This window comes from Cohnella endophytica (assembly GCF_003628305.1).
Lineage (GTDB): Bacteria > Bacillota > Bacilli > Paenibacillales > Paenibacillaceae > Cohnella > Cohnella endophytica.
Genome location: NZ_RBZM01000013.1, coordinates 57,672 through 114,048, shown reverse-complemented (window position 1 = coordinate 114,048; position 56,377 = coordinate 57,672). Strand labels below are relative to the sequence as shown.

Sequence of the window (56,377 nt, the reverse complement as noted above, 5' to 3'; positions counted from 1 at the left end):
TCTTACGATCTGCATTCGTTTCTCCTCAAGCACTTTCCCTAAACGCATACTGTCCGCCTCCCCTATACAAATAGTCTAATTCAATTGGGGGACAAGACTCCAGTTTAATTAGGGGGCCTTGGAGAAATGCCTATGTTAGATGAAGGAGAATATGCTTGGATTCATAATTTGTATGGTGATAGTATGAAAGCAACAAAGGAGTTTAGGCAAAAGCATGGATTATCATTAAAACAGATATCTATTGATGAGAGATTTAGTCCCGTCGTAATGGAATACGAAAAAATAACTGGTGTTACAGGCGTTCATCATAATGCAATTATGCACCATCGAATATCTTTAATTGGCGACCCTTGCCAATATTGTGGCAAGCCATTGAGAACGCCAAACGCAAAGCTTTGTGTTAGCTGTGGTCAGCCCAAATAATAGTTGATGACTGGAATGGAAAGGTAAGTATCGAATGAATCGGCATAATTGTCCCTGTTGTGGTTATCCCACACTTGAAGAAAGACGTGGTTGGGAGATTTGTTGTTTATGTAATTGGGAAGATGACGGGCAGGATGATCCCCACGCAGATAAAGTTTGGGGCGGTCCAAATCAAGACTATTCACTTACAGAGGCTCGGGAGAACTTCAAAAAACACTACATCATGTATAGAGATAGACGAAGAATCCAAAATCAAACGGATAAGGAAATTCAAACAAAGAAAAAATTAATTAATACATTTGATAAACTTAGAACCCCAAATAATGAATCTGCCCAACAAGTATGGCAGCAAATCAACTCATTTGAAAAAGTTCTAGAAGATATTGTTCACGAAAGAGTTGAACGCTACAGCAATAACATAGAGAAAAATCAAGAGATCATATACCTAATTAATTCTGATAGCCCTGATACAATCGTAAAGGGCTTGCTATCCCTAGCATTAAGTGCAGATGATGGAGAGTTTGTACAAGATCTGATTGTCCGATACACTCAACATAAAAATGAAAATATAAGAGGAATAGCAATTCTTTGCTTTGGTCATATAGCAAGAATACATGGAGCAGTTAATAAGGAACTGATTATTCCACTTATCAATGATGCATTAAATGATGAGAGTTCGTTTGTTAGAGGGCATGCTAATTCAGCTTTAGATGATATAAATATGTTCTCCAACTAATCACGCTTCAGAGACTTAAGAAAAGTGTGGTTGTATTTCAGCGAATACTGCCACATCAAAAGGTTGTCCATTTTACGCAACCCACACATGTGGAAACCACAGTATTGATTTACCGCCAAAAGCCTTGATACAAGTGGTTTTGCAGATGAGTAAGGGTAAAAAGTGTGTTTCACAATTCTCAGAAACATATCGTGACATTCATAATGTACAGTAATTGGTTTAATTGAAGGTAAAGTTAAATTGATATTATGAAATTTGGAATTGGTGCTTGTGGAGGCGTAACATGTGTGAATATGATAAATACTTCAAAACATATGAAGGGACGCCTAGAAGTTATAGGAGTTCTGTTCATTTCAACGATTTTAGACTAAGAAAAGCAATGGAGCAAGCCAAGCTTGAGCCAGTAGCTGTGGAACAGGTGATCGAATATATAAATGCTTTTCTTGCTGCTATTAGTATGAACCAGATCGAGTCACCGATAGTTCGAGCAACGGAGATTAACTACAAGAAGATAAAGGATACTAACAATCTTACAGATAAAAGGGATATTGTCTGGCTGAAATTTACCAAAGATGGGTTCATAGGTGTTGTAGCAACAAGTGATGATGTAAATTTTAATATTCCGGAATCCAAAGATGTTTATCATGATAAGGACGGAAATAGCTGGAGGTATAACACTTCAGGAATTATAGTTCATTCTGTAGATCAAGAATGGGATGAGTCTTTCGTGTTAATATACCCCCTTAGGAATATTCCTGATGGTTTAACCAGACACGATATTGAAAAAGGAATTGGTAATTATCTGATAAATAACAGAGTGCCAATATTGGATTTTTATTCTCATAATTATTGAGTTATAAGACAACGAACGCATTGGGATTTGAGTGACATACGCTATATTTTTAGTGGTTTTGGATGGTAAATTATTGGAATTTTGAAAATGTATTTAAAAGTAGCGAATACTGCCACATCAAGAACACCTTTTCGAGGTGTTTTTTTTATAAAGGCCCGTGTAACAGATATAAACTAATGATTGATTGAATAGCCCATATATTAAAAATCTCAAACTACATTCAAATAAAAATATATGGGTTCGTTATTGTGCCCTGGGCTTTCAATCGTGCGTGCTTGGAACATCTGCCGAATTCCTGTAGACTAGATATAAATGTAAGTTTTTATCTGAGAACAACGGATCTGACAAAGCCGTGTCGGCCGAAAAGTTGATCGTCGGCAACGTCATTTACTATCAATTGTAGACGACGCTCGCAGTGGTGCAAGCCGTGCGCGCGATTTCTGCATTTATCGGCAAAGGAGCAAGCGCATGCTTTTCGAACGTGACAACGACAACGCTGTCGATATAATTCATAAATTACCCCCCAAACAGTTTTGGCGCATTCTTGCCAACACCATCACGAACAAGGCGTCGAGGGAGCCGTCTCCGGTGCAGTACTTGCTCGCCCCCTTCGTGTCGGTAACGAAGGTGTACCAACTATGAATAGCCAACAAGGACAGATATACGGCAGGCTAAACGAAATTTCTCTACTCTCCCAGGCGTATTATTCCACTTGCCTTGGATCTGCGGAAATCGTGTACGTTTCAGGTGCGCCCGGCATCGGCAAAACAAGTCTTCTGGATTGGGTATTTCGTCAGGAGCATCATCATCCGCGCACCTCGATCTTCTTAACGGGCAAGTTCGAGCAGATCGCGAAGGACAGTCCTTATCATCCAATCATTCAGGAATTCCGCGGATTCATGCGGCACTTGCTTGGCGAAAGCTCACAACAAGTCGACGCCTGGGCCAAAAAGCTGAGAAGCGCCTTGCGCTCGTATGAAGCGGTTATCGCCGCCATGATTCCCGAAGTTCGGCTTCTGATCGGCGATATCCCCGACGCTTGGGAGTTGCCGCCTGATGAGGCGAAAAAACGGTTCATCTATGCGTTCCGCAAATTTGTGCAGACTCTAGCATCCAAGGAACGTCCTCTAGTGCTATTCATTGATGACCTGCAGTGGGCGGATGCGTCGTCGTTGCAGTTGCTGCATGCGCTTCTTTGCGATCCTGAACTGCAATATGTGCTGTTTGTCGGCGCTTACCGGGATGGCGAGATGAATAGCACCAAGCTGCCGGGCTACGAGGTCGATGGCAATATCGCAAAGGAGGCCGTCGTACATCACATTCAGCTTCGAGAACTATCAGTCGAGGAGATGAACTCAATCGTTATGGAGGCGCTCGGCTGCGGCGCCGCCGAAGCGACCCCTCTGACGTTGGTCATGTATCCTGAGTCGCAGGGCAACCCGTTTCATTTCAAGCAAATTCTTGGGCGGTTGCTGGACGACCGTCTCTTGACCTACGACCATGAGCGGCAGGGTTGGGAGTGGAATCTGAGCGATTTGATCGAACAGGAGCAGCATTGGGCTATAGGCGAATTGATGGCGCACAAGCTGCTGCGTCTAACCCGGTCGGCGAAGGAGGTGCTTGATATTGCGGCGTGCCTCGGGGGCCAATTCGAGCAAGGATGGATCGCTGACGTTACACAACTTAGTGCGGACGACACTTCCGCCGAGTTGGAGGTTTTGGTGGAAGAGAGCCTTATCGTTCGTTTTGGTCAGGATCAATACCGCTTCGTGCATGACAGCGTACAAAACTTGATATACAACCAAATGGAAAACGAGACAAGGAGGCGGACGCATCTGGCGATCGGCAGGCGGCTCCTGGAGACTGGTTCAAGCCAACCTGAGGGCTTGTTTGAGGTGGTGAAACATCTTAATAACGGGTCGTCGGACATTCATGACGTGGAGGAACTGCATCGACTGGTTGAACTGAACTTAGCCGCCGGACAACGGGCCAAAGCTTCAACGGCATATGACATCGCGCTGCAGTATTACCGCAAAGGGGTAGAGCTGCTGGCGGAGAGCGCCTGGGAACTTCATTACGCCACATGCTTCGAGCTGCACGTGGAACGGGCCGAATGTGAATATTTATGCGGGCATCACGAGATTACGGAGCATCTGATTGAACACTTGCTGCGCCGGGCGCGAAGTTCGATCGAACGTTCCAAAGTCCAGATGCTTCGTATGATCCAATGCATCAATCAGAAGGAATATCAGGAGGCGACCCTGCTCGGACTGGAGAGCCTGAAGGAGTTCCGCATCAACGTTTCGCCGAACCCTCTGCAAGCAACGGTCGTTACCGAGGTGCTGCGAGTACATATGCGACTTCGCGGCCGCATCGAGCAGCTTGTGGATTTGCCGGAAATGAGTGAACCGAGCCGCATCGCTGCCGCTAACATTCTATTTTTAACGTTGGTCTCCTCCTTCCGCACGGACAAGAAGGTGTATTTCCTTCTCGCTTGCAAGGCTGTGCGGCTATCACTCAAGCATGGGAATACGCCGGCAGCTGCCGATGTCTATACGGTATACGGTCTCGTTCTGGCACTTGTGCTCGGCAGGCGGGTCAGTGGCTACGAGATTGCCAAGGTTGGGCTGAAGCTTGCGGAACGCTACGACATTGCATCCATCAAGTCTAAAACGTACGCGACCTTCGGCAGCATCATTTGCCAGCTTGCGGGAAAGATGCACGAAGGCGAGCCGTATTTGGAGCAGGCAGTTCGCTTCGCTAAGGAGTCTGGCGATGACGTCTATTTGAACACAGCGATCGGGGCGCGCATTCATGCCTTATACACACGGGGGCCGCTTGGAATTTTGTCCAAGGCGCTGACGGAGTATACGGAGACGCTTGCGGAGACGAAGGATGACTTCGTGCTGCAAAACCTTTATTTGTGCCGTCAGTTTGTTTTGGCGCTGCAAGGAGAAACGGAGAGTGCCTGTTCGCTTGACACGGCGGTTTTCGAGGAGCGGACCTTCCTTGAACAGAGCAGCGGCGAGGAGACGGCATCCGCAACGTTATTCCAATACTACGCCTACAAGACTCAGCTTTGTTATTTGGACGGGAAATACGAGGAAGCGGTTCACTGGCAGAAGGAGGCAGAGCCACTCAAGCTGTATGCAGCCCATCTCACTCATTTGCCGGAATGTCTTTATTACGGGGCACTGGCGGAACTGGTCATCTACGGAAAAGGCGGTGGGAAGGGATTGCCCTCGTCTGTCGGCTCGTTGCGCCACGCTCACAGACAGCTCAGCCGTCTGCGGAAATGGGCGAAGGTTAGTCCTGATATTTTCCAGGCGAAGCAAGTGTTGGTCGAAGCGGAATTGGCGCGGGTCAGCGGACGTTATGCCGCTGCTGAAGCGGGATACGACCGGGCAATTCGGGAAGCTCACGAGCATGACAATGTGCAAGTGGAGAGTGTCGCAAACGAACTGGCGGGAAGTTATTACGCTCGTCAAGGAAAAGCTAAGGTTGCGCTTCATTATTTGCAGGCCGCGCGCGACGCGTATGCTCGCTGGGGAGCAAGCCTGAAGGTAAGGCAAATCAGAGAGCGGCTGGCTGCGATGGGGGATGAGGAGGCACTATCAGGCAACTGGACGCCGACAACAAGCGAAGCTGCTACGGCAGCGGCAACGGAGGAACAACTGCCAGGCCTTAACCGAGAGGCGGGCGCGCGCGATACGGTTGATGCGGTAGATCTCGCCGCGATTCTGAGAGCGTCGCAGGCGCTCACAAATAAGATGGAGTTGGATGCCGTCTTGCCCGAAATCATCAGTACCTTGATGAACTATGCTGGCGCTCGCAAAGGCGTTTTGTTGATGGTTAGTCGCGGCCAATGGTTTGTACAGGCTTGGGCGGACGTCAAAGTTCGCGTCTTGTACGAGCCGGCGTTACTTGAGGACGACGGGCTTCTGCCTGGCGGCATCGTCAGGTACGTGGCGAGAACGCAGGAAGTGGTAAGGTATTCCGTAGACGAGGAGAGCTGGCTTCGCCATAATCCGTATATAGCGGAGCACCGTCCGCAGTCGGTCTTATGCATGCCCGTTGCCGTTCAAGGGTCAGCGGTTGGCGTGTTGTATTTGGAGAATTACGCTGCAACGAGCTTTGTTTCCGAGGACCGTATCCATATTCTTCATGCGATGGCGTCGCAATGCGTGTACATTTGCGAGCTGCTGCGATCGTTAGGCCGATTCGATGGGGAATCGGTAATTAGCGAGGAGCCGGATGTGGAGAAGGGTGGCGACATGACGCTGGATACGGCTCCAGCTCCGACCTGCGAGCCGCTCACAGATCGCGAGATGGAGGTGTTGGCGCTGCTGGCGGCAGGTCTGTCCAACAAAGAAATTGCTGAGCAGCTAGTCGTCGCTGTCGGCACAGTTAAGGTGCACGTCAAAAACATTTTCACGAAATTAAAGGTGAACCGCCGGACGAAAGCGATCGCCCAGGCCAAGGAACTTCATCTGCTTGACTAGCACTATTCAACTCGCAACTGTTGTTCATCCTCACGAATAAGGGCTTCAGCGCATCCACCATGCGCAGAAGCCCTTTTTCGCGTATCCTTGGCAGAAACTCTGTGAAATACTCCTTTGTAGGTATAGTAGAATCGAGAGATTTGATTTATTTTTATAGAGCGCTATCGTCGTGTTTACGTTTTTTCACATACGGGATAGGTATGGAGTAATTCATAGATTTGCTTTTTTTATGGATTAAAACATTCTTATACTTTTGCAACTATCGGGAAGAAAGCAATGCGGAGGGATCCGGATGCAGGCTGGAAGGCTATTAAGTCGATTGTTGAGATTTTGATTATGGTTGTATTCTAAATCGGCAATACACTGCAGAGCGAAGTGAAAGGAATGGGCATAAAAATGAAAGCAATTCGAAAGCGTATTTTCATCCTGTTGCTGGCGTCGTCGCTGGTTTTCCCCATGTTGTCTAAGCCCGCACTGGCGGAGGAACAAGTGATCATCACCGAAGCACCCGACCCGGACATTGCCGATTTGCAGGCAGCCAGGGAAGCGGTGGAGAATACGAAGTATCCCGCAGCCAAACAGGAGGAACAAAGCACGGAAGCGGCGGCGACGAGCTATGTGGAAGAAGTGGTAAAGCAAGCGGTGAATAACGACGCGATTGGCCTGTCTATCCACGTTGACGCGTACACGGCGCCGAAGGCGGGCGACGCGGACTACCCGGATGGAACCGACGGCCAGGTCGCGTTCACCGTCACGTTGACCAAGGGAGGGCAGGAGCAGAGCACCGCTCGGCTGACGCTGGCGATCAAGGCGACGCCGTATGCCGGCGTATCCAATCAACAGGTGATGGACAAGGCCGCAAGTCTGCTGGCGAGAGAGCATACGCTCGATTTTAAGCTAGGGGACAATTATTATAGTACGGTGTTGAAGTATTTTAACGATTTACTCGCTGAATGCGGCGATTTGGACTATGTGGACATTTCTCCAGGCAATCGCAAAAACGGGTCGGAAATGCTCACGGTCACCGTTTATATTGAAAAGGGACAAGCCTATTACGGCACGGAAGTTAACGTCCACATGAATGAGGAGCGCGACCCGGATCTGGCTACGGTCAAGACAGCGATTGAACACGGGGACTATGGGGGCATTAGACAGTATATGTATGATGATCTGTCTATCAATCAAGATGTTAGCAATCGGGTGTATGCCGCCATCCAGAACAGCGGTGTTGTGACGGACCGAATCAGGATCTACGCCGTGAACGGGGGGGGCTATGTTCCGTCGATCACGGGAGATGCCGACAATCCGAACGGTACACCTGGCAGTTATACCTTTACCGTAACGTACTTCAGACTCTGGCAGGTCTGGACGACCGATCCGATCACGGTTCCGATTGTGGCGACGACTTTCCGAGAAGTGAATGAGCAGGCTTTGGCAGCGGTCAAGGCAGCTTTGGTGGATGGTGTGGTTGATGTCGCATTCGGTGCCTCGCAGGCCGATAAAACAGCGGCCGTGCAAAGCTATGTAGACCGCCTGCTCAGCGATCCGAAGGTAACGGCGACCGTCGCCTATAATAGCGACACAGGCAGTTATGATGTGGCCTTGGTCAGGGGAAACGTAAGCGACAGCAAAAGCCTGACGATGACGATGAACGAAGGGGTAGACCCGGATATCGCCATCGTGGCTTCGGCCAAGGAGGCGCTGGTAGACGGAGAGGTCAATGTTGTGTTTGAGCCCACACAGGCTGACAAAACCGCCGCCGTACAAAGCTATGTAAACCGTTTGCTCACGGGGGATGCCGCAGGCGTGACGGCGGTCGTCACCTTCAACAGCGGTAGCGACAGCTACGATGTAGCGCTCTCCAAGGGCGTTCGTAACGAAAGTACGAACCTGCATGTCACGTTTAAGGAAGCGCCTGACCCGGATATTGCGATTGTGCAGGCAGCCAAGGAAGCGGTGGAGAGTGCGGAGTATCCCGCAGCCAAACAGGAGGAACAAAGCACAGAAGCGGCGGCGATGAGCTATGTGGAAGAAGTGGTAAAGCAAGCGGTGAATAACGACGCGATTGGTCTGTCCATCCACGTTGACGCGTACACGGCGCCGAAGGCGGGCGACGCGGACTACCCTGATGGAACAGACGGCCAGATCGCGTTTACCGTCACGTTGACCAAGGGAGGGCAGGTGCAGAGCACCGCTCTGCAGACGCTGGCGATCAAGGCGACGCCGTATGCCGGCGTATCCAATCAACAGGTGATGGACAAGGCCGCAAGTCTGCTGGCGAGAGAGCATACGCTCGATTTTAAGCTAGGGGACAATTATTATAGTACGGTGTTGAAGTATTTTAACGATTTACTCGCTGAATGCGGCGATTTGGACTATGTGGACATTTCTCCAGGCAATCGCAAAAACGGGTCGGAAATGCTCACGGTCACCGTTTATATTGAAAAGGGACAAGCCTATTACGGCACGGAAGTTAACGTCCACATGAATGAGGAGCGCGACCCGGATCTGGCTACGGTCAAGACAGCGATTGAACACGGGGACTATGGGGGCATTAGACAGTATATGTATGATGATCTGTCTATCAATCAAGATGTTAGCAATCGGGTGTATGCCGCCATCCAGAACAGCGGTGTTGTGACGGACCGAATCAGGATCTACGCCGTGAACAGGGGGGGCTATGTTCCGTCGATCACGGGAGATGCCGACAATCCGAACGGTACACCTGGCAGTTATACCTTTACCGTAACGTACTTCAGACTCTGGCAGGTCTGGACGACCGATCCGATCACGGTTCTGATTATTGCAGAACCTTTCGAAGGACTTACCAATGCACAGGCAGTGGCAGCGGCAAAGACAGCTTTGGTTGACGGCACAGTCGATATCGCCTTCGGAGCCTCGCAGGCTGACAAAACAGCGGCGGTTCAAAGCTATGTAAACGGACTGCTTACCGGCGATGCCGCAGGCGTGACGGCGAGCGTAGCCTACAACAGCGGTAGCTATGAGGTTACGTTGTCCAAGGGAAGCGCAACTGACAGCAAGAATCTGACGATGACGGTGAACGAAGCGGCCGATCCGGACATCGTCATTTTGGCGGCGGCGAGGGCAGCGGCGGAAGGCGCAAGCTACAGCAGCATGACTCAAGCGACTGCAACCAGCGAAACGGTTATTGCGGCGGCACTAAAAGCTACTGCTGAAGCAGCGATTAACAACAATGCCATTACGGTCGCGGTCACCAACGTCGGCTACACCGCGCCAATCGCGGGCGACGGCGACAATGTGATCGGAGCAGACGGTAGCTATACCTTTACTATCACGGTGACAAAAGGTTCGCAGAACCAAACGACCGCGCAGCAAACCATTGCGATCACGGCAACAGCCTTTAATGGTGTGACCAATGTGCAGGCAGTAACGGCAGCCAAGACGGCGCTGGTAGACGGATCGGTAGAGGTCGCTTTCGGAGCCTTGCAGGCTGATAAAACAGCGGCGGTTCAAAGCTATGTAAACGGCCTACTTATCGGGGATGCCGCAGGCGTGACGGCGACCGTCGTCTATAACAGCGTTAGCGGCAAGTATGATGTTGCGATTTCCAAAGGAAGCGCGCGCGACAGCAAGAGCCTGACAATGACGGTAACCGAATCGGCCGACCCGGACATCGCTGTAGTGTCGGCGGCCAAGGCGGCGGCGGAAGGCGCGAGCTATAGCAACATGACCCAAGCGGCGGCCACTAGCGAAACGGTCATTGCGTCGACATTGAAAGCCACAGCTGAAGCAGCGATCAACAACAACGCCGTTACGGTCACGGTCACCAAGGTCGGCTACTTCGCGCCTATCGCAGGCGATGCAGAGAACCCGCAGAGCGTAGACGGCACCTATACCTTCACCGTCACGGTGGCCAAAGGCACGCAGAGCCAAACTATCGCGCAGAAAATCATTGCCATCACCGCAGCGACTTTTAACGGCGTGACCAATGTGCAGGCAGTAGCGGCGGCCAAGGCAGCTTTGGTAGACGGATCAGTCGATGTAGCTTTCGGTGCATCGCAGGCCGATAAAACAGCGGCGGTACAATCTTATGTGAACAGCGAACTTATCGGCGATGCTGCAGGAGTGACGGCGGTTGTCGCTTACAACAGCGGCACCGGTAAATATGATGTTGCACTTTCCAAGGGAAGCGCAAGTGACAGCAAGAGTCTTGCTATGACGGTGAACGAATCGGCAGATCCGGACATCACCATTGTAGCGGCGGCGAAGGCATCAGCGGAAGGCGCAAGCTATCCTGGAACCACGCAGGCTGCGCACGGCGATGTAGCGGTCGTAAAGAGCTATGTTGAAAATCTGGCCAGTGCAGCGGTCAACAATAGCGGCGTTACCATCACCGTTAACAAGGTCGGCTATATCGCGCCGACTGCGGGCGATGCCGATCATCCGCTCGGCACAGACGGCAGCTATGCCTTCAACGTCACGGTGGCAAAAGGATCGCAGAGCCAAACTACCGCACCAAAAACCATTGCCATTACCGCAACGGCTTATACCGGCGTGACAAATGCGCAGGCAGTAGCTGCAGCCAAGGCGGCTTTGGTTGGTGGATCAGTCGATGTAGCTTTCGGTGCATCGCAGGCCGACAAAACAGCGGCGGTGCAATCTTATGTGAACAGCAAGCTTACCGGCGATGCTGCAGGGGTAACGGCGACTGTCACCTACAATAGCGGTAGCGGCAAATATGATGTTGCCCTTTCCAAGGGAAGTGCAAGCGACAGCAAGAGCCTTACGATGACGGTGAACGATTCGGCCGATCCGGATATTTCCATCGTAGCGGCGGCAAAGGCAGCGGCGGAAGGCGCAATCTACAGCAGTATGACCCAAGCAGCGGCAACCAGCGAATCTGTCATTGCAGCCGCATTGAAAGTCACCGCCGAGGCCGCGGTAAAGAACAGCAGTGTTGCGGTCACGATTAATAAGGTCAGTTACACTGCGCCGATAGCCGGAAACTCCGCAAATCGAAGCGGCACAGACGGCAGCTATATATTTACCGTCACCGTGTCAAAGGGTTCGCAGAGCCAAACTACAGAGCAAATCGAAGTGAGAATTTCTGCCACTGCCGATACAAGCGGTGGTACACCCGGCGGAGGTACACCCGGCGGAGGTACACCAGGCGGAGGTACACCAGGCGGTGGCACACCAGGCGGAGGTACACCCGGCAGCGGTACACCTGGCGGTGGTACTCCCGGCGGCGGCACCTCCTTTGCCGATATTGACAAAAGCGACTGGTTCTCTGACGCAGTAGCCTATGTCCGGCAAAACGGCTTAATGTCAGGAACAAGCGAAATGACCTTTAGCCCCCATTTGACGGCCAATCGCGCCATGATTGCAACCGTGCTATATCGCATGGCTGGCAATCCGCATGTTGCCGGAGAAAGCACATTCACTGATGTACATTCCGGTACGTGGTATACGGATGCAATCAAATGGGCGGCGCAGAAAGGCATTGTGAGTGGCTATGGCAACAACCGTTTTGGCATCGATGACGCAGTGACCCGGGAACAGCTTGTCGCCGTGCTGTATCGCTACGCGCAGCAGAATAACCTTGATATCACATTGACGGGTGATCTGTCCGGCTTTGCAGACAAGGACAAAATTTCCGATTGGGCGACTGAGTCTATGAAGTGGGCGGTTGGAAAAGGTCTCCTCTCCGGCAAAGGTAATGGAATGATTGACCCGTCCGGTACGGCGACCCGTGCGGAAATTGCAGCGATTCTGATGCGATTTTTGATTGGTCAAAATACACACTATAAACACTTTTAGGCAACAAACTGGCGTCGGCACTCTACGGCGTCAGTTTGTTTAATTTTCTTAGCTGATAGTTTTGATTGTAGCAAGATGTAAATGGTGTGTTGGCTCTGCTTATTCCGCACATGTGGAGTGCTGCTCACTGTTGATTTTTCCGCTAAGCTAACTGGAAGTTTAGTTAAAGAAGGAATCTGATTAATTATGGAAAAATATTATATTAAGAGAATATTTAGGGAGGGGATTGCCGTTGAGAAACGAGGGGATATTAGAGAAAAAAGTTTTAAATAGAAAAGCTGTCACTTCTTTGGTTTTAGGGGTTCTATCAATTGCTTTATTTTTTATTTATGTTAGATTTATTTTAGGTGTTATTGGTTTAATAATTGGTGTTGTAGCTCTAAAAGAAATAAGGCTTAACGAACAAAGTGGAAGAAGAACAACAATCACAGGTATCGTTTGTAGTTGTTTAGGAATGATTATGCCAATTCTTTTGATGACAATTATGTATGTAAATAGAAATTGATTGTAGTTCGCCTCCCCGCCTTTATCGGAGTAATTTAACAGTGACCGGTAGTCCAGTCATGTGGAGTGTGTATTATGGAACGCTCGGGAGCAATTCTCCCAAGCGTCTTTATTTTTCTCTAAATTATTTCCTGGCGTTGCTTTATGGCACACGTGTATAGCATCGAAATCTACATTATCGAATTGCTACGGTATTAAGCGCATCACACAGATACAGCATCAATCTCACTCAGCTTCACTGGCGTCCCGACACGCAAGGTATTCTGAATTTCAGCAAGGCGATCAGTCTCACTGCCCAGCGAGCGTATGACTTCTTCGCTGGCATGCGCTGCAATCTTCACGTGATAGTGTACGTTCGTTGCCGGTTCGCCTTCAGATCCAAACTCACCTGAAACCTCCACCTCCACGGATTCAATACGAATGCCCCGTTTCGCCGCTTCCCGATAGATGTCATTACAGTAGCACGTGGCTAAGGCCAAAAAGAGTAACTCGCCTCCGGTGACACTTGATCCGAACCCTGTCGACTTGGGCGAAATGGCCAGGGTAAGGACATTGTCGTTGGTATACAAGCTGACCTGATGCTTACCTTCACGATTCTGTACGAGTGCGCTGATTTTCATCTCAACAGCTCCCTTGAATTTATAGGTCGGTGTGAACAAATCGCGTGGCGGTCGTGCCGGGGCAAACAATATCGATGGCATCAAAACTTCGATATTTTTTTTCGAAAGTTTGTAGGGGAAGTGCCTTGTTTATTCGTGAAGACGGAAGAGAAGTAGGCGGGATCATTGAATCCGACTTCATCGGAAATTCGTCCGATGGACCAATCGGTTTGTATGAGCAGTTTTTTTGCTTGCTCTATCCGATATTGCAGCAGGTAATCGATAGGAGTGACTCCATATACTTTTAACATACACTTGGCTAAATAATTCGGATGATAATTAAATTGTTTTTTTAATACGGAATTCGTAATTTTCGAAATATAGTTTTGACGAATATACAATTCAATCTTTTCAGCAAGCTGTGCCGCCGCCGAGCTATTTGCAATCCCCGAATCCTGATTTAGATTTTGCATGAAGGTTTGAAAAGCGGTTTGCTTTCGCCAGTAACGAAAGGGACGAGGATCATGATCCAAAGCATAAAATTCGGTAAGGTCGTTCATTGAAGTTCGAGAAACTTCTATTTTTTTCGGCATGAAGATGGAACTCACTTCACTATGATTAAGGTAAGCGTTCTGTTTGTGTTTATCGAATAAAGCAATTTGATTCTCAAGGCACTCGTCAATATTGTTCCTTTCATCCCAAGCTCCGAACGTTTGAAAATGAATCCAGGTAATTTCCGTTTCCTCGTCGCAGGGGGCAGTACCATAATGGTACGCATCCGGGCGCAAAATGATGGCTTCATCTTTATCGAGCGTCCACTCATGATTGCTTTCCCCTATGAATAATTTCCCTTTGGTTACGATGATGAGATCGAATACGTTGATAGAGTGGCGGCTGACATGCTTTTCGCCTGGAATGAATGTGTGTTTACCGCTGTCGATGAAATAGGGTATCGGTGGAGTTACAAAGTGAAAGATTAAATCAGACATGATGAATTCCCCCTCCCATTTCTATTACAGTAATGCGCTTTCATTTCAAATTTCAGATTAATAGTAGTGCGAAGTTATCGTTATTGCAAGGTTTAAAAGAACAAAAAAGAGCTTAAAACCCAAATAATTTACTCACTAGAAATGAAAATATCAAAATGCTATGAGGGTTCGACAAATAGCGAGAATCATTGAAACAAAATGTAATAATATACCATATTATGCAAGGTTGAAATATCACAATTATTGGTTGATATATGCCGTTTTTCAAAAAAAACAGGGGTGATATAATTCATAAAGAAAGCGCTTTCATATTTATGAATAAATTAGGAGGCTACGACGATGAAAATGATTACAAAAAAAGTAATGTCTCTGACTATCGCGTTGGTGATGTTACTTCAGGCTTTGTCACTGGGAACGAACTTCATACCCAGAGCAGCCGCAGCAACGAATACGATCTCCAATGCCAGTCTTACTGCCCAAATCGGTGATTTAGGACAGATTCAAGTACTAAATATCAATAATAATCCTAAAAACAGAAATAACGCTGATATCAATTTTGTTTTGCCCAACACTACGACGCCACAGAACGACGTTCAGCACCAATGGATGGGTGAAATGCTCTTTTCTTACCGCACCGGTGACAGCGCAACATTTCCTAATGATCGGACTGGTTTTACGGAAGTAGATACAAACAAAACATTGGCGGCTGGCGGATCAACAAGAATTTCTACCATTAACGCCAATAACCCATACTTTCAAAAGGTAGCTTCATCAGACGGAAAGAAGGTTGAAGTCAACTTTATCGGACAGGCTCTTACTTCCTCAACCGCTCGCACTATGAAAGGATTTGACGTGAAGTCCGTATTTAATATGGATAGCGATGACGGTTCCATGCTGTGGGAAATAACCATGAAAAACAAAAGCGACAAATATATTGAATTCGGCGATATCGGCTTGCCGATGCCTTGGAATAACAAATATTTAAATACAAACGATACCTATGATAACCGGGTTACCGTGCATAATTTTTCCGGTGCCGATAGCGGTTATGCCTATGCCATCCGCACGAATGGCGAAGGAAATTTCATGATGTTTACGCCGGTGCCGGAGAGTGGCGCACGCATTGAATACGTTGATTATTGGTTGGGCGACACGGGTGAACTGCGCAACGGAACTCTTTATTCCAACTGGGTCGGCGACAGCGGCGGCTGGTTTCCGGGGCTGAACGTTCTATATATCCACTCCAAGGATATATCGAAAACAGGCCGTGGCTATTTTAGCGATGCCACCAGCCTGGTTCTGGGACCTAGTCAGGAAAAAACATATAAGTTTAAGTTTTCGGCGGTGCGCGCAGGCGACAACACACCGCAAACAAGTGCCTCAAGCTCAAACAACGCTTCGACTTCTCTGGAAGACCGTGAGACAAACCTTCGCTCCATCCTGTATAAATCGGGCATGATTGACGCCGTAGCGTTGCCCGGCTTCCAGACGGCCATCAATATGCCTACCAAGCTGGATCTGCATTATGACGATAGCATCATCGATATAAACTCAATTAAGATTCAGTCTGTTGACGAGAATGATCCATTCGATGCAACGCATATCCCGACTATCAAGTCCGGCCAGACCAGACAGGCTATGGTCGACAATACCCGTGCCGGACGCGGACTTCCTGGCGGGAATCCTGAATATTCAAAATCCGTACAGCTTGTGGAAACCAAAATAATAAACGGTGAAAAGCATCATATCTATTCGCTCAACTTTGACGTCCTCGGCAATAACAGCGTTCGTGTGGATTATAAGCTGAAAGCCAATGGCACAACGATGGATAAATTTACTCAGTTTGAATTCAATGTTCTGGCTGAGCTTGATCAAACATCGAAAGCCCATTCCCAATTTATGGTAGACAAAACACAGGACAAGAACCCGAATAGTCCTTCCTTCGGCATCTACCGTGACTGGTATCTTGCAACCGGCATGGATACGACGGACAGCCATTGGGGAGATGACTGGAGCCACGATAACATCAACTTCATGACCATGAAAAATTATCTCGATCCAGATCCTAATGAAATTCGATCCATTGAAAACTACCTGATCGACTTTATGTGGAATAATTATATGAAATATACGCAGTCGACTTTTACGGTTGCGAACTACCTTAATGCTTCAGGCGCTAAATCAACTACAGCAACACCCTATACACGGACGTTTTCCGAAATGATGGAAGCGACTGGATTTTTCAACATGTATCGGATCCAAAAGGCATATCCCAATTTGATAAAGTATCGTGAAACGCCGCAATACTATCTGGAAAAGGCCTATGGCATTTACTATAACCGTGTCTCCAGCGGAACAACCGGATTCTATGGTGAACAGCAGGTACCGGATATGATTGAGGCGCTTAAAGAAGAGGGAATGCTGACTCAGTATGAGAATCTGAAAGTGAAGTTCGCTCAAACCAAAGGTCGGAACATTGTTAACGCCACTTATCCTTACGGGTCGGAATTTGAATATGACAATACCGGCGAAGAAGGGGCCTATGCGGCAGCCAAAGCGCTGCGCACGTACTACCCTGCAGACTCGAGGGCGGCCACAGCCTTGACAAGCATGAGAAAAGACGATTCGAAGACTCGTGCAATGCGAGGCATTCAGCCTACTTGGTACTATTATTCCGTACCGGTATTCCGCGCCGGCGAAGGCTGGTGGAACTTCCAATATACGGCTTCCTTGGCGGGATCTATTATGGATGACTGGCTCCGCTATCAGGATAACGGGAGGTCCGCGGCTCAGACTGCTACCGCACAGCAGCGCAACTATGCGGCGAAGATCTCAAACTTCAACGCCGTCAATATGGGGCAGATTACGGCAAAATCTGTAGGCGGCATCTCTTGGAGATATAATGCCCAGAAGGGAGGAACCGGTACCAAAAACGTAAATGATGGCGGCACTCGCGTGATGAACAACGGCTGGCAGGACTTTTCCGGCGAATCAGAGGAAGGACTCTATGGCTCGTTATTGCGTATCAGTTCCGATATTGTCACCGATCCGGTATTCGGGCTTTTCGGATATGGAGCTTCGGTCACTGAAGCAAGCGGCAGCTACCAGATCACACCGAAGGACGGTTTTGGCAAACGTATCAATCTAATCGATGAAAAAATTTATCTAGTCTCGGAAAGCGATAAAATCGAAAGCGCGAACATTCGAAAAGACGGTAAGGCATTTAAATTGCAGATCTCGAATCTTGCGAAAAGCGAGCACGCTTCAAGGATTACTTTCGACGGGGCAGGAGTAGCGAATGGCTATTATACAATCAAGCTGAATAATGTAGATGCCGGGCAGTTCTACGTAAAGAACAATAAAGGTACGGCTATGTTCCAAATGAGCAGTGCGCTAACTGCTGAAGTGACCATTGAAAAGTCGGATACGGGTGAAAATCAAGCACCGAATGTTACTGCAGAGGTGGCGACGCAAAACCCGCAAGCGATGCTGCCATTTACGATTAACGGAACTGTGACCGATGACGGCGCACCGGATGGCGCCTTGAACTACCAATGGGAAGTTGTCAGCACTCCGCCAGGCGGCAGTCTAAGTTTTACCAATCCTAAGTCAACTACGACGAAGGCTGTCGGTACCAAAGGAGGCTCATATACGGTCAAGCTCAACGCCAATGACGGGGAATTGAGCGGGTCTTACGAGCTGACCTTTGTGTTGGCAGCAGCACCGGAAAAGCAGCCTCCAGTCATTGGCGCAGTGACCGCGGCCCAGGATGCTTCGAATAACAGTATTCTCGTATTATCCGGCGCGGCGACCCCGGATCCGGTGTACAGCGCGGTAACTGAACCCGTATGGACGTATGGTTGGACGGTCAAGGAAAAGCCGAATGGCGTGGGAGAAATTACGATTGTCGATGGCGACAAAGCAAATGCCTATGCCCGCATAAGCAAGGCAGGCACTTATGTGTTTACCTTTACAGCGGCTGATGAAGGCAAGGCTGCCAGCAAAGATGTCTCGATTACGATCGCGAAAGACACCGATGACTCCTTCCGGGCTATCAGCGTTGTGACAAAAAAGGGAACGGCTCCAACGCTTCCGGGAACGGTGAGTGTGCGGCTTGTTACCGGAATTACGCAGGGTGTGGTCGAGTGGGATGCGGTTGATCCAACAAAATACGCAAATAATGGTGAGTTCGAAGTCAGGGGTAACATCAAAGACAGCGATTTGAAGGCACGCGTCACTGTATATGTCGTGAATTCGCAACCTCAAAATAACGCGTTGAGTGCAACTCCTACTGCCATTATCAATTCAGTTAATGACCTTGGCGGGGTAAAAGGCTTAAATGACGGATTTGACCCCACTAGTTCGAGCGATACCAGCCACGGCGCCTGGCATAACTGGCAAGGGGACCAGGGTGGGCCAGCATGGGTTATGTATACATGGAGTGAAGCTTTCCTTGCCACCTCGATGGATGTATATGTGTTCCGAGACGGTAGCGGGAATTTCCAGCCCAAGGATATGACGCTCCAGCTTCGTGATGCGGATGGAAAGTGGTACACGCCAAGAGGAGTAGTGGGACTTGGAAACGCATTGAATAAATACAATACCACTACCTTTGAGCCTGCATATATTACAGGCGCTCGCATTGACATGAAGCCGGTTACCCTTGGAAGCGGTATTCTGGAATGGAAGGTAAACGGATATACGGGCGCGATAGACAAGACGGAACTGACACAGGTCTACAACTTCGCGAATTCATTAAAAGCCGCGAACTTTACCGGCCAAGGTCTTACGCCGATTGCAGCTTCTAAGGCGAACGCTTCCGCTGTGATCTCAAATAAGAATGCTACAGAAGCGGAAGTTTCTCAGGCGATTGCAAATCTGCTGTCAGATTTGCGGTTGCTCACTCCGCTCAACAATAATATGGCGTTTGCGGCCAGTGTCTCGGCCAGCTACACTTCGTCTTGGGAAAGTCTTGCCGCGGTTAATGACGGGAAAAAAGATAGCACAAGTAACTCGCACTGGGGTACGTGGGGAAATACCAGCTCCGAGGAATGGGTGCAATATGATTGGCCGCAGGGGGCCACAATCGCAAGCTCGGATCTGGTGCTTTGGATAGATGGAAACGGTACTACCGGCATAACAACGCCTACAAAGTACACGTATTCATACATTCCGAAAAATAGCAGTACGAATGCATGGGTTACGGCAGCGACCATTACCTCAGGTATCGTAGCTAAAAACACGCCAGTGGGTACCTCCAATCTATATGGATTTGATCCTGTTCTGGAAGTTAAAGCGCTGCGTGTTACGATAACAAAGCAAGCAAGGAATAGCGAGGGCGTTGGCTTATGGGAATGGGAGGTTTTCCAACCGTCAACTCCGGATCTCGTAAATCTGCAATTGGCACAATTCTACGCAAGCCACGGCAATGCCTATAACGCCGTGTACTATTATCAACTGGCCATCAGCAACGGGGACACCGGTCTTGATTCCGAGATGATTGTTGCTGCAGGGCTGCTTCAATTGCTAGCAAAAAGTGCAATGGAAACGGGAGATATCTCGACGGCATACTCGGCGTACCAGCTCCTTTCCGGCAGTTCGGCAGTTCCGTCGAGCGTATCCGCCGATGCGGCGAAGAGTTTGAGCTCCAGCCAGAACATGGGCCTCGCTTGGTACTACTACGGCCAGAATAATCTGTATAACGCCGTATACTACTTGGCCCAAGAAATCGGAAGCGGCAACAGCAGTACGGGTATCGGGGCGTTGATGAGCAATGTCGCAACGAAACTGCAACAGCAGGCGCAAAGCGAAACGCAGCAAGGCCAGTTCGCGGCTGCATACAGGGACTATCAATTATTGGCGAGCAATAACGGCGTTCCGGCCGGCATCGCGCAGGATGCGGCAACCAGCATCTCAACCGGAGGAAGCATCGGCAACGCATGGTTCTACTTGGCTGAAAGCAATTGGTACAACGCGGTGTACTGGTTAGGGGACACTATGCAAACTAATGCCAGCACGGGCGTGTCCGCGATGATGATTTATGCGTCGAACCAACTGCAACAGCTGGCGCAAGGTCATATGGCGCAAGGTCAACTGGCTCAGGGTTTTACAGCCTATGCTTTGCTGGTCGCAACGGCGGGCGTTCCGACGTCGGTTGCGCTGGATGCAAGCAAGAGCCAGGATGTTAGCGACAGCAACTACGGCGATGCGCTCTGGTACTTGAATCAGGCTAATTACATCAATGCCAAGTATTATCTGGAACAAGTCGAAGCGAACGGCAATAACAGCACGGGCGTCCAAGCGTTGTTATCGTACGTGAATAGCCAATAAATCGCGACATCCGCAGAAGCGTCTCCAGGCCGGGGAAAGGATCGGTCATCTCCCTCGGCCTGGAGGGATATTCACCCCACTCAATGGCGGGAAGGTAGATGAGCATCACATGTTGACTGAAGAGAATACAGCACCAAGAACGCTGAAGAAGGGCAAAGCATTTCTAGCTATGATGTCCGCAGGCATGGTTGTGTTCGTGTATATCCTGTTTGGATTAAACCAAACGGCATTGGAAGCGCACGGTGCTACTGTGGCAAATAACAAATACGTAACCGTGAAAGGGAACGTCAAGGACGGTAACGGTAAACCGATGGCCAATGTCAAGGTCAGCATTTCGGTGCAAAAGTCCGTCTGGGACAAAAAGACGAAATCATATAAAAACGTCTGGAAAACAGCTGGCACTGCGGTAACGGACAAAAATGGCGCGTACAGCGTCCAGGCGCTGACTCCGGCCACGAACGCGATTATCGTCAAGTGGGTCCGCAACGGCACAACGAAACCCGTCATTACCCAAACGTTTAAAATCGATAAGAACGGCAAGAGCTTCGCCTTCGACCTGAAAGCGAGCAAAGCGTTCGCTCCGCTTGCCACGCTGGCGTTCAGTTATTAGAGAAAGGCGGGATCGGGATGTCTGTGAACGTAGATATTTTCCTTGCTTTCTTCGGTTTGATGTCCCTGTATTATCTAGTCATGTACGTGTGGTCGTTCAGAACGTTCAAGACGCCTGATCCCGACCTTGATGTCATCGGATTCGTACTGCTGGTGCCGGCATTGAACGAGGCCAAGGTCATTGGCGACACCTGCGCCCAGATGAGCAGACTGCATGCTCGCTTGCATGTGATCGTCATTGACGACGGTTCCGATGACGGTACGGGAGATGTCGTCCGGCAGGTTGAGGGAGACCGTATTCACTTGTTCCAGCGCAAAGCGCCCGAAGCGCGCCAAGGCAAAGGGATGGCGCTGAATATGGCGTATGCGTGGGCGCAGACGCAAATGAAGACATGGTTCCAGGATTTAAGCGACGATCAGATCATTGTCGGCGTAACGGATGCGGATGTGCACTTGAGTCAGAATGTCCTTACGGAAGTCGCTGCGACCTTCCAAGCCGCTGCGGACATCGGGGCTGTACAAGCTCCGGTGTCCATTAAAGGCGCGAACGAGAATTTGTGGCTGTTGATGCAAGACATTGAGTTCCAGGCTTTTTTCCACTTCGTTCAAAAAGCGCGCAACTGGATCTCTTCGGTCGCCATGGGCGGCAATGGGCAGTTCACGCGTTATCGGGCCATGAAAACGCTGGGTGACCGTCCATGGAGCCGCGCGTTAACGGAAGACATCGACCTGGGGATGGCATTGACTGGCCAAGGCCAGCGGATATGCTTTACGGGGAAGACGCCGGTCGTGCAGCACGGCTTAACTAGCTTCCCTCGGTTATTGAAGCAGCGTTCGCGTTGGGTCCAAGGCCACTACCAGGTATGGAAGCGGATCGGAGCATTGTGGCGCAGCCGCAGCCGCCTCATCACCAAGCTGGACTCTACGCTGTACTTATTGATGATCGTTACCCCATTGATTCTCGCCGCCGATTACTTGTTAGGTTTCGCTTCCTTATTCGGATGGGTGAACGCCTACAGCAAATCGATGGTGTGGCTCGACCAGTTCGGCAGTTGGATTCCGGCAACCGTTCAACTGGTGGTGGCGTTCTCGATCCAACTCATCTTTTTGCCTGCCTACAGCCGGGTCGCCAAAATCAAGATCCCTTGGTATACCGCCCCCGGGCTCATGGCCACATTTGCCATATACACGGCGTCCATATGGCTACTAGCGTCGATCATCGCTTTCTACAGAATGGCGACGGGCAAATGGGGATGGATCAAAACCGAGCGCGAAAACATTTCAACGAGCACGTTCTCGGCATGATGAAAGGCCGTACTTCTCGCTTTTTTCAGCGGAGGTACGGCCTCTTTTTTATCAAAATGCCGATGGAGCAGAACAGATTTCTATTTTAAGGGGTAAATCTACCGATGTTGTCAATGTAATCAACCCCTTCGCAGCGAGAGGATGACCGGATGAGAGTCCTTGTCCTTCAAGGACGTATACCCTGTACATTGGGGCTCTGGATATATAGAAGCCGTCCAACGGGCTGGATTAATGAACGGAGTTTGGGAAAGATCAGAGAACAAACCTGTGGTTTCGGATGCAGCTGAATAGGCAGCGGAACCAAACATCATATTGAGGGCAAAAACAGTTACCCCCAGTTACGCAAAGTTCCTTTCATGGATACCCCCCCTTGATCATCGATGGTGTAGACACTGTGGCTTGTTAAGCAAAGAGCAGTGGTTGCTCGGAAAGTATGGAAGTCTACAATCTGCCAGAATCCTTATTCTGTGCATCGCGAAATTGGAATCTTTGGATTCCTAGTATAACATTCTGTATTTTCCATTAACTCTGTGAAGAAATTGATACTAAATACCATAGTGATTGTATAATAACAGGGTAGATTAGCCCGTTAATGAAACCTAAAGAAAACTTTAAGTATCCCGATATCCAGAGCGAGGTTTTTTGTGATGACTACTATTTTTTGGCGTGATTTGCCAAGACCCTTTTTTGTGCTAGCTCCCATGGAAGATGTGACGGATGTTGTATTTCGCCATGTCGTGAGTGAAGCGGCGAGACCCGATGTGTTTTTTACAGAGTTTACGAACACAGAGAGCTACTGCCACCCGGATGGGCACCAAAGCGTGCGCGGGCGTTTGACTTTTACAGAGGATGAGCACCCCATAGTAGCGCACATATGGGGAGATAAGCCGGAATATTTTCGTCAAATGAGTATCGGCATGGCGGAGCAAGGGTTCAGAGGAATCGATATCAATATGGGCTGTCCTGTAGACAATGTTGCGGAGAATGGGAAGGGAAGCGGCCTGATCTGTCGTCCCAAAGTTGCAGCAGAGATCATTCAAGCAGCAAAAGCCGGAGGACTGCCCGTAAGTGTAAAAACAAGGCTTGGGTTTAGTGCTGTAGACGAATGGCAGGATTGGTTAACCCATATTTTGAGACAAGATATTGTTAACCTATCCATTCATCTGCGGACAAGAGAGGAAATGAGCAAAGTAGACGCTCATTGGGAGCTCATCCCGGAAATTAAGAAGCTTCGCGATGAGGTGGCGCCGGCTACGCTGTTGACTATTAACGGAGATATACCTGACCGTCAAGTCGGCTTGAAGCTCGCCCAACAATACGGGGTGGATGGAATTATGATCGGGCGTGGTATTTTTAGTAATCCATTTGCCTTTGAGAAGGAGCCAAGGGATCACAGCAGTGAGGAATTACTTGCCCTGCTGCGGCTGCATCTGGATCTCCATGATCAATATTCAGCACTGGAACCACGTTCATTCAAGACCCTCCCTCGTTTCTTTAAAATTTATGTCCGTGGATTCCGAGGGGCAAGCGAATTAAGAAATAACCTAATGAACGCAAAGTCAACAAATGAAGCGCGCGCATTGCTCGATGAATTTGGAAGCAAGCCTAATGACGGGGTTGAGGAACAGTAAAGGTGTAGCCGGTGGATATATTCCCATGTACGACACATGTGGAGTGTTCAGTGTTACTGAGCGCGAAAACATTTCAACGAGCACGTTCTCGGCATGATGAAAGGCCGTACTTCTCGCTTTTTTTTCAGCGGAGGTACGGCCTTTTTTTATCAAAATGCATTAACAAGAGAAGGGAATCGTTTCTTTTTTTGTCGAAAAAGCAAGAATGCGAACTGCTTGACAATAAATAAAAACCGCTTTATATTTAACTTAATAGTTAAATAACCAATTGGTTAAATAATGATTTAGTTAAATTCAAGAATGTGCTCTTGATTGTTAAGCTATCGTTTATTGGGGAGTTGGTGGGATGAAGGAGACGATTTGGAGAAAATATTTGTGACGTGTCGCAAAAGTTTATTGCTTTGTTTTTATAACGATTATTCCCTAATAAAATTTGAAGGTAGGTAATTTAATTATGGCATCCGTATTATATATCACAGCAAATCCGAATGATCATGAAACATCTTATAGCATGGCAGTAGGAAAAGAATTCGTGCAGGCTTACAAATTCGCAAATCCGAATGATGAAGTTGTACATCTTGATCTCTATCAAATGGATATTCCTGAGCTTGATGCCGATGTTTTTAGCGGTTGGGGCAAGCTTGGGGCGGGCACTGTTTTTGATAAATTGACCGATGCAGAAAAAACGAAAGTAGGTCGACTTGTTGAACTGGTTGACCAATTCGTTGCTGCGGATAAGTATATATTTGTAAATCCGATATGGAATTATTCATTTCCGCCCGTTATGAAAGCATACATTGACTCTATTTGCGTAGCAGGTAAAACTTTCAAATATGTTCCGGGTAAAGGTCGAGTTGGCTTGCTGAGAGATAAAAAGGCGGTTCACATTCAAGCAAGCGGAAGTGTATTATCACCTGGCTCAGCTCTTGCGGACTTTGAAATGGGGCATCGCCACCTGAATGCCATAATGGAGTTTTTTGAGGTTCCTAGCTTTGAGAGCATCTTCGTTGAAGGAATGGCTGTAGATCCCGATCATGCGTCAGCGATTAAAGAAAATGCAGTTCAACAAGCGCGCGAAGTTGCTCGGAGTTTCTAACTGCTGCACAAAAGAGTCAACGAGATTGAGGTATCCAAACCCTGATCCGTTTGGCTCTTTTTTGCGTTCCTCGCGCTGTCTGGCTAATTGGAAATCGAGGGTATATCTGCTTGACATTAGATAAAAATCTAAATAAACTTAAACGTATGGTTAAATATAACGATGAAATATTAAATGATGTTTTCCAAGTGCTTTCTGATCCGACGAGAAGAGAAATCATAAGACGTTTAGCCGTTGGAGAGATGACGGTCATGAATTTGGCTAAGCCTTTTGAGATGTCGCTGCCAGCCGTTTCTAAACACCTGAGGGTGTTGGAAAAGGCTGGTTTAGTTTCGGTTCGAAAGGAAGGAACGTATCGATTTTATTATCTAAATCCAAATGTAGTGGAAAACGCTCACGAGTGGTTAATGGACTTGAGAAGCTTCTGGACCGCGCAAGTGATTAACCTCGAACGATTCCTGGACAAACAATCTAAAGAAGACTAAAGGAGGCTCTGCCAATGATATCGATGCAGGATGGGAAGTTTCTCCTTGAGCTTCATCACGTATATAGTGCTAGCAAGGAAAGAGTGTTCTTGGCTTGGACGAAGGAAGATCAGCTAAAGCAATGGTGGGGGCTGACGGGCTTTACGACGACGATCGAACTCATGGACGTTTCAATCGGCGGGAAATACCTTTTTCATATGAAGGCTCCGAACGGTAAGCTTCATACATTAGAGGGTCGATATGTTGAAATCGTTCCGCATGAAAAACTATCATTTACTTGGAAGTGGGTGAATGAAGGAGACGATTCGGAGGAAACGCTTGTTACGATTGACTTTGTCGGTAAGGATAATAAGACGGAGCTTGTGATTACGCATTCCGAGTTCTCCACGATGAAAGAAGCGAAAAAACACAATAATAGTTGGACAAATTCTTTAGAAGGCGGCTTGTGCAACTATTTTAATTGACGTGTTCCGAATTTTTCGAACCAGTTCCCTTCTTCTTGCTTAAAACTTGGGTGTACAAGTTAATGAACCGTCCGGGTGTGGACGGTTTTCTTACGTTTAAAAAGGACTTTATCGTGATGTATGTGTGTGTTCAACGCCTCGAAGATATTTGCAGGGCACATTTTCCTTTAATGATGATATGATTTAGATAATCAACTTACTTATCGCGCATCCTGTAGATTGGGGTAGGGTTCATCATGAGGGGTATTCTCCGATTCGGTTCTCGTACAATCTTGCTTTATATAGCTGCTGCCGTTGTTGTCGGTTTGGTTGCAAGCTATGCCGTCTTCTCTGCACCTGACTCCCCTAAGTTCCAAAGTGAAGAAGGCATTCTGGATTTAACGCAGGCTCATGTCAGTGAGAATCCGCTAAAGCTAAAAGGGGAGTGGGAGTTCTACTGGCAGGAGCTGCTGTCGCCTGAGGACATACAGATTCGCTTAGCAAGGGACGGGAACAATGATCGCTGGATCAGCATCCCGGGCTCTTGGCTAGGCTATCGGTTAGATGATCAGCAGCTGAGCGGTACAGGCTTTGCAACCTTTCGGGTGATCATCCAACTTAGCGAGCAGGATAGGAATGAGCGGCTTGCGTTGCGACTGCCTACCATTTTTCATGCGTATAAATTATGGGTGAATGGCGAGCTGCTGGCGGAAGTTGGTGCGGTTGGTCGGGACAAGAGCAGCGTGACACCGAAGCTGGCAACGAAGCTGGTGTTCTTCCAGCCCGAGAATGACAGGGTGGAACTGGTGATGCAAGTAGCCAACTTCCATCATAATCGAGGCGGCATCACCAAATATATAGAGCTGGGCGGCAGCGATGTGTTAACGGTCAGGACCAATCTGAGGATCGCCGCTGAAATGTTCATCACCGCAAGCCTGCTGATCATTGGCGTGTATCACCTGCTGCTGTTCGCCCTGCGACGCAAAGACAGGGCTACATTGTATTTCGGTCTGTTCACGCTGTTGTTCGGTATCCGCTCCTTGTTGGTCGGCGAGCTATTGCTCACGCAATTATGGCCGGCTTTTCCGTGGGAATTGCAGTTCAAGATCGAGTATCTGATTCTGTGCAGCAGTGGATACATCATCACGATGTACTTTGATTGCATCTTTCCCAATTATGTGTCGCGTTGGTTTCATCTTGGCACGCGGATCGTAACCGGCGCATTATGTATCGTTGTCGTGGTGGCTCCCGCGCTTATATATACAAAATTATTACTGATGATCGGAGTAGTTGTCGTTCTCCATATGATTTATCTGATGGTTGGACTGGCCCATTCGGCTATTCGGCGTAGGGAGGGAGCGCTGATCTTCCTACTGGTTTCGGTGGTTGCTTTGGTTACTGTCGTTAACGATTTTTTGTATTATAACGAATGGTCGCCGATCGGAAATACCTCTCCGCTTGGTTTGCTGGTGTTTACGATGGCACAGATGATTCTGCTTTCTTCGAGATTTACGAGGGCGGCATCGAACGAGGAGAGGATTGCACGTGAGCTGCAGGGCGCTAACAACAAGCTGACCGAAATGAATATGAATTTGGAACGGACCGTGCAGGAACGTACACATGCCTTATCCGCAGCTCATGATGATCTCCGCACTTCGTATGACCGTTTGCTTCACTCCGAGGAAGGGAGGAAGAAGCTCCTTTCCTATATTACGCATGATCTGCGTATGCCGCTGTCCAGCATGCTTGGTTATGTAGAAGCTGTGCAGGACAGGGTCAAGCCGGAACGTAATGAACAGTACCTGAAGTATATCCGGGATAACACGATAAGGATCAACCGCATGATCGAGGAGTTGTCCTTCTTGTCGCATTTGGAGACGGGACAAGTCTCGTACCGAATGGAGCCGGTTTATGTGATGCACTTCTTGCGCGGTTTTTTTGAACAATATGAGCTGGTTGTGCGTGACGCAGGGTTGGACTTCATGCTGGATATCGGAGCTGCGGAAGATCAACGATCGAACTTGCCTGTTGTCGAGATGGATGCGCAAAGATTAGATCAGGCTTTGTTTAATCTAGTGTCAAACGCGATGAAGTTCACCTCCAGTGGGGGGCTGGTGCGTATTGCGCTAGCTGTAGACGAGGTGAATGGTACCCGATCTGCGATCATTAGCGTACAAGATTCGGGCACGGGCATTCCTCCGGACCAGCTTGAGCAAATTTTCCATCGCCATTACAGGTATGATCGACCGGGCATGGAAAAGGGAGTAGAGGGGAACGGGCTCGGGCTGGCGATTTGCAGGGAAATCGTACAAGCGCATGGAGGGACCGTTCGAGCGGAGAGCGACGGCAAGACGGGGTCTATTTTCTACGTATCGCTTCCTTGTATTGTTAATGAAGGAGGGTAACGGTGTGATGGACACGCACAAAATTATGATTGTCGATGATGATCCCCATATATGCGAGATTGTTCAGGCGTATTGCGAGAGGGAGGGCTTCATATGCTCCTTCAGCTATAGCGGGACAGAAGCCATGAAGCTGCTTGCGTCTTTCGAGCCGGATTTGATTGTACTGGATGTACTGCTGGCTAATGAAAACGGTATTGATTGGTGCAGGAACGCACGTAGCTACACGAATGCGCCGATCGTGTTTCTGAGCAGCCGTGAGGAGGACGAGGTCAAAATCAGCGCATTATCCTATGGAGGCGACGATTATGTGACCAAGCCGTTCAGTCCGGGAGTACTCATGGCCAAGATCAAAGCTCATCTTCGCAGAGTGTCGGCGGGGAGAAGGGAACAACTGCTGGAATTACAGGGGCTTACGCTGGATTTCTACGCACAGTCCGTTAGTATGGGGAGCGAACCTATCTTTTTATCGAAAAAAGAGTTCAGTCTACTGTCCTATATGGCACAGAACGTGAATCGTGTCGTCAGTGTCGATGCGTTGTTTCAGCTCATCTGGGGAACGGAGAGTCTGGAGGATACGAGAACGGTTGCTGTACACATCAGTAATTTACGCAAAAAAATCGAGGCTGACCCTGCCAATCCCGAGAAAATCATTACGATTCGGGGCACAGGATATATGCTGGTTACCAGAAGTGCATTGCAAGCGTGAACACAGCGTTAAGGTCGGGAATATATTGGGGGTTTACTTTGCCCGGCTCGGGTTTGGGATAGTTACTAGATAGGAAAAAATGGGATCATGGCGTTGGAGCATTACTTGACGCTGTTGACCCATTTTTTGTTTTTTCCGCTAAGGTCCATCATACACGGCGTGAACTTAAAGTTTTCTTTATGTTTCATATCTAGAACAATCTTTCATGTTAGATTAGAAGTAATATTTGTATGTTCTTGACGAAGAAAAGCTAGCTGTCATGGATATTTGTAATTAGGGGGGGATGGCGTGAATGTAAAATCCGTGCAGCCGATCAGTGATTATTTTAAAGCGATTCAGCAATGCAAGGACGCACGCGAGACGAAGGATCAGTCGCGTTTGGCATCTATTCGAAATATACTCATGCTGGGCAAGAAGCTACGCACCGAAGAATTGGACTACTTACAGCGACATGATCCCAATCTATATGCTCAAGCAATGAGCCTATCGATGGAACGCCAAGCGTATGAGGACGCATTGCAGCATAGCCGTAGCAAAGCGGATGCGAACGATTACAACACGTTCAAGCTGATGCAGATTGCCGGGCAACTGAAGCCTGGTGGTTCCGAGGAGCAACTGATGCGCGTGAACGCGATTCAGGAAGCCCATCGCGAGTTCATGCGATCGAGCAAGTATGCCTCACTGAGGTCAGATGGATACGCACCCCGTAAATTACGATGATGAAACCATAGCAAATTAATATTGAATCAGAAATTAACATTATATATGTGCGAGAGTATGGAGGGGTAGACGGATGACGTTATCGATTAACTCGTATAACTCGATGTATCCGATAAACAGAACGGCGCCTTTGAGTTTGCAGTCTTCTAGTAGTCAGAGTGCGAACCAGTCTTTCTTTTCAAAGTACGTTGTGAAGAGCAAGTCTTATGAGCAATATATCAAGACAGCAGCAACCGGGATTGTGAATTTTTTGAAATCCGCGCAGGATATGCAAGCATCGGCGCAAAAATTAATGCAGAAGGATAATTCATCTTTCCAAGCAAGGACGGCGGAATCATCGGACAACAAGAAGGTTACTGCAATTGCATCGGCCGGAGCAACGAGCAAAACTTATGATGTTAAAGTGAATGCGATCGCGACTTCTCAATCGAACAGCGGTACATTTTTGTCTAAAGTAGAAACGTCCGTTGTAAGTAAAGGCATCAATCAGTTCAACATTACGATAGGCGGCAAGACTACGAAGATATCGGCTGTTATCTCCGATAACGATACGAACGATCAAGCGCTGACCAAGCTGAAAGATGCGGTCAATGCAGCGAAGACAGGCGTAACCGCCAATATTGTAACGGATGATAAAACAGGCAATAAGAAGCTTGAGTTAAGCAGCGATAAAACAGGAGCGGATCAGGCTTTCGAGGTTGAAGATGTTACCGGCAACGCGGTGTCGTCAACCGGCGTTAAGAATGCAACCCAACTAGCGTCCAATGCGTCCTACAGCGTGAACGGCGGCGCAACTCAAACTTCCCAGTCGAACACGATTGATCTGGAGAAGGGCAAAGCAACGGCGACACTAATGGCCCCATCACTGGAAGCTGTGAAAATTCAAATCAAACCGGACGAGGACAAAGTCATCGCGCAAGTTAAAGATCTGGTGTCGAGTTACAATACGATGCATGCTCGCATGAAAGAAGCCGGAGGAGTTATGAATTCATCTGTCCGTAAAAATATGGAGTCGTTAGTCAGCTCATCTACCTATGAGCGAATCGGTATTCACCATAACGGCGATGGTACCCTCAAGCTGGATGAAGAGCAATTTAAGAAGAGCTTAAGCTCAAATTTCGAACAAACAACGAAAGCGATTAGCGGCAACTATGGCCTAGCTGACCGTCTATCATCAGCAGCGGAAAGTTACAATGAAGTCCCGGCAAGCAGCTTGCTGAACTCTAAGGCTCGCCAGGTGCAGCAATTCGCGATGTACCAGTCATTGATGCAAATGGTTATGCCGACACAAAGCGAGTGGGTCGTGAATTCGCTTTATTAACTCGAAAAAAGCGGTGAACAATATTTTATAGATAAAGGATATAATCGTTCAAAACTCCGCTAAGGTCCGCCAAATTAATCAACGCAAGCAGTCCATAGGACTGCGTTTTTGTTTTGTTGGGCTTAAGCTGATCGGAATACCGAACAAAGCGACTTGCGAGGCAGTTGTGCCTAGGGGATGAAGGAGGGTAACGGTGTGGTGGACGCTTACAAAATAATGATCGTTGATGATGATCCCCATATATGCGAGATTGTTCAGGTGTATTGCGAGAGGGAGGGGTTCATAACCTCTTACAGTCATAACGGGACAGAAGCCATGAAGTTGCTTGCGTCTTTCGAGCCGGATTTGATTGTATTGGATGTACTGCTGGCTAACGAGAACGGCATTGATTGGTGCAGGAACGCACGTAGCTACACGAATGCGCCGATCGTGTTTCTGAGCAGCCGTGAGGAGGACGAGGTGAAGATCTGCGCATTATCCTATGGCGGCGACGATTATGTGACCAAGCCATTCAGCCCGGGAGTGCTCTTGGCCAAGATCAAGGCTCATCTTCGCAGAGTGTCGGCGGGTAGAAGGGAACAACTGCTGGAATTACCGGGTTTGACGCTGGATTTCTACGCACAGTCCGTTAGTATGGGGAGCGAACCTATCTTTTTATCGAAAAAAGAGTTCAGTCTGCTGTCCTATATGGCACAGAACGTGAATCGTGTTGTCAGTGTCGATGCGTTGTTTCAACTCATCTGGGGAACGGAGAGTCTGGAGGATACGAGAACGGTTGCTGTGCACATCAGTAATTTACGCAAAAAAATCGAGGCTAACCCTGCCAATCCCGAGAAAATCATTACGATTCGGGGGACCGGATATATGCTGGTTGCCAGAAGTGCGTTACAAGCACGTACATAGCGTTAAGATCGAATATAGTAAAAATAGCGGCGTAGGGATCACCTCCCTTACGCCGCTATTATTCTAGGATAATTATTGCTGGTCCTACCGAGTGTTTACGACAGCTTGTAGATCGTCTCTGCTAGTTAAAGAAAACGGCGTATCAAATGGACCTCTGATTTCATGATAGGCATCTTCGATGGCGCTCAAGATATCGTCTAAGTTGTTAGCAGTTACTCCCGTTACTCCTGCAGCGGCAAACGTTGTTGCGCTCGGCTTTGTAAAACTCGAATCCATAATGTAGTTGCTGATCTCCGTCAACGCGAGCCCGGCACGAACTTCATTAACAATCGCTTGAATTTGAGCCGATGTTCTTGTCGTTGCGCCGTATTCCAAGTACTCTTGGACGTAGGTTAGGTTGTCTGATGTGACGCCTGTAACACCTGCATCCCCAAAAGTCGTCACAGTTACATCGGTCCAATTACGGGATGCCGACGCTTCATTGATCAAGTCCAGTGCCGATTTCGTAACGATAATCGTGTACGACGACGACATGATATCACTGTCTCTCATGCCGTCTTGTACCGCAAGAGCTTTGATCGTCATTGCGCTATTCACGACGATCGGAACGCTATATACGAGGCCGTTCGTCCTCGTCGGCGTGCTGCCATCCGTCGTATAGTAGATCGTTGCGCCACTCGTTGCGCTAAGCGATACTTGCGTACCAGACTGGACAACTCCGCTAGCAAGATCGGCTGTCGGTGTCGCGAGCTGCGATGGCGTCACGACCTCTGGAATAGGCACATATGTTGAAGCGGGTGCAGGCGGTTCCTCCTCCTCTGGCTTCTTGGACGGCTTCCCCGGCGGAACATACTGTTGTTTGGCTTCATATGCGCCTGTAAGGAGCAGATCGCGCGTTGCGTTGGCTTGACCGCCGAACTTTCCATCCGCTCCGTTCGGTAACACTTTTAGTTCCACCGCCAGAGCGACATAACCCTGCGCCCAGTCGGATACCGTACTATCGTTGCCAGTCTTCGTTTTTGCTTCCGCGTCCTTGCCTACCACTCGGACCAAGAACGTGGCCAACTGTTCTTTGGTTACTTTGCCGGCCGGATTGAATGTACCATCGCCAGAGCCCTCCGTAATTCCCGCAGATTTGATGGCTTCAATGTAGGGCAGCGCATAACCGTTGGGACCATCCGCCTTGACGTCGCTGAAACTGGATGTCTTCAGATCTTTATTGACTTCAAGACCCGTAATCAATGCCGCAACCTTTGCGAACTGGGCTCGATCCATCTCTTCTTTAAGCCCGAATTTGCCATCGCTTACACCGTCGAATACACCAGCACCAATCAAGGCGTCGAATTTGGCTTTCGTTGCGGCATCCAGATCTTTCAAGTCCGTAAAGTCGGCTGAAGATTTCGTTGCGCCTGCTGCAAAGCTGACGGATAAATGAAAGCACAGTAGCACCGCCATCAATAATCCGACAATTTTTTTCCTCATCGTTTGTCCCCCTGAAGTATGATATCGATTTTCCTCTTCAATCTTATCATGGTTGATTAGTCCATCTATGAAACATAAAGAAAACTTTAAGATCGCGCTTGCAGTGCACTTCTGTCGTTTAGGTGTATGATTAGTCTAACAGCATTAAGTTTCAAGGGGGGCATCCAATGAACAAGACAGACCGTTTATTAGCCATCGTTCTGGAGCTGCAAAGCAGAGAAGTGGTACGGGGAGAAGAGTTGGCGGACCTATTTGAAACCAGTGTGCGGACCATCTATCGTGACATTCAGGCACTTAGTGAAGCGGGCGTGCCGATAGTAGGTGCCCCAGGCACAGGATATTCTTTAATGAAAGGCTATTTCCTGCCGCCGATCAGTTTCACGGTAGAAGAAGCCGCGACCTTGCTTATAGGAACGGACTTTATCGAGCAACGATTTGATGATGAGTATCGTGTCAGGGCTCAAGCCGCTCGGAGGAAAATCGAGGCCATTTTATCGGAGAGCGTTCGCAATGAGACCTCTCGTGTGCGCAAGGCGCTGCGCCTGCTCACTCCCGGTAAACGGGTCGCGCTGTCAAAAGAAAGGGAATATTTAGAAAAAATCCGTCGAGCGATATTAGATGAACGAAAGATCAGATTTCATTATTTGAAAGGGATTGGGGATTCCATGGGGAATCCCCATAGTGATCGTACCGTCGCTCCCTATGGTCTGGTACTCATTGAAGGATCTTGGATGCTCGTGGCCCGTTGCGATCTACGCCAAGACATTCGCCATTTCCGTTTGTCCCGGATGACCGAACTTATCGATCTGGTAGAACGATTCGAACTACCGGCGCATTTTAACTTAAGGGAGTATACCCCTCCGGATGATCGCCACTTGCGAGTTCGCCTTCGATTTAACCATGACATCGCAGATAAGGTGAAGGAATCGAACTATCATTACATGGAGGATATGGAAGAGCATCAAGATGGATTGCATGTGGTCTTACGCGTCCGTCAACTGGATGAATTGCTGCAATGGGTGCTTGGCTGGGGAGCGGGTGTGATCGTATTGGAACCTGAATCGTTCCGAAATCGGATTCGCGAGGAAGCCCAAAAAATGTTAAAACGCTACTGACATAACGTTGTCAGTAGCGTTATTTTATAATCGGGTATGTAAACGTAAAGGAGTGGTAAGATAAACGCGAAGTACGTCTTCCCCTTAAGGAAGGCTTCGCTGGTTCTGACCCACGATATATACGGATTTATTATAGGAAGGATGATATCTTGTGAATTTCGCTTCTGTGCGCATCATTACCGACGACGTGGATCGTCTCGTCGAGTTCTATGAGAAAGTCATGGGTGTTTCGGCGGAGCGCCCCGCGCCCGTTTTTGCCGAACTCGTTGTGCCATCATGCACCCTGGCAATCGGCCACACCCAGACGATGCAATTATTCGGTGTTGGTTCCGTAGTGGCGGCCAACAATCACACTGTCATCATCGAGTTCCGCGTCGACGATGTCGAAGCCGAATACGCGCGCTTGAAGCTATTTGTCGATGATTGGGTAAAGGAACCGACCACGATGCCGTGGGGAAACCGTTCTATGCTCTTCCGCGATCCTGACGGCAACCTTGTTAACCTCTTCGAGCCGGTGACCGAGGAAGCGATCAAACGGTTTAGCGGTAGGGGTTGACGGACATGTGGAGTGCTGTGCGTCGCTCGTAAGGAAGTAGTAGTTAAGAGCCGCATTTACCTGTATATTGAAGCCCGAATGTATTTAATATTCGGGCTTCTTTGCTTGCGGTGGCCAACCGGATCGAACGAAAGAAGTCGTATGCGGGAAGCGACCGCTAGGCCGCGGAAAGCGCGATCTTAAAGTTTTCTTTATGTTTCATTAATGGACTAATCTACCATGTTAAAATACAAGGAGGAAAATCGCTAACCCAATCAGACGTCCAAGGTTCAGTTTTAGTTATCGTTAACGTTTCATGGAGGGGCCGACATGGATATCAAGCCGGACGAGAATTTGCAGCATATCGTTGGTAAAAAAATAAACCGGGATATATTCAATCCGAGCGGTGTATTGCTGGTGGCCGAATCGTCCATCATTAATCAAAAGCATGTTCGGTTGCTTCAAAAGTACGATATTGCTCTGACCAGTCAGGATGTTACGTCGATCGGCCCCTATTGCGATCCGGAGGCTTTCATTCATTATCAAATCATTGAAGATACGGTCCAGCAAGTAGAATATCTATTCAGTGAAGTGCGCGTATCGCGGGAAATTCCACTATCGCAATTACGCAAGGAAGTTATTCCAACGATTCATGAGGCGGCTGACGGCTCGCATTTATTAGGTCTGTTTGCTTCCCTGCAGGCCAAAGACGACTACACCTACCGTCACAATATCGCGGTTAGCGTCATTTCCAATCTGCTGGGTACATGGATGGGGCTCGACCATCAAGAGATCTTGCAGCTTACGACCGCGGCTTTGCTGCATGATGTCGGGAAGATGCTGATACCTCTGGAAATATTGAATAAACCGGGCAAGTTAAACGAGCAAGAATACGAGGTAATGAAAAATCATACGGTGCTAGGCTATGAGCTCATTAAAGAGACGGTAGGGGCGAATCATCGGCAAGCGATCGTAGCGCTTCAGCATCACGAACGGATGGATGGCAGCGGTTATCCGCTCGGCATCGACAAGGACAAGCTGGATTTGTTCAGTCGTATCGTATCCGTCGCCGACGTATTCCATGCGATGACTTCCATGCGGGTATACCGCGACCCGTCTCCATTCAATGAAGTGCTGTTTCAGATGGAGAAGGATACGTTCGGAGCGCTTGACCCCGTCATTACCCGGATATTCATCGAGAAAATCATGAACAGCCTGATCGGCAGATCAGTGCTGCTAACGGATGGCAGCGAGGGTACGGTCCTAATGATCCAGTCACACGACTTGACGCACCCATTCATTCAGTCCGGGAGTAAATTCCTCGACTTGAGCAAGGATTACGCCGTTCAGATCAAACAGATCCTATAGGAAGGGGATGACAGCATGTCGGCATTTCATGAATCTGATGGAAAGCAAGAGATGCTATCCAAACTCAATGCCTTGCTGGATAGGACGATTATTTTATTGAACCAGGATAGTCGGAACACAACATCGTCCGATGTACTTGACGAAATTTTGATGGAATTTGATAATCTATCGAACAATTGAGAGAGACGATAAATAAATAATACAAACAGCGGAAATGCCGTTTGTATTATTTATAACTTTGCAGGTTCGCTTACGATTGATAAAAGATAAACATATCCTTGTTACAAATTAGATGTTACTCGCTCGACTAACCAGATACCGCCAAGTATTAATGCTAGGGTAGACCCTCCAAGTACAGCATTTCTTGAGAATCTCCAACGATGTAGTAATACCAATAACGGTAATAGGATAGCTACAAGTATCACCTGAACCGTCTCGATTCCGATGTTAAAGCTTATTAAATTGACGGCCAGTTGGTTTTTTGGAATATTCATTTCTTGCAAAATATCGGCAAAGCCCATCCCGTGGATCAGACCAAACAAGAAAGTTAATACCCAACGGTAACTTACTTGTTTACGAACTATATTGTCTATAGCCACATAGCAGATACTCAGAGCGATTGCAGGTTCGACAATATAAGATGGAACATTAATGATTCCAAGAACGGTTAAAGATAGCGTAATGCTATGTGCGATCGTAAAAGCAGTAATCATACTGGCATACTGTTTAAACTTTTGCCTAGCGATGAGAAGTGAAAATAAGAAAAGCAGATGATCATAGCCAGTAAGAATATGATCCATGCCAAGTTTGAAGAAAGAATACCAGCCGGAAATGCTTTCAGAAGCGCTGCTCTCATCTGTTGCAGTTCCTTCAGTAGTACCAGGCTGACCATCTTGTAGCAGACTCGAATAATCACTTTCAGTTATTTGCATAGACCAGGACCTGTATTTACCGGATAAAGCGGAAGAAGTACTCTTTTTACCGTAAGTAATGGTAACTAGATTGACGTAATTTGTGCTGCCGTCTTTTGCATTGGAGTACAAATGATCTATAAAGCCGACTGTTTTTGAATCGGATACAGGAGGATAAAATACTTTCAGCGTTACTTTTGCTGCTTTTCCCTCGCCATCTAGAGTGAAACTTTCAAGTGTAGTCCAGGTTTGATTTTCGTTGTTAAGCGTGAATTGAAGATTATTCTGGAGAAGCTCAATCAGTTGTTCTTTAACGCCTACGAATTCATCTGGATCAAGAATACCGTTATTATTCAGATCTCCTTTGGTTAACTCGATAACGGACAGCTCATCAAGCGAGAAGGTCATTTCGCTGCTCGTTTTTGTTAAGTTTAACGTTGTATAGCTGGCACTGTATGCGTGAGCATCAGCTTTCGTGAGAGGTATGAGAAGGAGTGCCAGTACCGATAAAACACAAATAGTAGATCGAATAGCAGAATGAATACGAAACATGATCGCGCTCCTCTTAAAAAACTGGATGCGGCTTAAAGCCGCATCCAGTTAATCCTCTTCTAATTATTGAAGTTATTATTTCTGCAACAAGTTGTATACCACTTGAGCTGCTTCGGCGCGAGTCGAGTTTCCTTTAGGTTGGAAAGTACCTTGTGCGTTGCCGTTGATCAATCCAAGCGCGGATGCTTGTTTTACAGAAGCAGCAGCCCATGTAGATATTTGAGATTGATCTTTGAATGTTGCGCTACCGCTTGCAGAAGCTTTACCGTGCGTTGTTTCATAGGCACGCATCAGCATAGATACCATTTCTTCACGAGTAATGTCTGCTTTAGGATTAAACGATGCTGCGCTGCCGCTTACAATGCCGGCTTTTGCGGCGATTGCAATTGCTTCAGCATACCAATCCGTGCTCTTCACGTCTTTGAATGTTACAGTGCCTTTATCCGAAAGATTCAGAGCTCTAACCAACATCGTAACGAATTCGGCGCGATTAACCGTGCGGTTAGGTTCGAATTTGCCGTCAGCAGTGCCTTTCAAGATTCCTTGAGATACCAGAGAGCTAATTGGCGTTGTTGCCCAATGCCCCGGAGGGATATCTGTAAATTGGGTCGTACTGTTCCCACCATTGCTGTTTCCGCCGTTACCAGGAGTAGGCGTTGGAGCAGGCGTTGGCTTTGGTGTAGGCGTTGGCGTTGGCGTTGGAGTTGGAGTAGGCGTTGGAGCAGGTGTCGGGTTTGGTATAGATGTAGACTTGGCTGGAACAGATACCGGAATCGTATTGGTGTCTGCACTCGCATTGTTGCTAACTTTCGTTACAGTCAGTACCAAGTTTACTGTTGTGTTAGTTGCCGGTGGCGTTATCACACCATTCAGTCCGATAACTGCCGTGTTGCTGCTGCTCTTGATTTTAACGGTAAAGCCTGTTGGTACAGTAGGTAGCGTCAACGATGTCGCATCTTTGGCTGGTGCTTGGATACTAGAGAGCGTTGCTGCTACTTCTGCTGCTGTTCGTGTAATTTCGACTGAAGCTTTACTCTCTTCAACACTAGATATCATTTCACGTTTATTATTGATTGCAGTAAGAACAGATTTCGAGAGATTCAAATCGGCAACCGTGATACCAGGCTTCAAAGTAAAAGTTAACTTGATAACATCCTGATATACTCCGTATTCTGCAGAGTGGAATGGCGTATCAAGATCACCTTTGATTTTCAATGTACCAGGAGTACTACGATCGACATTGAAATTAGCAGAATTAAGACCAACCAGGTCAGCACTTACAAAATCAAGATTTGTTACGTTATAAGTGAATGCTGTATTTAGGTTTTTCATTGCGTTAGCATCTTTTACTGCATAATAGAAATCAACGCCTGATGCATCGCTTTGGAGCGTATCTTCTTTGGCATAAACTTTTACGTCTTCCGGTTTTTTAACCAGCGTGTAAGAGTCAACAGAAGTGACAGTACCAGCAGTCTCAATTTCATACGCGTTATAAGTAATCGTATTTTCTGTTACATTAACAATGACGAAAGACGGAAGATTGCGCTGTTCTTGTACCGCAGTGTAACGTTTTGAAGCGTTAGTTGTATCCAAATTATAATATTTACTTCCGGAAGCAGAGTTCCCCGTGAAGTAAGAAATTCCTGTTGGGTTGATATCGTTACCAGCGGTATCTTTCAAAGAATATCCAGCTGTAATTCCATCTTGAACCTTATCACCGAATACAGGCTTAGATCTTGCATAAGAGTGGTCATGACCTGTGAAAATCAAGTCAATATCATATTTGTCAACGATTGGTGCAAGCCAGTTTCTTACGCCCATGGAATCAGTACCAGTTTTTTGGGAGTGCGCGTCACCAGCACCATAAATGTCATGGTGGAAAGTAGCAATTCTCCATTTTGTATGAGGATTATCTTCGATTGCTTGTTTCAGGAATGCTTCATGATTTGCTCCGTTTGTATTGTTCGTGTTAAGCACCAAGTACAACGCATCGCCATAAGTGTACCAGTAATCGCCGCCATATGTAGCGTCTTTTTTGCCAGTAGCAGGGTTTATAAAGTTCGCATCTGTTTGAGCACCAAGAGTACTACTTTGGTTAGGTAAATTGAAGTGGAAATCAAAGCTAGCTTGAGTATCATGGTTACCTACAGCTACTGCAACAGGCAGACTTTTGAGTTGGTCTGGAGACAAATAAAGGTCATACTCTGGTGGAGCTGACTTATAATCTTGTTCGTTATTCGGAGCACCATTCGTATAACCGGTAGCGTCGATCTGGTCACCAGCAGACATAATGTAATCAATTTTAGGGAATTGTGCTGTAGCGATTTCTAGCGTTCTTTTCCAACCTGCTGTATCAGTAAGGGTATTACCGCTTTGTCCTGTACCGATTTGCGGGTCACCGACAAACATGAAAGTATAATTGCTTGGATCACCCGTAGTATAGTTGCTAACAGCGCTCCAGTTATTGTCATCCCCGTCGCCATAACGGTAAACGAATTCGGTTTTGGGCTCAAGGCCAGTTGCCGTTACTTTATTAGAATAATAAACTACGCTTGCAACGGTAACAGCTTGAATGGAGCTTCCTGTAAATACTTTGGCTTGATCGACTGGGAAAACGCCGCCGGTCATGGCGGATTTTTTCGCCATTTGAACGATAGTAGCTGTCGGTTGACCTCCAGATGAATACCATGCGAAATTCAATTCTGTCGCATCTTTACCTGGAGTAAGAGCAAGATCCTTAGCGGCATAGTCAGCACCTTGTGTTTCGACACCAGCAGCTAATACCGGTTTCGGTCCCACTTGGGTACCAAAAAACTGAGATGGCGACACGGATACTACCAGTGATGCAGACAGTACCAATGCACTGATCTTGTTTAGCGGACTCTGCTTCAGGCTGAGTTTTTTAAACATCCCAGACACTCCTTCTTATACCGAATTTGTTCGCTCTTCTATGTAAGAGAACAAGTATCAGTATAGATCAGGAGTGTCAAATTCAATTAAGAGTATAATTAACTAATGTAAAGTTTTACATATAATTAGAACAATGCTTTGATGATGAACCAAACTATGCCGAATACGGTAAGTAGTTTTAAGATCCAAGGAACCGATATATTTGCTTTAACTAAATAATGAACAAGATACAAGACTGCGGCGATACCAATCAAAGCCGTATCGATCCCCGCATTAAAAGAAACGACGGAGTATAGAGGATGTCCACTATCCATTTTCATACCAGCCAAGTTTTTGGCAAATCCAAATCCGGCAAAGAGTCCAGAGCCTCCGGCTAACCATAAGTAAAATTTCTTTTGCTTACTAAATAACGTGTATAAAGAGGTCATGATAATACTAGACGCAACAATTGAATTAACAAAATTATTCGGCAGGGTTAATTGCTGTGAACTCGCCAAAATGAAAGTCAAAGCATGGAATCCCAAAAATACGGACAATACTGCAACGAACTGTTTAACAGATCTGCAGCCAATAATGAATGAAACAATTACCAAAATAGATTCAAAGCCAGTAAATGAATGTATTAAGCCGAGCAGAAAAAAATGCATTAGCGTATAATGTAGCGTCATTTGACCCACCTGAAGCTCATGAAGATCTGCAACGAATACCGCCTCTTTCATTAATTCCCCGATTGCTACGTTTACGTAATTAATGTGCCATCCGTCATAATCAAAAACCAAATCATAGCCTAGATAGAAGTCCTGCGGTTTATTGTAAACCGGATATTCAAGTATCGCTTCCGCAAAAGGTTGAGTCTCGCCTTCCACCTTTACTTGACTAAGCCGCGTAAGCTTTCCTTTAAGAGGTAGGCCATCTGCAAATAAATGGATATTGGAAAGTAGATTTTGTTCTACGGATACAAAAGATTTTTTATTGAACCGCTCAGCCTCCGGAGCTTGTTCATCAATGTCGGCATCCTCGATATCGGCGACTCTCTGTAAATCATACAGATCAATCTGTAGCACATATTTAATTACACTATCTTCATATGAAATCGTTGAGTAAGCCAAGCTGGCTTCACCATGAGCCGAGGACGTGGATGGCCATAATCCAAGTGTTAATCCACAGAAAACGAATGACAATACAAGTAACCTCTTAATCATGTTGAGCCTCCTGAATGGATTGAATAAAGTCAAATCTCATAATATCATTATTGAAAAAAATAAAAAGGTTCTTGAATATAATGAATCTATAGGCTAGATTTAAGGATATATTTTGGGCAGTCGGAGGTATTATATGTTTTCATCGAAAAATGCAAGAGTTATTCTGTTCGCAGTCGTACTTTTGCTCATTACATTCTCGATGTATCTGTTTAGCAAGGCTCCTGAAGTAAAGTACCTGAATGAAGGTGTTGGCACCGGTTCTGTAAAATATGAAAAGGCAAAAGTTTTGCAGGTTATAAGTGAAGATTTACAGAAAGATTCACAAGAACCCGATCTCAAAACTGGAACCCAAGAGCTGGAAGTGAAAATCATTTCAGGAGAACATAAAGGTGACATTCAGACCGTCACCAATCGCGTGAATCTATATAACTATAGTATCGCCAAAAAAGGAAGCATCATAGTTGTAAACATTCAAACTGCTGAGACCGGGAATTATACTGTTTTGGCGTATAATGTTTACAAAACCCCTGTAATTTTGGTTACTATATTGTTATTCTTCGCTGTCTTATGGTGGATTGGCGGAAGAAAAGGACTAATGTCTGTACTGGGTATTGTTTTTACTTTTATGTGCATTTTCTATTTGTTTATTCCAATGCTGTACAGAGGTTATTCTCCTATTATTGCAACCATCTTGGTTGCCGTTCTAATAACAGGCATTTCTTTACTTTTGCTAAATGGTTGGAGCTCGAAATCATGGGCCGCCATATTAGGCACAATAATTGGGTTGGTTATTACTGGAATAATAGCCTATTTATTTCAAACATTTGCGCACATTTCAGGCTACAATATTGATAATGGGGAAACTTTAATCACGATTTCTTATACATCAGGTATGCAGCTCAGAGGATTGCTATTTGCCGGGGTTTTGCTCAGTTCCTTAGGCGCTGTAATGGATATAAGCATTTCAATTGCAGCAGCTGTTCATGAAGTTTATTTAACAAAATCAACCCTAAACAAGAGAGAATTGTATTTGTCCGGTCTAAATTTAGGTCGTGATATAATGGGTACGATGGCGAACACCCTTCTTCTTGCTTTTACAGGCAGTGCACTTAATACACTAATCATCTTATATGCGATGAAGGTACCATTCAATCAATTAATGAATATGAATTATATCGCTATTGAGGTCATGATAGGAATGAGCGGATGTATAGGCATTGTATTAACTGTACCCATTGTTGCATTTATTTCATCCCAAATTATTCCTGTTTATTCCAAAAAGAATTAGGACAAAGTTAAAGCCTAGGCATAGTAACCGCCTAGGCTTTTTATTTTTTAAACGGTTTGCATTCCATTTTCCCAAAAGTTGCATAAATATCAGGGTTCGATCTATAGTTTTTCGAGTGAAATGAATGCGCTTACTTATTATAATTTTCCATGGAAGGTGGTGACAGAATTGAAAGCTCAGCATTGACACGTTAGAAGTTACGTACTGCAGCGAGAATCCATCAAGCAGGTAGTGCCTAAACAAAACGTATCAAATCAAACAATTATTGGGAGGAAGTTAATGATGACGTTTAAGAAAAAAGCTTTAATGGTAATTATGGCGGCTTCAATGAGCTTCGGCTTGTTTGCCTCAACCTCGAGCGCGGCGACGGACTACTGGCAGAACTGGACGGACGGCGGCGGTACGGTTAACGCGACGAACGGATCCGGCGGTAACTACAGCGTTTCATGGACCAATTGCGGGAACTTCGTTGTCGGTAAAGGCTGGGGAACGGGTTCGGCTAGCCGGGTTATTAACTACAATGCTGGCGTTTGGTCGCCGTCCGGTAACGGTTATTTGACTCTTTACGGGTGGACGAGAAACTCGCTCATCGAATATTACGTTGTAGATAGCTGGGGAACATACAGACCTACCGGAACTTACAAAGGTTCCGTGAGCAGCGACGGCGGCACGTATGACATCTATACGGCTCAGCGCGTCAACGCCCCATCCATCGACGGCACAAAAACGTTCACCCAGTACTGGAGCGTCCGCCAGTCGAAGAGAGCGACCGGAAGCAACGTCTCCATCACATTTGCAAACCATGTTAACGCTTGGAAAAACGTGGGCATGAACCTGGGTAGCAGCTGGTCCTACCAGGTGCTGGCGACTGAAGGTTACCAAAGCAGCGGCAGTTCCAATGTAACGGTCTGGTAATCTGTCTATTATCATAGTTTTGGGGAAATTTTAGGGTCAATGAGTAGGGTAAGGTCGGCCTGTCTTGCAACGGACGACCTTACCTGCTTACAGAAGGAGACTATCCATGAGAAAGCTGCTGATATTCCTATGTATAGCCACCATGCTCGTCGCCGCCGCTTGTTCGCAAGACAAGTCCGACAAGAACGTAACGTCTTCCGTACGGAACGATAACTTTGTATTCGTCAAAGGTGGGGTATTTACGAATAAGAAGTCCAATTATTATGGACAACGAGTAGCTTTAAATAGCTTTTATATCGGTAAATACGAGATCACTCAAAAAGAGTGGACAGAGGTCATGGGAAATAACCCCTCGCAATTCAAAGGCGACAACCTGCCGGTAGAGAAGGTAAGTTGGTACGACGCCGTGGAATACTGTAACAAGAGAAGTATCAAAGAGGGCCTTAAACCGTATTACAATATAAATAAGAATACAATCGACCCTACGAATAAGAGCGAATTCGATAACTTAAAATGGACCGTAACTTTCAATGAGGGAGCTAATGGGTACCGTTTACCGACGGAAGCGGAGTGGCAATATGCCGCGGACGGAGGTCAATTAAGCAAGAGCTACACCTACAGCGGAAGCGACAATGCGGATGATGTGGCATGGTATTGGAAGAATGCCGGAGACAAAATGTTGTCGGGCGACTGGAACTGGCCTTTGGTCGAGAACAACCATAATCAAACCAAGCCGATCGGCAACAAAAAACCGAACGAGTTAGGACTTTACGATATGTCGGGAAATGTAAGGGAATGGTGCTGGAACGGGTACGGAGATACGGAGAGCAACAGCACCTCTACCCGGGTCGTTAAGGGCGGCAGTTGGATGGGCGATGTCGGCGATTTGACCTATTTGAATCATTTCGAGGCGAATGGCGTTGGCGCCGATCAAGGTCTTCGCTTAGTTCGCGACAATTAGTAAACAACGATACGGAACTCTAAAATCCGAATGCTATGCGGATGCAGCCCCAATTTGGTTGGGGCTGTATTTTTATTTTCCTGATCAGGGTAGCTGCGAGATTGGTTGCGTCGCTTCGGGTCGAGTTCTGCTATAATGATGGACATTCGTTCCATTTTTATTGCCGTGCGGCAGAAAGAGAGACGCTTCTATGAAAAATCGATTGGCGAGAGTCGGGCTTTTTGCGGTTATCGGGCTATTCGTTCTCGTTCAGATTTACATAGCGCTCGACTCGGAGGTGACTCGGCCGACGCTTCCGGTCAAGGACGGCATCCTGGACGCGAGAGGGTGGGATTTCGACCAAGATGGCATGATGAGGCTGGACGGGACTTGGACGTTCTACCCGAACGTGCTGGCTTCGCCCGACTCGCTGCCCGTAGACAAGGCGATCAACATCCGGGTGCCCGGCAACTGGGATAAATATGCTCCCGAGCAGCGGCTTTTCGGCATCGGCACTTATGAGGCTGTTATATTGCTCGCGCCATCCGCCCCTCCCGTCATCGGCATCAAAGTGACGAATATCCGTATGTCGCACCGGTTGTATGTCAACGGACGTTTACTTCACGAGAACGGAAGGCCGTCGGAGTCGCAGGAGACGGAGAAACCGAACAATACCCCGTATACGGTCTATGCCCCGGTCGAGAACAACCGTCTTCATCTGGTCATCCAGACAGCTAATTTCCATTATTACCAAGGAGGTATCGCGCAACCGATCATCATCGGGGAGCCGGATCAAGTATCCCGCTTCGCCCTGATTAATTTCGGCATCGGCCTGGTCAGCTTCATGATGACGGTTTCTTTCGGTTTGTATTCGTTAGCCGTCTACCTGATGCGTTCCCGGGATCGTCTATACTTGTACGCCGGACTTTTTTTTCTCATCGTCTCGCTCACTGTGGCTTGCGCGGATGAGAAGGTGCTCATGGTGCTGCTCGATTGGTTGCCTTTTACAGTCGCCTACAAGCTGCAAGATTTGTCGTTGTCCGGAGCGCTTATACTGCTGCTCGTCTTTTTCCGGGCGGTGGATCCGGCGTTCGCTTCGAAAAAGGTGTTTCGACTGATGATGGCGCCGATACTGCTTTACTTGACGGCGGTGGCGATCTTGCCGTACCGGACTTACATACCTGTAAAAATGTTGTTTTCGCCCTATCAGCTCGTTATTTGCGGGTTTTCGATCGTAAGCTGGCTTTTGCTGCTCATCAAGGCCCAATCGAGGGAAAATCGCGTGGAGCGGTCGTTGATGTTCGGCACGGCGCTATTTCTGACGGGCAGCTTGCTGTTTCAATATTTGTATCTGGATCAGATTATCGCGAGCAAACGTCTGTCGTTCGTCTCGTACTTCTTTTTTATATCCACGATCAATTTGTATTTGGCCGTCTGCTCGAGAAACGCGCTGCGGCGATCGGAGCAACTGACGGTGCAATTGCTGCAGGCGAACGAGACGAAAAACGAGTTTTTGCAGCGGACGTCGCACGAACTGAAGACGCCGCTGCACGGCATTCGCAATCTGGCCGAACACTTGCTGCGGAAGGAGACGGGGATGCGAGAGGACGCGCGTCGTCATCTCGGCGTCGTCGTGGATACGTCCGAACGGCTGTCGTATATCGTGAACAACTTGATCGATGCGACGCAGCTTCGCAATATGTCGTTTGAAGTACGGTTTTCGTCGGTGGATTTGTCTGCCGTCGCGGAGCATGCGTTGCGGATTATATCTATGCATGTCGGCCCTAAGCCGATCGCGCTGGCGAATCGCGTGCCGTCCCGAACGTTCGTCGAGGCGGACGAGATCAGGCTGCAGCAAATCGTCTACAACGTGCTGTCTAACGCAGTGAAATATTCGAATGAAGGCACCGTCGCCGTCACCGCGAAAGCGCAAAACGGTCGGGTTACGCTGCTGATAGCGGACGAAGGAATCGGCATGACGGAATCCGAGCAAGGAAGCGTATTCGAGGACAGGTATCGCGCGGACGTGGCGGGGCAGCCTCCGATGGATGGCATGGGGCTTAGCCTGTTCGTCAGCCGGGAGCTGGCTCGCCGGATGGGAGGCGCGCTGTATGTTGCGTCAAGCGAGCCGGGGCGCGGAACCGAGATGGCGCTGGAATTGAAGGCGGCGAGGCAGTTACCGGAAGCGTATATTCACGTTACGCCGGATGAACGGGAAGGGGGACTGACGGCAACAGCCTGGCCGGAGCTGGCCGTATCGACGGACGCCGGCGAGCGAGAACGCCGTTCGGTGCTTCTGGTGGACGACGATCCGATGAATCTGGAAGTGCTTCGGCTCATCTTGCAGGATGATTACGATCTGGAAGTGGCGTATGGAGGGGAAGAGGCGTTGGCGCGGCTGAACAACCGCCGGTTCGACCTGATGATTACCGATTATTTGATGCCCGGAATGTCTGGCCTGGAGCTGACGAAACGGGTTCGGGCCAACCACTCCTCCGTGTCGCTGCCTGTTATTATCGCGACGGCTGCATCGCGTGAGGCCGATGTGGAGCTTGCTTATCAGGCCGGAGCGACGGATTATATCGCCAAGCCGTTCTCGGCGGGCGAGATCCGCAAGCGGGTGCAGCTGCTTCTGCAATTGTCCGGCACGATGGAAGCCGCTCTCCGCAATGAGCGAGCGTTCCTCGCGGCGCAAATTAAGCCGCATTTTCTGTACAACGCGCTGAACAATATTATCGCGGCTTGTTATGACGAGCCCGAGCGAGCCGCCGAGTGGCTGAGGCTGCTCAGCCGTCATCTGCGGCGCATGTTCCGGTACGAATCGACGACTCATACGATACCGCTTGAGCAGGAATTGGAACTTATCCGAGATTATGTCGAGCTGGAGAGGTTGCGTTTTGGAGACCGGCTTCGCTTCGAGATTGAGATCGATCCGCCCTTGCTGGCGGAAAATCCGCAAGTGAGAACGTTGCTCATCCAGCCGCTCGTCGAGAACGCGATTTGCCATGGCATTTTCAACAAAATAGGCGCGGGTACGGTGACGCTGAGGATCAGGCACGAAGAAGAGTGCCTGCGCATCGATGTGGAGGACGACGGTATCGGGATCGGTCCGGATGCGGTTCGGCGAATGATTGCCGGGGAGACGTTGAAGGGAGTCGGGCTGTCGAACGTTCGCAGGCAGGTCGCAGCCGTCGAGGGGGCGGATTTCCGCCTCCAATCCGTGGAGGGTGGCGGCACCCGGTGTACGATTTTGCTTCCTGCCCGATTCCAGAAGGAGGTTAAGCAATGGCCTACTCTACGATGATCGTAGAAGATGAACAGCGTATATTGACCTATATGAGAAACCAGCTTGCGGCGTATCCCGAATTCGAGCTACAGGGCTGCTTCGACGTTCCCGAGGAGGCGCTTGCCGCATTTCCAGCGCTGCTACCGGACTTGGCGTTTCTCGATATCCAGATGCCCCGTATGACTGGTCTTGCGCTGGCCGAAAAGCTGCTGCGGATCAAACCGGACTTGAAAATCGTTTTTTTGACCGCCTACGAGCAGTACGCGCTTGACGCTTTCAAGGTCGAAGCGATCGACTATATTCTGAAGCCTATTGGCGGCGACGATATCGAACGCGTGTTGCGCCGGCTGGACAAGCAGCTTCGCCCCGCAGCCGGCACCGCAGTCCCGGCCGCCGCGCGCGCCGAACCGATGATCCGCTGTCTCGGCACATTCGAAGTGATAGGGCGCGATGGCAGCCCGGTGCGTTGGCCGACGAAAAAGACGGAGGAGCTGTTCGCTTACTTCTGGATGAACAAGGACAGACAGATCGACAAATGGGCGCTGATCGACCTGCTGTGGCCCGGTTCGCCCGAAAATAAAGGCGATCGCAATTTATATACCGGTATTTACCGGTTGAAGCAGGTTTTGCAGCATTTGCCGGCTGCCTTCTCTATCGAACGCGGCAATTTTTCCTATCGTTTCCTCGGTCCCGACGGTTTGTCCGATCTGGAAGAGCTGCGCGAACTGGCGAATGACCGCGAGGCGGTAGAACGGCGGACCGAACGCGCGATGGAGCTGTTTCTCGGCTATCGGCAGCCGTTGTTCGGCAGCCGAAGCTACTCGTGGAGCGCGCCGGCGGATGCCGCCGTTGACGAAATGACGAATCGGCTTGGCGAGCGGCTGGCGGAGTGGTGGCGGCGGCAAGGAGATGCCGATCGAGAACGTGCGGTGCTGAAGGCGATCGAAGCGAGGCTGCGCGAAGCGGAATAGCGAAAAAGCTCGTTTTGTGTCATTTTTGTTACGTCCGATTGCTATAATCCTTCTCGATGCAGGTAGGCAACAAGCCAGGCTACGAGAGGGGATTATGTGATGGCAAAAAAATGGATGACAGTATTACTCGCATTCGTGTTGCTGCTTCCAACGGCGGGGATATTCCGTTCGCCCGAGGTGTCGGCGACAGCGATGTTCGAGGGAGGCAGCGGGACTGCGTTAGACCCGTATTTGATCTCCACCCCGGTGCAGTTGAATAACATTCGCAATGCGAATGGATATTTCAAGCTGACGCAAAACATTGACCTGACGGCGTATTTGTCGTCCGGGGGCAGTGGCTACAATGGAGGTAAGGGCTGGATCCCGATTGGTAACATGCCTTTTCTTCCGTTTGGAGGCGTGCTTGACGGGAATGGACATACGATCACAGGCCTTAAAATTAATAGCTCGGATCAGTCAACAGGAATGTTCCAAGGGCTGTCTGGCACGGTCAAAAACCTTGGCATTGTAGAAGCGAATGTTGTCAGTACTCATTCGATTACAGGCATTTTGGTCGGGACTAATGCGAGCGGCACGATTCAAAATTGCTTTGTGACGGGTTCAGTTTCTTCGACGTACGACACAGTGGGGGGCATGGTCGGAGAAAATATCGGGACGATCACGAATTCCTACTCGCTCGCTTCGGTCAGGGGAACTACGAAAGTCGGCGGCCTTGTCGGTAATTACACGTCTAACGGGTATTACACGGTGGGCTTTTCAAATTCGTTTGCCGCCGGATTGGTAACGGCAACGTTACCGACAACAGACAAAGGCGGTCTTGTCGGTGCTTCGTCTCTGGCCGTAGTCAATTCCTACTATGACACTACCAACAGCGGCCAATCCGATACGGGCAAAGGCGTCGGAAAAGATTGGACGAGCATGATGATGCAGACGACTTATTCGGGCTGGGATTTCACGACGGTATGGTCGATCAATGAGCTCGATGATTATCCGAAACTGCGCGTATTCAGCGCACCAACGCCACCAACGGATACGCCGCCGACGGCAGCGCCAACGCTCATGGGCACGGCGCAAGTCGGCAGAACGCTGACGGCAATATCCAATTATAACGATACAGATAGCGATCCGGAGTCCGGCACGACGTATGCGTTCTATCGCTACGATGCGGACGGAACGAGCAACGAAACGCTCGTTCAGGAGGCATCAGATAACAATACGTATACGATTGCCGTAGAGGACCTCGGCAAAGTCATCAAGGTCAAGGTCACCCCGAAAAACGAGAAAGCAACGGGTGCGACGGCGACAAGCGCACCGACGGCTGTCATCGCCGAAGCGCCGATCTACAAAGTATTGAATAATGGGAAAATCCGATTTGGGAATGGCGCTAAAAACTCCGTGAACAGTTCCGGCAACTTGGAACAACCGTTTTATTATGGATCTGTTGAAGACGAATTAGGATGGTATAAATTAACTTACCGTAATAATCCATTGGACAACGCAATCGGACTTGACGGCAACGGAACCTTGTCTGAATGGAATACTAACGGTGTCATCAAAGTAAACCCTGAATTGACAAATCAGGTCATCGACTTATCTGGGTATGTCTCTACTGGACTGAATCAAGGATACGGTACGATAATTTCAACAGGCACGACTACCATTAACGGAAAGACGCTGGAAGTCAAAAATACGTATACGTTAGGTGAGACCTCGTCGTTTGTCAAAATCGTCACCCAAGTTACAAACAAAAGCGGGGCAAAAATAGAAAATTTACGATTCTGGACAGGAACGAAGGACGACTATGTAGGCATTTCGGATACACCTAAAAAAGAAAGGGGCAATTTGGTTAACGGGAATTTTGTTAAGTTAACCGACCCAGCGAATCGGGCAAACGCGCTATTGATTTCTTCGGAAGATACCGGGGTATTGTTTTATTCGACTTCAGCAAAAGCAAACACATCTATTCAAGAGTGTTGCGATTTTGAAAATTCAATTTTTCAAGATCCTTCGACATCTGATATTGAATCGATAGACGATGGAATCGATGACCCCGATGGATCCTATGCGTTATTTATCCGCATGAATGATCTTGATGTTAATGAGAGCGGAGAGTTTACTTGGTATTATGCTGCCGGTGAAATTAGCAAATTGGGAGATATCTCGAACGAAGTTGGGCAAACAACGTCAGCGCCGCCGTCGACCAGCCCCACCACGCCGGTAAGTGCTACGCCGGGAAGTGTTGAAATTCTGGTCAACGGGAAAGTAGAAAGTGCAGGAACAGCAACCACAACTACAGTGAACAATCAAACGGTGACGACCGTTGTGATTGATCCGAAGAAATTGGAAGAGAAGCTCGCAAAAGAGGGTCAACATGCAGTGGTAACGATTCCGGTTACCGCCAAGTCCGATGTTGTCATCGGCGAACTGAATGGTCAAATGGTGAAGAACTTGGAAGGCAAGCAGGCGATTGTAGAGCTCAAAACGGACAAAGCGACGTACACGCTCCCCGCGCAGCAGATCAATATCGAAGCTATATCCAACAAGATCGGCAAGTCGGTCGCTTTGCAGGATATTAAGGTTCAAATCGAGATTGCGGCGCCAACGGCGGATACGGTGAAAGTAGTAGCAAATGCGGCAGAGAAGGGCACGTTTACGCTTGTCGTTCCGCCGGTAGAATTTACGGTTAAAGCCACATACGGTGAGCAGACAATCGAAGTTTCCACTTTCAACGCCTATGTGGAAAGAACGATTGCGATCCCGGATGGCGCCGGCCCGAGCAAGATTACGACGGGCGTGGTAGTCGATCCGGACGGAACGGTACGCCATGTGCCGACTAAGGTCGTATTGATTGATGGCAAGTATTATGCAAAAATCAACAGTTTGACCAACAGCACGTACTCGGTAGTATGGCATCAGCTTCAATTTTCCGATGTTGCGAACCATTGGGCGAAAGACGCCGTCAACGACATGGGTTCGCGGATGGTCATCGAGGGTACGGGAGGCAGCATGTTCAGTCCAGGCAAAGATGTCACCCGTGCGGAATTTGCGGCCATTATGGTTCGCGGATTGGGATTGAAGCTGGAGAATGGAGTAGTGCCATTTTCTGATGTGAAGTCGTCGGATTGGTACAGCAGCTTTGTCAATACTGCTTATGCGCACCACTTAATCAGCGGTTTTGAAGACGGTACATTCCGACCGAATGACAAGATTACTCGTGAACAGGCGATGGTGATTCTCTCCAAAGCGATGACGATTACCGGGTTGAAGGGCAAGTTATCCGTTCAATCGGCAGACGCGACGCTTCGTTTGTTCGCAGATGCGTCAGAAGTATCTGCATGGGCGCAAAGCAGCGTTGCGGATAGCGTGCAGGCTGGCATTGTATCTGGACGTAGCGCTGCTAAACTTGCACCGAAGGATTACATGACCAGGGCCGAGGTTGCAACTATTATTCAGAGTCTATTACAAAAATCCGGTCTAATTTAAGTAAAGAAATCCTCGCAAGATAGAACGATTCAATGATCCCTTCCCAGCAGGATGCTTTCGACCTGGGGAAGGGATTTTTTTCGTGAATACAGAAACTGTGATGCCGTTCGGGAACGTGCGGTGCTGAAGGCGATCGAAGCGAGGCTGCGCGAAGCGGAATAGCGAAAAAGCTCGTTTTGTGTCATTTCTGTTACGTCCGATTGCTATAATCCTTCTCGATGCAGGTAGGCAACAAGCCAGGCTACGAGAGGGGATTATATGATGGCAAAAAAATGGATGACAGTATTACTCGCATTCGTGTTGCTGCTTCCAACGGCGGGGATATTCCGTTCGCCCGAGGCTTCGGCGACAGGGTTGTTCGCAGGAGGCAGCGGAACCGAGGGAGATCCGTATTTGATCTCCACCACTGCGCAGTTGAATAACATTCGATATGTGTTGGATGGACATTTCAAGCTGACGAATAACATTGAGCTGATTCAAGACATTGACCTGACACAGAACTGGACCCCGATCGGCTTCCCGAATTTCGCTCCCTTTAGTGGCGTGCTCGACGGGAATGGATATACTGTCTCAGGCATTACAATTAATAGTTCGTCGCAGCAAACGGGATTGATCGGAGGGCTTACCGGCACGATCAAAAACCTTGGCGTTGTAGAAGCGCAAGTTATAAGCAGTCAAACGCGCACGGGCATTTTGGTCGGGCAGAGTTCGGGGGGCACGATTCAAAATTGCTATGTGACGGGTTGGGTTTCTTCGTCGGTCGACAGAGTGGGGGGCATGGTCGGAGAAAATAACGGGACGATCACGAATTCCTATTCGCTCGCTTCGGTCAGCGGAACTACGAAAGTCGGCGGCCTTGTCGGCAATAACCTGTATGACGAGGAAAACGCGGGGCGCATTGAAAATTCTTTTGCCGCCGGTTTGGTAACGGGAACGCCGTCGAAGACGGGCGGTCTTGTCGGTGCTTCGCCGACTGAAACCGTAGTCAATTCCTTCTATGACGCCACCACCAGCGGCCAAACCGATACGGGCAGAGGTGTCGGTAAAAATACGTCAGATATGAAGAAACAGGCGACGTATACCGGGTGGAATTTCACGACGGTATGGTCAATCAACAATGATTATCCGAAACTGCGCGTATTCAGCGCACCAACGTCGCCGCCGGACGCGCCACCGACGGCAGCGCCGACGCTCTCGGGCATGGCGAACGTCGGCAGCACGTTGACGGCAGCGTCCGGTTATGCGGATGTGGACGGCGATGCAGAGGCAGGAACGACGTACGCTTTTTATCGTTATAACGCGGACGGAATAACCGGCGAGACGCTTGTACGAGCGGCATCCGCGATTAATACGTATTCGATTGCCGCCGCGGACCTCGGCAAAGTCATCAAGGTCAAAGTCACGCCGAAAAACGCGAAAGCGACGGGCGTGACGGCGACAAGCGCGGCGACGGCAGTCATTGAAGAAGAGTTGCCGATCCCCATTTCGACGGCAGTCGAACTAGACGCGATTAGAAATAATTTGTCCGGGAATTACATCCTTATGGCGGATATCAATCTAACGAGCTACTTGTCTTCCACCGGCGCAGGCTATTACGGCGGAAGAGGCTGGATTCCGATCGGGAATACGTTCAATACGTTCACAGGTCAATTTGACGGAAACGGTCATACCATCACCGGGATGAAAATCGATCGCACCGACACGTCTCCGGTCGGATTATTCGGAAAAACCGAAACAATGGCGAAGATTACGCGAGTCGGGCTCGTGAATGTCGATATCAAGGGACTGGGAAGTGCCGGCGGCCTTGTCGGCATAAATACGGGCGCCATTTCCGAGAGCTACGTCACGGGGAGCATCTTCGTTTCGTCGACGATTGCAGGAGGTATTGCCGGCGAAAACAACGGTACGATCGCAAACAGCTATGCGACTGCGAGTATTCACTCGACGAACACCAGCACCGGAGGATTAGTCGGAGGGTTAGTCGGAAAGAATGCGGCGCTCGGCCCGTCTATGCCGGCAAACGTAACGACTTCATACGCCGCGGGCATCGTTTCGGGCAAAGTTTCGACCGGCGGCTTAATCGGCGATTATTCGGGTCACATGGTTGGCAATTCGTATTACGATAAAACCATTTCCGGTCAATCGGATACGAACAAAGGCATCGGAAAGACGACGACGGAAATGACCGCGCTAGCGACCTTCGTAGGCTGGGATTTCGACGATACTTGGACTATGAATCCGAATACCGGATTTCCAAGCCTTCGCGCGTTCGCGCCTGCAGATGCGTTGCCAACGGCGTCGCCGACCCTTACGGGCACGGCGCAAGTCGGCAGCACGCTTACGGCAGCGTCCGGTTATGCGGATACGGACGACGATGAGGAGTCCGGCACGACGTATGCGTTCTATCGCTACGATTCGAACGGTACGAGCGGAGAGACGCGTGTACAAGAGGCATCGACGACGAATACGTACACGGTTACGGTTGCGGACGTCGGCAAAGTGATCAAAGTCAAGGTCACGCCGAAAAACGCGAAAGCGACGGGCGCAACGGTAACGAGCGCGCCGACGGGGATCGTTCCGCGACTGGCGACGGAAATTTCTTTGGCGCTAGACCCGGCTTCCGTAACGACCAACGGGTTGAAGTACGGTTCGACGTTTACGCTTACCGCAACTGTTGGACCGGCCTCCGGCACGGGAGCGGTTCCGAACGGCGATTTGAGGTTTTATATGGGCGTGAAACTGCTGGGAACAGAGGAGTGGGACTATAAACTGCTGGACACAGGGGAGCTGAACGACCACGGCGTGGCTACGTTGACCGTGTCTGATTGGTCGCAACTGTCGAACCCCGGAAATTCGCCATACGAAGGTAAACTTCAAGCCAACTACAACGGCATCTCTCCGTATGAAGCAAACGGAATCGGAATTCAGATCAAGGTCTATGACAAAATCACGACGACGGTTACGCTCTCCAGCGATCATGAAACGGCAACGGCCGGACAATCGGTCAAGCTGACGGCGCTAGTAGAGGCGGATGATGATTTACGCGGCGTGCCAACC

The 56,377-nt window shown here is 48.5% G+C and carries 35 protein-coding genes (1 of these 35 running past the window's edge); 29 read left to right on the top strand and 6 right to left on the bottom strand.

Features of this window, described 5'->3' with window-relative positions:
• Positions 1-126: 126 nt before the first annotated feature.
• The 6 genes from D7Z26_RS24890 (at position 127) to D7Z26_RS24865 (ending at position 12,821) form a co-directional block, all read left to right on the top strand.
• On the top strand, positions 127-423 hold the full coding sequence (locus tag D7Z26_RS24890; RefSeq protein ID WP_120979741.1) for a hypothetical protein: 297 nt from the start codon (positions 127-129) through the stop codon (positions 421-423).
• A 34-nt stretch (positions 424-457) separates the two neighbouring features.
• The gene (locus D7Z26_RS24885; protein ID WP_120979740.1) at positions 458-1,159 is read left to right on the top strand and encodes a CPCC family cysteine-rich protein; all 702 of its coding nucleotides are present in this window, start codon (positions 458-460) and stop codon (positions 1,157-1,159) included.
• 283 nt (positions 1,160-1,442) lie between these two features.
• The gene (locus D7Z26_RS24880; RefSeq protein WP_120979739.1) at positions 1,443-2,012 is read left to right on the top strand and encodes a hypothetical protein; all 570 of its coding nucleotides are present in this window, start codon (positions 1,443-1,445) and stop codon (positions 2,010-2,012) included.
• Between the two features lie 638 nt (positions 2,013-2,650).
• Positions 2,651-6,514, top strand: a complete 3,864-nt coding sequence (locus D7Z26_RS24875; protein ID WP_120979738.1) for a helix-turn-helix transcriptional regulator — start codon at positions 2,651-2,653, stop codon at positions 6,512-6,514.
• A 396-nt stretch (positions 6,515-6,910) separates the two neighbouring features.
• Positions 6,911-12,316: an S-layer homology domain-containing protein gene (locus D7Z26_RS24870; protein ID WP_158602436.1), complete on the top strand. Its 5,406-nt coding sequence runs from the start codon at positions 6,911-6,913 to the stop codon at positions 12,314-12,316.
• A gap of 232 nt (positions 12,317-12,548) precedes the next feature.
• The gene (locus D7Z26_RS24865; RefSeq protein ID WP_158602435.1) at positions 12,549-12,821 is read left to right on the top strand and encodes a DUF4190 domain-containing protein; all 273 of its coding nucleotides are present in this window, start codon (positions 12,549-12,551) and stop codon (positions 12,819-12,821) included.
• Between the two features lie 202 nt (positions 12,822-13,023).
• On the opposite strand, the gene D7Z26_RS24860 is transcribed toward D7Z26_RS24865, so the two are convergent.
• Positions 13,024-13,440 (bottom strand): OsmC family protein, encoded by a 417-nt coding sequence (locus D7Z26_RS24860; RefSeq protein ID WP_120979735.1) that lies wholly within the window; start codon positions 13,438-13,440, stop codon positions 13,024-13,026.
• An 80-nt stretch (positions 13,441-13,520) separates the two neighbouring features.
• Positions 13,521-14,408, bottom strand: a complete 888-nt coding sequence (locus tag D7Z26_RS24855) for a response regulator transcription factor (RefSeq protein ID WP_120979734.1) — start codon at positions 14,406-14,408, stop codon at positions 13,521-13,523.
• 339 nt (positions 14,409-14,747) lie between these two features.
• Between D7Z26_RS24855 and D7Z26_RS24850 the strand changes: the two genes are divergently transcribed.
• The 13 genes from D7Z26_RS24850 (at position 14,748) to D7Z26_RS24790 (ending at position 32,362) form a co-directional block, all read left to right on the top strand.
• Complete coding sequence (locus tag D7Z26_RS24850) at positions 14,748-20,738, top strand: DUF5695 domain-containing protein (protein ID WP_120979733.1); 5,991 nt, start codon at positions 14,748-14,750, stop codon at positions 20,736-20,738.
• A gap of 109 nt (positions 20,739-20,847) precedes the next feature.
• Complete coding sequence (locus tag D7Z26_RS24845) at positions 20,848-21,348, top strand: carboxypeptidase-like regulatory domain-containing protein (protein WP_120979732.1); 501 nt, start codon at positions 20,848-20,850, stop codon at positions 21,346-21,348.
• A gap of 17 nt (positions 21,349-21,365) precedes the next feature.
• Positions 21,366-22,652 (top strand): glycosyltransferase family 2 protein, encoded by a 1,287-nt coding sequence (locus tag D7Z26_RS24840; RefSeq protein WP_120979731.1) that lies wholly within the window; start codon positions 21,366-21,368, stop codon positions 22,650-22,652.
• A 159-nt stretch (positions 22,653-22,811) separates the two neighbouring features.
• Positions 22,812-22,943, top strand: coding sequence for an S-layer homology domain-containing protein (locus D7Z26_RS28150; RefSeq protein ID WP_120979730.1), 132 nt, complete (start codon positions 22,812-22,814; stop codon positions 22,941-22,943).
• A 356-nt stretch (positions 22,944-23,299) separates the two neighbouring features.
• On the top strand, positions 23,300-24,283 hold the full coding sequence (locus tag D7Z26_RS24830; protein ID WP_120979729.1) for a tRNA dihydrouridine synthase: 984 nt from the start codon (positions 23,300-23,302) through the stop codon (positions 24,281-24,283).
• Positions 24,284-24,737: 454 nt separating this feature from the next.
• Positions 24,738-25,379 carry an NAD(P)H-dependent oxidoreductase gene (locus D7Z26_RS24825; protein WP_120979728.1) on the top strand — a complete coding sequence of 214 codons (642 nt, stop codon included), beginning with the start codon at positions 24,738-24,740 and terminating at the stop codon, positions 25,377-25,379.
• Between the two features lie 110 nt (positions 25,380-25,489).
• A complete protein-coding gene (locus tag D7Z26_RS24820; protein WP_233567191.1) occupies positions 25,490-25,864 on the top strand; it encodes an ArsR/SmtB family transcription factor in 375 nt (124 codons plus the stop codon).
• Between the two features lie 14 nt (positions 25,865-25,878).
• On the top strand, positions 25,879-26,328 hold the full coding sequence (locus D7Z26_RS24815) for an SRPBCC family protein (protein ID WP_120979727.1): 450 nt from the start codon (positions 25,879-25,881) through the stop codon (positions 26,326-26,328).
• A 236-nt stretch (positions 26,329-26,564) separates the two neighbouring features.
• Positions 26,565-28,712: an ATP-binding protein gene (locus D7Z26_RS24810; RefSeq protein ID WP_120979726.1), complete on the top strand. Its 2,148-nt coding sequence runs from the start codon at positions 26,565-26,567 to the stop codon at positions 28,710-28,712.
• Positions 28,713-28,719: 7 nt separating this feature from the next.
• Positions 28,720-29,418: a response regulator transcription factor gene (locus D7Z26_RS24805; RefSeq protein WP_120979725.1), complete on the top strand. Its 699-nt coding sequence runs from the start codon at positions 28,720-28,722 to the stop codon at positions 29,416-29,418.
• A gap of 288 nt (positions 29,419-29,706) precedes the next feature.
• Positions 29,707-30,138 carry a hypothetical protein gene (locus D7Z26_RS24800; RefSeq protein WP_120979724.1) on the top strand — a complete coding sequence of 144 codons (432 nt, stop codon included), beginning with the start codon at positions 29,707-29,709 and terminating at the stop codon, positions 30,136-30,138.
• Positions 30,139-30,211: 73 nt separating this feature from the next.
• Positions 30,212-31,459: a flagellar filament capping protein FliD gene (gene fliD / locus D7Z26_RS24795; protein WP_120979723.1), complete on the top strand. Its 1,248-nt coding sequence runs from the start codon at positions 30,212-30,214 to the stop codon at positions 31,457-31,459.
• A 177-nt stretch (positions 31,460-31,636) separates the two neighbouring features.
• On the top strand, positions 31,637-32,362 hold the full coding sequence (locus tag D7Z26_RS24790) for a response regulator transcription factor (protein ID WP_233567188.1): 726 nt from the start codon (positions 31,637-31,639) through the stop codon (positions 32,360-32,362).
• A gap of 84 nt (positions 32,363-32,446) precedes the next feature.
• Here the strand turns inward: D7Z26_RS24790 and D7Z26_RS27605 are convergent, their stop codons facing one another.
• Complete coding sequence (locus D7Z26_RS27605; RefSeq protein WP_199731778.1) at positions 32,447-33,844, bottom strand: S-layer homology domain-containing protein; 1,398 nt, start codon at positions 33,842-33,844, stop codon at positions 32,447-32,449.
• Between the two features lie 167 nt (positions 33,845-34,011).
• Between D7Z26_RS27605 and D7Z26_RS24780 the strand changes: the two genes are divergently transcribed.
• The 3 genes from D7Z26_RS24780 to D7Z26_RS24770 all read left to right on the top strand — a co-directional run bounded on the left by D7Z26_RS24780 (position 34,012) and on the right by D7Z26_RS24770 (position 36,862).
• Positions 34,012-34,959, top strand: coding sequence for a helix-turn-helix transcriptional regulator (locus tag D7Z26_RS24780; protein ID WP_120979722.1), 948 nt, complete (start codon positions 34,012-34,014; stop codon positions 34,957-34,959).
• 151 nt (positions 34,960-35,110) lie between these two features.
• Positions 35,111-35,515 (top strand): VOC family protein, encoded by a 405-nt coding sequence (locus D7Z26_RS24775; protein WP_120979721.1) that lies wholly within the window; start codon positions 35,111-35,113, stop codon positions 35,513-35,515.
• 309 nt (positions 35,516-35,824) lie between these two features.
• Entirely contained in the window at positions 35,825-36,862 is a 1,038-nt protein-coding gene (locus D7Z26_RS24770) for an HD-GYP domain-containing protein (protein WP_120979720.1), read from the top strand.
• A gap of 281 nt (positions 36,863-37,143) precedes the next feature.
• On the opposite strand, the gene D7Z26_RS24765 is transcribed toward D7Z26_RS24770, so the two are convergent.
• From D7Z26_RS24765 to D7Z26_RS24755, 3 genes are all read right to left on the bottom strand, one after another.
• Positions 37,144-38,325, bottom strand: coding sequence for a HupE/UreJ family protein (locus D7Z26_RS24765; RefSeq protein ID WP_120979719.1), 1,182 nt, complete (start codon positions 38,323-38,325; stop codon positions 37,144-37,146).
• A 75-nt stretch (positions 38,326-38,400) separates the two neighbouring features.
• Positions 38,401-41,235 (bottom strand): S-layer homology domain-containing protein, encoded by a 2,835-nt coding sequence (locus D7Z26_RS24760; protein ID WP_120979718.1) that lies wholly within the window; start codon positions 41,233-41,235, stop codon positions 38,401-38,403.
• A 125-nt stretch (positions 41,236-41,360) separates the two neighbouring features.
• Positions 41,361-42,437: a HupE/UreJ family protein gene (locus D7Z26_RS24755; RefSeq protein ID WP_120979717.1), complete on the bottom strand. Its 1,077-nt coding sequence runs from the start codon at positions 42,435-42,437 to the stop codon at positions 41,361-41,363.
• Positions 42,438-42,570: 133 nt separating this feature from the next.
• Here D7Z26_RS24755 and D7Z26_RS24750 point away from each other — a divergent pair, with 133 nt between their 5' ends.
• The 7 genes from D7Z26_RS24750 to D7Z26_RS24720 form a co-directional block, all read left to right on the top strand.
• On the top strand, positions 42,571-43,725 hold the full coding sequence (locus tag D7Z26_RS24750) for a YibE/F family protein (RefSeq protein ID WP_120979716.1): 1,155 nt from the start codon (positions 42,571-42,573) through the stop codon (positions 43,723-43,725).
• 279 nt (positions 43,726-44,004) lie between these two features.
• Positions 44,005-44,640 (top strand): glycoside hydrolase family 11 protein, encoded by a 636-nt coding sequence (locus D7Z26_RS24745; RefSeq protein WP_120979715.1) that lies wholly within the window; start codon positions 44,005-44,007, stop codon positions 44,638-44,640.
• Positions 44,641-44,746: 106 nt separating this feature from the next.
• Positions 44,747-45,601, top strand: coding sequence for a formylglycine-generating enzyme family protein (locus tag D7Z26_RS24740; RefSeq protein ID WP_120979714.1), 855 nt, complete (start codon positions 44,747-44,749; stop codon positions 45,599-45,601).
• A 190-nt stretch (positions 45,602-45,791) separates the two neighbouring features.
• Positions 45,792-48,884, top strand: a complete 3,093-nt coding sequence (locus D7Z26_RS24735) for an ATP-binding protein (RefSeq protein ID WP_120979713.1) — start codon at positions 45,792-45,794, stop codon at positions 48,882-48,884.
• A complete protein-coding gene (locus tag D7Z26_RS24730) occupies positions 48,866-49,837 on the top strand; it encodes a response regulator (RefSeq protein WP_120979712.1) in 972 nt (323 codons plus the stop codon). Before D7Z26_RS24735 ends, D7Z26_RS24730 begins: the two co-directional genes overlap by 19 nt.
• A 99-nt stretch (positions 49,838-49,936) precedes the next feature.
• Positions 49,937-53,320: an S-layer homology domain-containing protein gene (locus tag D7Z26_RS24725; protein WP_120979711.1), complete on the top strand. Its 3,384-nt coding sequence runs from the start codon at positions 49,937-49,939 to the stop codon at positions 53,318-53,320.
• 261 nt (positions 53,321-53,581) lie between these two features.
• A protein-coding gene (locus tag D7Z26_RS24720; RefSeq protein ID WP_158602434.1) for an S-layer homology domain-containing protein crosses the window boundary here: on the top strand, positions 53,582-56,377 show its 5' portion. It continues 1,515 nt past the right edge of the window; only the first 2,796 of its 4,311 coding nucleotides appear in the window; the start codon lies at positions 53,582-53,584; its stop codon lies off the right edge, out of view.

Bases quoted from the DNA above. Each gene is read 5' to 3' on its own strand.
- D7Z26_RS24890 (WP_120979741.1), top strand. From the start codon at position 127: ATGCCTATGTTAGATGAAGGAGAATATGCTTGGATTCATAATTTGTAT.
- D7Z26_RS24885 (WP_120979740.1), top strand. From the start codon at position 458: ATGAATCGGCATAATTGTCCCTGTTGTGGTTATCCCACACTTGAAGAA.
- D7Z26_RS24880 (WP_120979739.1), top strand. From the start codon at position 1,443: ATGTGTGAATATGATAAATACTTCAAAACATATGAAGGGACGCCTAGA.
- D7Z26_RS24875 (WP_120979738.1), top strand. From the start codon at position 2,651: ATGAATAGCCAACAAGGACAGATATACGGCAGGCTAAACGAAATTTCT.
- D7Z26_RS24870 (WP_158602436.1), top strand. From the start codon at position 6,911: ATGAAAGCAATTCGAAAGCGTATTTTCATCCTGTTGCTGGCGTCGTCG.
- D7Z26_RS24860 (WP_120979735.1), bottom strand. From the start codon at position 13,440: ATGAAAATCAGCGCACTCGTACAGAATCGTGAAGGTAAGCATCAGGTC.
- D7Z26_RS24855 (WP_120979734.1), bottom strand. From the start codon at position 14,408: ATGTCTGATTTAATCTTTCACTTTGTAACTCCACCGATACCCTATTTC.
- D7Z26_RS24850 (WP_120979733.1), top strand. From the start codon at position 14,748: ATGAAAATGATTACAAAAAAAGTAATGTCTCTGACTATCGCGTTGGTG.
- D7Z26_RS24845 (WP_120979732.1), top strand. From the start codon at position 20,848: ATGTTGACTGAAGAGAATACAGCACCAAGAACGCTGAAGAAGGGCAAA.
- D7Z26_RS24840 (WP_120979731.1), top strand. From the start codon at position 21,366: ATGTCTGTGAACGTAGATATTTTCCTTGCTTTCTTCGGTTTGATGTCC.
- D7Z26_RS24830 (WP_120979729.1), top strand. From the start codon at position 23,300: ATGACTACTATTTTTTGGCGTGATTTGCCAAGACCCTTTTTTGTGCTA.
- D7Z26_RS24825 (WP_120979728.1), top strand. From the start codon at position 24,738: ATGGCATCCGTATTATATATCACAGCAAATCCGAATGATCATGAAACA.
- D7Z26_RS24815 (WP_120979727.1), top strand. From the start codon at position 25,879: ATGATATCGATGCAGGATGGGAAGTTTCTCCTTGAGCTTCATCACGTA.
- D7Z26_RS24810 (WP_120979726.1), top strand. From the start codon at position 26,565: ATGAGGGGTATTCTCCGATTCGGTTCTCGTACAATCTTGCTTTATATA.
- D7Z26_RS24805 (WP_120979725.1), top strand. From the start codon at position 28,720: ATGGACACGCACAAAATTATGATTGTCGATGATGATCCCCATATATGC.
- fliD (WP_120979723.1), top strand. From the start codon at position 30,212: ATGACGTTATCGATTAACTCGTATAACTCGATGTATCCGATAAACAGA.
- D7Z26_RS24790 (WP_233567188.1), top strand. From the start codon at position 31,637: ATGAAGGAGGGTAACGGTGTGGTGGACGCTTACAAAATAATGATCGTT.
- D7Z26_RS27605 (WP_199731778.1), bottom strand. From the start codon at position 33,844: ATGAGGAAAAAAATTGTCGGATTATTGATGGCGGTGCTACTGTGCTTT.
- D7Z26_RS24780 (WP_120979722.1), top strand. From the start codon at position 34,012: ATGAACAAGACAGACCGTTTATTAGCCATCGTTCTGGAGCTGCAAAGC.
- D7Z26_RS24770 (WP_120979720.1), top strand. From the start codon at position 35,825: ATGGATATCAAGCCGGACGAGAATTTGCAGCATATCGTTGGTAAAAAA.
- D7Z26_RS24765 (WP_120979719.1), bottom strand. From the start codon at position 38,325: ATGTTTCGTATTCATTCTGCTATTCGATCTACTATTTGTGTTTTATCG.
- D7Z26_RS24760 (WP_120979718.1), bottom strand. From the start codon at position 41,235: ATGTTTAAAAAACTCAGCCTGAAGCAGAGTCCGCTAAACAAGATCAGT.
- D7Z26_RS24755 (WP_120979717.1), bottom strand. From the start codon at position 42,437: ATGATTAAGAGGTTACTTGTATTGTCATTCGTTTTCTGTGGATTAACA.
- D7Z26_RS24750 (WP_120979716.1), top strand. From the start codon at position 42,571: ATGTTTTCATCGAAAAATGCAAGAGTTATTCTGTTCGCAGTCGTACTT.
- D7Z26_RS24745 (WP_120979715.1), top strand. From the start codon at position 44,005: ATGATGACGTTTAAGAAAAAAGCTTTAATGGTAATTATGGCGGCTTCA.
- D7Z26_RS24740 (WP_120979714.1), top strand. From the start codon at position 44,747: ATGAGAAAGCTGCTGATATTCCTATGTATAGCCACCATGCTCGTCGCC.
- D7Z26_RS24735 (WP_120979713.1), top strand. From the start codon at position 45,792: ATGAAAAATCGATTGGCGAGAGTCGGGCTTTTTGCGGTTATCGGGCTA.
- D7Z26_RS24730 (WP_120979712.1), top strand. From the start codon at position 48,866: ATGGCCTACTCTACGATGATCGTAGAAGATGAACAGCGTATATTGACC.
- D7Z26_RS24725 (WP_120979711.1), top strand. From the start codon at position 49,937: ATGGCAAAAAAATGGATGACAGTATTACTCGCATTCGTGTTGCTGCTT.